The 57,671-nt window shown below is 39.1% G+C and carries 43 protein-coding genes and 1 pseudogene (2 of these 44 only partly in view); 16 read left to right on the forward strand and 28 right to left on the reverse strand.

Translation table 11 applies throughout. The features are described 5' to 3' along the window. Nucleotides 1–59, forward strand: partial view of a hypothetical protein gene (locus LEP1GSC199_RS14155; protein ID WP_002986458.1) — the 3' end only. It extends 976 nt beyond the left edge of the window; the window shows 59 of its 1,035 coding nt (coding positions 977–1,035); the start codon falls outside the window, past its left edge; its stop codon occupies nt 57–59. 75 nt (nt 60–134) lie between these two features. Here LEP1GSC199_RS14155 and LEP1GSC199_RS14160 read toward each other — a convergent pair whose 3' ends face one another. Then, on the reverse strand, nt 135–1,082 hold the full coding sequence (locus LEP1GSC199_RS14160) for an MBL fold metallo-hydrolase (protein ID WP_002986596.1): 948 nt from the start codon (nt 1,080–1,082) through the stop codon (nt 135–137). Nucleotides 1,083–1,130: 48 nt separating this feature from the next. Here LEP1GSC199_RS14160 and trmB point away from each other — a divergent pair, with 48 nt between their 5' ends. After that, nucleotides 1,131–1,790 carry a tRNA (guanine(46)-N(7))-methyltransferase TrmB gene (trmB, locus tag LEP1GSC199_RS14165; protein ID WP_002986310.1) on the forward strand — a complete coding sequence of 220 codons (660 nt, stop codon included), beginning with the start codon at nt 1,131–1,133 and terminating at the stop codon, nt 1,788–1,790. Nucleotides 1,791–1,899: 109 nt separating this feature from the next. Here the strand turns inward: trmB and LEP1GSC199_RS14170 are convergent, their stop codons facing one another. The 4 genes from LEP1GSC199_RS14170 to rsgA form a co-directional block, all read right to left on the reverse strand. Beyond that, entirely contained in the window at nt 1,900–5,499 is a 3,600-nt protein-coding gene (locus LEP1GSC199_RS14170) for a tetratricopeptide repeat protein (protein WP_002986366.1), read from the reverse strand. Then, nucleotides 5,496–7,109 carry an LIC10124 family lipoprotein gene (locus LEP1GSC199_RS14175; protein WP_002986537.1) on the reverse strand — a complete coding sequence of 538 codons (1,614 nt, stop codon included), beginning with the start codon at nt 7,107–7,109 and terminating at the stop codon, nt 5,496–5,498. Before LEP1GSC199_RS14175 ends, LEP1GSC199_RS14170 begins: the two co-directional genes overlap by 4 nt. Then, a complete protein-coding gene (locus LEP1GSC199_RS14180; RefSeq protein WP_039926923.1) occupies nt 7,106–8,077 on the reverse strand; it encodes a FecR family protein in 972 nt (323 codons plus the stop codon). The genes LEP1GSC199_RS14175 and LEP1GSC199_RS14180 overlap by 4 nt, the downstream gene beginning before the upstream one ends. Before the next feature lie 65 nt (nt 8,078–8,142). After that, nucleotides 8,143–9,096 (reverse strand): ribosome small subunit-dependent GTPase A, encoded by a 954-nt coding sequence (rsgA, locus tag LEP1GSC199_RS14185; RefSeq protein ID WP_002986447.1) that lies wholly within the window; start codon nt 9,094–9,096, stop codon nt 8,143–8,145. 49 nt (nt 9,097–9,145) lie between these two features. Between rsgA and LEP1GSC199_RS14190 the strand changes: the two genes are divergently transcribed. Continuing rightward, nucleotides 9,146–10,972 (forward strand): sensor histidine kinase, encoded by a 1,827-nt coding sequence (locus tag LEP1GSC199_RS14190; RefSeq protein ID WP_002986599.1) that lies wholly within the window; start codon nt 9,146–9,148, stop codon nt 10,970–10,972. Here the strand turns inward: LEP1GSC199_RS14190 and LEP1GSC199_RS14195 are convergent. Beyond that, nucleotides 10,969–12,057, reverse strand: a complete 1,089-nt coding sequence (locus LEP1GSC199_RS14195) for an acyl-CoA desaturase (protein WP_002986241.1) — start codon at nt 12,055–12,057, stop codon at nt 10,969–10,971. The two genes, LEP1GSC199_RS14190 and LEP1GSC199_RS14195, sit on opposite strands and share 4 nt — an antisense overlap. Nucleotides 12,058–12,116: 59 nt before the next feature. On the opposite strand from LEP1GSC199_RS14195, the gene LEP1GSC199_RS14200 reads away from it, so the two are divergent. Together LEP1GSC199_RS14200 and tpx are read left to right on the forward strand one after the other, a co-directional pair. Then, nucleotides 12,117–13,250 carry an LBF_2804 family protein gene (locus LEP1GSC199_RS14200; RefSeq protein ID WP_002986377.1) on the forward strand — a complete coding sequence of 378 codons (1,134 nt, stop codon included), beginning with the start codon at nt 12,117–12,119 and terminating at the stop codon, nt 13,248–13,250. A 36-nt stretch (nt 13,251–13,286) separates the two neighbouring features. After that, on the forward strand, nt 13,287–13,802 hold the full coding sequence (gene tpx, locus LEP1GSC199_RS14205; protein ID WP_002986354.1) for a thiol peroxidase: 516 nt from the start codon (nt 13,287–13,289) through the stop codon (nt 13,800–13,802). Here the strand turns inward: tpx and LEP1GSC199_RS14210 are convergent. From LEP1GSC199_RS14210 to LEP1GSC199_RS14220, 3 genes are all read right to left on the reverse strand, one after another. Beyond that, nucleotides 13,786–16,095, reverse strand: a complete 2,310-nt coding sequence (locus LEP1GSC199_RS14210) for an ATP-binding protein (RefSeq protein WP_002986277.1) — start codon at nt 16,093–16,095, stop codon at nt 13,786–13,788. The two genes, tpx and LEP1GSC199_RS14210, sit on opposite strands and share 17 nt — an antisense overlap. Further along, complete coding sequence (locus tag LEP1GSC199_RS14215) at nt 16,092–17,183, reverse strand: metallophosphoesterase family protein (RefSeq protein ID WP_002986255.1); 1,092 nt, start codon at nt 17,181–17,183, stop codon at nt 16,092–16,094. Before LEP1GSC199_RS14215 ends, LEP1GSC199_RS14210 begins: the two co-directional genes overlap by 4 nt. Nucleotides 17,184–17,258: 75 nt before the next feature. Continuing rightward, nucleotides 17,259–18,452, reverse strand: a complete 1,194-nt coding sequence (locus LEP1GSC199_RS14220) for a CaiB/BaiF CoA transferase family protein (protein WP_002986317.1) — start codon at nt 18,450–18,452, stop codon at nt 17,259–17,261. Nucleotides 18,453–18,531: 79 nt separating this feature from the next. On the opposite strand from LEP1GSC199_RS14220, the gene LEP1GSC199_RS14225 reads away from it, so the two are divergent. Beyond that, nucleotides 18,532–22,791: a beta strand repeat-containing protein gene (locus LEP1GSC199_RS14225; RefSeq protein WP_039926926.1), complete on the forward strand. Its 4,260-nt coding sequence runs from the start codon at nt 18,532–18,534 to the stop codon at nt 22,789–22,791. Nucleotides 22,792–22,793: 2 nt separating this feature from the next. Here the strand turns inward: LEP1GSC199_RS14225 and LEP1GSC199_RS14230 are convergent, their stop codons facing one another. Together LEP1GSC199_RS14230 and LEP1GSC199_RS14235 are read right to left on the reverse strand one after the other, a co-directional pair. After that, nucleotides 22,794–24,593, reverse strand: coding sequence for a sulfatase (locus LEP1GSC199_RS14230; protein ID WP_002986223.1), 1,800 nt, complete (start codon nt 24,591–24,593; stop codon nt 22,794–22,796). A 3-nt stretch (nt 24,594–24,596) separates the two neighbouring features. Continuing rightward, complete coding sequence (locus LEP1GSC199_RS14235; protein WP_039926927.1) at nt 24,597–24,986, reverse strand: DMT family transporter; 390 nt, start codon at nt 24,984–24,986, stop codon at nt 24,597–24,599. Here LEP1GSC199_RS14235 and LEP1GSC199_RS14240 point away from each other — a divergent pair. Next, entirely contained in the window at nt 24,981–25,880 is a 900-nt protein-coding gene (locus LEP1GSC199_RS14240; RefSeq protein ID WP_002986239.1) for an alpha/beta fold hydrolase, read from the forward strand. The genes LEP1GSC199_RS14235 and LEP1GSC199_RS14240 overlap by 6 nt on opposite strands. Before the next feature lie 87 nt (nt 25,881–25,967). Here the strand turns inward: LEP1GSC199_RS14240 and LEP1GSC199_RS14245 are convergent, their stop codons facing one another. From LEP1GSC199_RS14245 to LEP1GSC199_RS14255, 3 genes are read right to left on the reverse strand one after another with little or no spacing between them, the layout of a single operon-like run. Continuing rightward, a complete protein-coding gene (locus LEP1GSC199_RS14245; RefSeq protein WP_232420797.1) occupies nt 25,968–26,747 on the reverse strand; it encodes an esterase/lipase family protein in 780 nt (259 codons plus the stop codon). A 38-nt stretch (nt 26,748–26,785) separates the two neighbouring features. Then, the gene (gene lpdA, locus LEP1GSC199_RS14250; RefSeq protein ID WP_002986322.1) at nt 26,786–28,213 is read right to left on the reverse strand and encodes a dihydrolipoyl dehydrogenase; all 1,428 of its coding nucleotides are present in this window, start codon (nt 28,211–28,213) and stop codon (nt 26,786–26,788) included. A 43-nt stretch (nt 28,214–28,256) separates the two neighbouring features. Next, nucleotides 28,257–28,997, reverse strand: a complete 741-nt coding sequence (locus LEP1GSC199_RS14255; RefSeq protein ID WP_002986579.1) for a class I SAM-dependent DNA methyltransferase — start codon at nt 28,995–28,997, stop codon at nt 28,257–28,259. A 77-nt stretch (nt 28,998–29,074) separates the two neighbouring features. Between LEP1GSC199_RS14255 and LEP1GSC199_RS14260 the strand changes: the two genes are divergently transcribed. Genes LEP1GSC199_RS14260 through LEP1GSC199_RS14275 form a run of 4 tightly spaced genes read left to right on the forward strand, consistent with a single transcriptional unit; the run spans nt 29,075 to nt 33,291 of the window. Beyond that, the gene (locus LEP1GSC199_RS14260) at nt 29,075–30,205 is read left to right on the forward strand and encodes a hypothetical protein (protein WP_002986562.1); all 1,131 of its coding nucleotides are present in this window, start codon (nt 29,075–29,077) and stop codon (nt 30,203–30,205) included. Beyond that, nucleotides 30,206–30,721: a chemotaxis protein CheX gene (locus tag LEP1GSC199_RS14265; RefSeq protein ID WP_002986392.1), complete on the forward strand. Its 516-nt coding sequence runs from the start codon at nt 30,206–30,208 to the stop codon at nt 30,719–30,721. Nucleotides 30,722–30,727: 6 nt separating this feature from the next. After that, the gene (locus LEP1GSC199_RS14270) at nt 30,728–31,765 is read left to right on the forward strand and encodes an alpha/beta hydrolase (protein WP_002986571.1); all 1,038 of its coding nucleotides are present in this window, start codon (nt 30,728–30,730) and stop codon (nt 31,763–31,765) included. 44 nt (nt 31,766–31,809) lie between these two features. Next, nucleotides 31,810–33,291 carry a DUF342 domain-containing protein gene (locus LEP1GSC199_RS14275; RefSeq protein ID WP_039926954.1) on the forward strand — a complete coding sequence of 494 codons (1,482 nt, stop codon included), beginning with the start codon at nt 31,810–31,812 and terminating at the stop codon, nt 33,289–33,291. An 11-nt stretch (nt 33,292–33,302) separates the two neighbouring features. Here the strand turns inward: LEP1GSC199_RS14275 and msrA are convergent, their stop codons facing one another. Both msrA and mtnA read right to left on the reverse strand, forming a co-directional pair. Next, nucleotides 33,303–33,812 carry a peptide-methionine (S)-S-oxide reductase MsrA gene (gene msrA, locus LEP1GSC199_RS14280; protein ID WP_002986572.1) on the reverse strand — a complete coding sequence of 170 codons (510 nt, stop codon included), beginning with the start codon at nt 33,810–33,812 and terminating at the stop codon, nt 33,303–33,305. Next, on the reverse strand, nt 33,809–34,882 hold the full coding sequence (gene mtnA / locus LEP1GSC199_RS14285) for an S-methyl-5-thioribose-1-phosphate isomerase (protein ID WP_002986449.1): 1,074 nt from the start codon (nt 34,880–34,882) through the stop codon (nt 33,809–33,811). Before mtnA ends, msrA begins: the two co-directional genes overlap by 4 nt. A gap of 120 nt (nt 34,883–35,002) precedes the next feature. On the opposite strand from mtnA, the gene LEP1GSC199_RS14290 reads away from it, so the two are divergent. Then, nucleotides 35,003–35,269: a sigma-54 down-regulated protein gene (locus tag LEP1GSC199_RS14290; RefSeq protein ID WP_002986236.1), complete on the forward strand. Its 267-nt coding sequence runs from the start codon at nt 35,003–35,005 to the stop codon at nt 35,267–35,269. A 37-nt stretch (nt 35,270–35,306) separates the two neighbouring features. Here LEP1GSC199_RS14290 and LEP1GSC199_RS14295 read toward each other — a convergent pair whose 3' ends face one another. From LEP1GSC199_RS14295 to LEP1GSC199_RS14310, 4 genes are read right to left on the reverse strand one after another with little or no spacing between them, the layout of a single operon-like run. Further along, on the reverse strand, nt 35,307–36,017 hold the full coding sequence (locus tag LEP1GSC199_RS14295) for a hypothetical protein (protein ID WP_002986396.1): 711 nt from the start codon (nt 36,015–36,017) through the stop codon (nt 35,307–35,309). Continuing rightward, entirely contained in the window at nt 36,014–37,831 is a 1,818-nt protein-coding gene (locus LEP1GSC199_RS14300) for a CHAT domain-containing protein (protein ID WP_002986610.1), read from the reverse strand. The genes LEP1GSC199_RS14295 and LEP1GSC199_RS14300 overlap by 4 nt, the downstream gene beginning before the upstream one ends. 12 nt (nt 37,832–37,843) lie before the next feature. Continuing rightward, nucleotides 37,844–38,554 (reverse strand): hypothetical protein, encoded by a 711-nt coding sequence (locus tag LEP1GSC199_RS14305; RefSeq protein WP_002986280.1) that lies wholly within the window; start codon nt 38,552–38,554, stop codon nt 37,844–37,846. 37 nt (nt 38,555–38,591) lie between these two features. Next, nucleotides 38,592–39,509, reverse strand: coding sequence for a sigma-70 family RNA polymerase sigma factor (locus tag LEP1GSC199_RS14310; protein ID WP_002986423.1), 918 nt, complete (start codon nt 39,507–39,509; stop codon nt 38,592–38,594). A 45-nt stretch (nt 39,510–39,554) separates the two neighbouring features. Here LEP1GSC199_RS14310 and LEP1GSC199_RS14315 point away from each other — a divergent pair, with 45 nt between their 5' ends. Beyond that, nucleotides 39,555–40,469, forward strand: a complete 915-nt coding sequence (locus LEP1GSC199_RS14315; RefSeq protein ID WP_002986202.1) for a M23 family metallopeptidase — start codon at nt 39,555–39,557, stop codon at nt 40,467–40,469. A 33-nt stretch (nt 40,470–40,502) separates the two neighbouring features. Here the strand turns inward: LEP1GSC199_RS14315 and LEP1GSC199_RS14320 are convergent, their stop codons facing one another. From LEP1GSC199_RS14320 to dnaE, 3 genes are all read right to left on the reverse strand, one after another. Beyond that, nucleotides 40,503–42,401: an AMP-dependent synthetase/ligase gene (locus tag LEP1GSC199_RS14320; protein WP_002986483.1), complete on the reverse strand. Its 1,899-nt coding sequence runs from the start codon at nt 42,399–42,401 to the stop codon at nt 40,503–40,505. A 79-nt stretch (nt 42,402–42,480) separates the two neighbouring features. Then, nucleotides 42,481–43,533 (reverse strand): AraC family transcriptional regulator, encoded by a 1,053-nt coding sequence (locus LEP1GSC199_RS14325; protein ID WP_002986575.1) that lies wholly within the window; start codon nt 43,531–43,533, stop codon nt 42,481–42,483. Between the two features lie 53 nt (nt 43,534–43,586). After that, on the reverse strand, nt 43,587–47,084 hold the full coding sequence (gene dnaE / locus LEP1GSC199_RS14330) for a DNA polymerase III subunit alpha (protein WP_039926956.1): 3,498 nt from the start codon (nt 47,082–47,084) through the stop codon (nt 43,587–43,589). Between the two features lie 163 nt (nt 47,085–47,247). On the opposite strand from dnaE, the gene cobT reads away from it, so the two are divergent. Genes cobT through LEP1GSC199_RS14345 form a run of 3 tightly spaced genes read left to right on the forward strand, consistent with a single transcriptional unit; the run spans nt 47,248 to nt 49,711 of the window. Then, nucleotides 47,248–48,303, forward strand: coding sequence for a nicotinate-nucleotide--dimethylbenzimidazole phosphoribosyltransferase (gene cobT / locus LEP1GSC199_RS14335; protein ID WP_002986244.1), 1,056 nt, complete (start codon nt 47,248–47,250; stop codon nt 48,301–48,303). Between the two features lie 8 nt (nt 48,304–48,311). Next, nucleotides 48,312–49,133: an adenosylcobinamide-GDP ribazoletransferase gene (locus tag LEP1GSC199_RS14340; RefSeq protein ID WP_039926932.1), complete on the forward strand. Its 822-nt coding sequence runs from the start codon at nt 48,312–48,314 to the stop codon at nt 49,131–49,133. Next, a complete protein-coding gene (locus tag LEP1GSC199_RS14345; RefSeq protein WP_002986214.1) occupies nt 49,118–49,711 on the forward strand; it encodes a histidine phosphatase family protein in 594 nt (197 codons plus the stop codon). The genes LEP1GSC199_RS14340 and LEP1GSC199_RS14345 overlap by 16 nt, the downstream gene beginning before the upstream one ends. Before the next feature lie 67 nt (nt 49,712–49,778). On the opposite strand, the gene gatB is transcribed toward LEP1GSC199_RS14345, so the two are convergent. From gatB to LEP1GSC199_RS14370, 5 genes and pseudogenes are all read right to left on the reverse strand, one after another. Then, nucleotides 49,779–51,242 (reverse strand): Asp-tRNA(Asn)/Glu-tRNA(Gln) amidotransferase subunit GatB, encoded by a 1,464-nt coding sequence (gene gatB, locus LEP1GSC199_RS14350; RefSeq protein WP_002986438.1) that lies wholly within the window; start codon nt 51,240–51,242, stop codon nt 49,779–49,781. Between the two features lie 59 nt (nt 51,243–51,301). Then, a complete protein-coding gene (locus LEP1GSC199_RS14355) occupies nt 51,302–52,405 on the reverse strand; it encodes a bacteriohemerythrin (protein WP_002986313.1) in 1,104 nt (367 codons plus the stop codon). A gap of 191 nt (nt 52,406–52,596) precedes the next feature. Further along, nucleotides 52,597–54,072: an aldehyde dehydrogenase family protein gene (locus LEP1GSC199_RS14360; protein ID WP_002986554.1), complete on the reverse strand. Its 1,476-nt coding sequence runs from the start codon at nt 54,070–54,072 to the stop codon at nt 52,597–52,599. 86 nt (nt 54,073–54,158) lie between these two features. Continuing rightward, complete coding sequence (locus LEP1GSC199_RS14365) at nt 54,159–56,303, reverse strand: 7TM diverse intracellular signaling domain-containing protein (RefSeq protein WP_039926936.1); 2,145 nt, start codon at nt 56,301–56,303, stop codon at nt 54,159–54,161. Next, nucleotides 56,291–57,671, reverse strand: a pseudogene (locus LEP1GSC199_RS14370) (adenylate/guanylate cyclase domain-containing protein) (it continues 736 nt past the right edge of the window). The gene LEP1GSC199_RS14365 and the pseudogene LEP1GSC199_RS14370 overlap by 13 nt, the downstream one beginning before the upstream one ends.

A 57,671-nucleotide genomic window follows, 5' to 3' on the forward strand; every position in this document is an offset into this window, starting at 1 on the left:
GCCCCGATTGGTCAGGTGAGGCAAAAGGATACCACTCCAATTATCTAATCAACGAATGATTGAATCAATAATCATCAAACAATGGATGCAAACAATCTAGGTTCTAGTTCTATACAGTAGAAGGATTTGATTTTCTAAAGGATAAACTTTTGTCCCTCATGTGCAATATGGATCTGCATACCACCCGGTTTCATTAACCTGGCTTCATCTAAAATAATACGTGCCACTTCATGATCTGTATGGTCTGGCTCATGATGAGTAAGGACAACAGAACGAATCTCCATCATTTCCGCAAACTCTACTGCTTTACTTACAGCAGTATGACCCCAACCTATTTTTTTTTCCGCCTCAGCAGTGCTATACTGTGCATCAATGATGATAAGATCTGCTCCCGCAATTTGAGGTTTCATTTTGATTAGGTGTTCGCGGTCTTCTTCTCGATATTCTACATCCGTACAAAAAAGGAAAATTTTATTTCCTTCTCGAATTCGGTATCCCGTACAAGATCCAGGATGGCGCAGTCCAAAAGGAATGATTTTAAGACCACCTAACATATAGGATTCGAATTCTTTCCAAAGATGAAATTGTTTTTTCGATGCCATTTGTTGGAAAGTTATGGGGAAGTTTTCGGGATGTTGTTGGCGGATAAGCCTTTCTTCTAAATTTTCAATACATGAGTAAAAATGAATATTACAAGAAGGAGAATAACCAGGTTTAAAAAAAGGCCAACCTTGGATATGGTCCCAATGAGTATGAGAAACAAGGATATGGATGTCCATTTCTTCTCCGCTAAACGCTTGCGGAGCCATTTGGTTGCCAAGGACACGTAGCCCCGTCCCCATATCTAAAATGACTTTTTCACCCCCATCTCCTTCAATGAACACACAAGTGGTGTTTCCGCCTAAATCTTGAGAAAGGGGGATGGGCAAATGATTTAAAAATTCCTCTTCTGAGAATCCGGCCGGATCCTTTCGCCACTCTTCTTTGGCCATTTGGAGAATCTTTAAAGTTTTCTCCCTTTGTTCTGGTTTAGAAATCGGTGTGGGAAGAGAACCTCGAACACCAAAAAGAGTTATTTTCATCTAGTTCCTTTTAAAAATCCTGACAATACATCATCGGAAGGAATGCAATTGTTAGTTAACCCGGAAATCCAAGAAAAACTTTGGAAGTTTACTACCAAGACTTCCTATCAATCAGACTATCTCCTGCAACCTAAAGATCGGGGGGAAAAAATCGATCTAAAAAAATCTTTCCCGGAAGAGATCCAAAACTTTGTTTTAGAACTTGGATCTGGTTGGGGTGAAGTTGCCATCGAATTGGCAAATAACGACCGCCAAACAGGTTACCTACTGATGGAAAAGAAGGTGAACCGAATTGTCCACACCGAAAAACAACGAAAAACACTCGGCCTAGAAAATATTCGCTATATGACCGTTAACTTCCAGTGGTTCTTCGATGAGTTACTCGAGAAAGAAATTTTTGACACAATCATCATCAACTTCCCAGACCCTTGGCCAAAGAAAAAACACCGTAAAAACAGGCTTATGCAAGCCGATATGCTCAAACAAATTTATGACCTGTTAAAACCGGGGGGAAAGTTGTTATTTGCAACCGACTACGGCCCTTACGCAAGACGAACCATTTCCCTATTTCGAAAATTTCCCAAGTTTGTTTGGGAAGAGAAAGAATACGAGTTTGAAAGACCTGGTTTCCCTGTTTCTTTTTTCGAGACCGAAAAAAGAAATGAAGGGAAACGAATTTATTATCTAAATAGAACGAAACAAAATTAAACCATTCAGGTAAGATCCAAAGTTTCTTACCTAAAAAATCTAATACCGAAAGATTGTCCTTTTAATGGACCTCACTACAGATAGTTTTCTTCTCTTTAGGCTCTTCTGATTAATCTACAGTGACAGTACTGATCCTAAGGCCATCCCGGTCTCCTTTCCATGGAACAGGAGTTTTCTCCCTGCCTTTGATTAAGAGTAATTCTTTAGATCTACCTTCTACCACAAGCCCATCCAAAGGATAATAAAAATCTCCTTCTATGGAATACGAATCTTTCCACTTAGAGCCACCTTTCCAAAGATAGGCGGTATCTTCTGTATTGATCAGTAAAGACTCTGGATTTTTGACAACCGACCGAATGGTATCAGTATTACCCAAGGAATACAACTTTGCTTTTTCGGTTCCTTGATAGATTTGATTTCCTAACTGAATCAAACAAGAATCTTCCAAACATCCTAGGATCAGAGCCGATTCTTTTGTATCTTTTTTGACAACAGGATTTGATATCTTTTTGTCTTTATCGGAATTGGAACTAGAACCTATAGCAAAAACTTGGATTTGGAATTCTTTCTTTAAATCGCGAAGGACAAAAAGTTTTCCTTCCGATGTGTGAGAAAAACTTAAAAAATCGTTTCCATTCCACTCTTCCTCAATTTCTAAATTGGGGTTAGTTCTTACAATCTTACGATCGTTCCCTTTTTCTTTTTCCAGAAGAAGTAAAAATCCATTCCCTTCGGCAGAACCTTGTTTGACTTTCCAACCCACAAGAATTTGTTTTTTGAAACTCATTTTTCCCGATTCAGGATAAATCTTTGTCGCAGAATCATTGGAAATTCCCACAAGTTCTTTTCCGGCAACTAACAGTTGGTAAGGAGTGGAAGTGTATTGTTTCCAAACAAGTTCCTTGGTGATTCTATCATAACCAACGAGCGCTGTTCCGTAATTGACGATGATTCGATTGGGATACACAATCGGTGTAGAAACTGGCGTTCCCGAAAGATTGAGATCGGTCACATGGAGTGGTTCATCGTCCATTGCATCGGAAGGAAGAAGTCTTGCGTATTTGGTTTCGCCATATTCACGTAAGATTTTTTCTTTTACATGGTTCCGTTTGGTTTTGACCTTATCGGAGGGAGATTGTTTTTGTTTGGCATCCAAAATTCGAAACTGTGCAAACAATGCTTCCGCAGAAGGTTCTTCTTTCAGAACCCGATCAATGATCTTCTCTGCTTCTTCTAATTTGTTTTCTTTGAAGTAGATATATGCTAATTGGATCTCACCATCCATAAAATCAGGATCTGATTTACGAATGGATTCCAAAATAGTTTTTGATTCTTTAGTCAAATCTTCGTTAAAATAAGCTATGGCTAAGTTATAAGAAGAAAGGCCAAATTCAGAATCCTTCACACGCGCTTTTTCAAACTCGCGTTTCGCATTTTCCATTTGGTTTAGTTTATAAAATGCTAAACCTTTTGCCACATTACTCGGAGCAAAATTCGGATTCACCAAAATAGAACGATCAAATTCCCCAATTGCCCCCTCGTAATTTTTCCTTTTCATGGTCACAAGACCTAACATGTAGTAGGCGTAATAGGAATCAGGTTTTTCTCTTAAAATATCGTAGAATCCGTCTTCGGCTCTTTTGAGTTCCCCTTTTTTATAATAAAAAGAGTAAATCCCTTCCTTAAATGAAATCGCATTTTCTTTGTTGGAGCGAACGGCATTTTCCAAAATAGAAATGCCTTTTTCTTCCTCACCTTTCTCGATATAACATTCTGCAATTTTTACAAGAAGGGAAGCTTTAGGAACTCTATCGTATGCCTTCTGGTAAGGAGTTACCGCTTCAATGTATTTTTTACGATTGAATAGAGAGTTACCTTCTTTGACAAAAGGCAGGATTTCCGCAAAACGAGAGTTCTCCGCCACCGTCTTTTCTGTTTCGAGCAGTTCTGGAATGTCCTTGGTATACTTTTTGGACTTTTGAATGAATTCATTGGCACGAGTATAGTTTTCTTTCGAATTTTCCTCTACAGCTCGTTTGTAATACAAACTTCCCAAACGGTAATCCACAGCATCATTGTTTGGGAATTTTTTCTTCAGTCCCATATAAATGGATTCTGCTTCTTCCCATTTACTAGCATCTTCTGCAATACGACCCAAAGTGATGGCACTAAAAGGATCTGTAGCAGAAAGAATTTCTAGTTTTTTGATGTATTCTTTTTCTTTTTTGGATTCACCCGTTTTTGCATACACACGAGCAAGGCCTTGTAAGGCACCAGGATTTGTGGCATCCATACGATAGGCTTCTAAATAGGAGCTTTCTGATTTTTTGTATTCCCCAAAAGCAAAGTAAGCTCGACCAAACGCATTTTGTGCTGCTGGGTTTTCTGGGTTCACACCCATTGCTTTTCCGTATTCATCAAAGGCCTGTTTACGTTTTCCTTGGCGTAGGTATGCGTCACCATCAGCGATAAACTTTTGTGATTCTGCGAGTATCTTTGCTTTGCGAATTTCCTCTTTTTTTGCCTTAGGATGAGACTCTGCTTTTTTTAATACATCTAGTGCTTCGTCAAAACGACCCGAATCAATCAGCACATAGGCTAAGTTGAGTTTCGGTTCAAAAAAATTGGGATCCCAAGTGGATGCATCTTGGAAACTAAGAGTGGCTTTCTTAGTTTCTCCCCATTTCCATTCACATATCCCTTGTTTGTTGCGAATCTCTGCGTTTTTAGGAATTTTCCCGCCGGCTTGTTTGGAAGTTTTTAAACAATCGGAATAGTTATGAGTTTGAATGTAAACATTACACAACCCGACATAGGCGTTGGGATTTGTGTCAGAGAGTGAAATGGATTTTTTGAAACTCTCTTCACTTTCTTTGAGTTTTCCACCCAATAACTGAGCATTTCCCAGAAAAGACCAAACAGAACCATTTTGTGGCTGTAACTCGGTGGCTTTTTTGAATTCAGAAGTTGCTTCTGCGTAATTCTTTTTTGCTAAAAAGTCATTCCCGCGTTGGATGAGAGATGCAATCTTAGTGGAAAGTTTTGCATCTTTGGCTGTTTTTAATTCTGGATTGAGCTTTTCCGCTTTTGCGAAGTAAGCTTCCGCTTCCTCATATCTTTTTAGTTCTAAACAAAGGTCCCCCAATTGGTTTAACAATTCGATAGGGTAAGGAAATTCCGTTTTAGTTTCCAAGGACTTTAGAACCACAAGGCTTTCTTGGTAACGAACCAAGTTTTTTAAAAGTAGGCCCGTTTTATAAGTATAGATGGTTTCTTCTGGTTTTAGTTGGCTTAGAGTTTGGTAAGTAGAAAGTGCTTCTTCATTTTCTCCCAAAGTGGATTGAACCGTTCCAAGTCCAATGAGGAGTTTTTCATTTTTGGGTTCTAAGTTTTTGCCTTTTTCATAAGCAAGTTTTGCGTTTTCATAATCTCCTAACTGGTAATAGGAAGATCCAAGCAGAGAATAACCATCAATCAGTTCAAAAGTTTGGATGGAAGTCTTTGCTTTTTCTAACGCAACATCTATGTTTCCTTTTTGAAATTCATTACTTCCTTCTGCGACAAGTTCCCTTGCTTCTTCAATTTTTTGGCGATCCGATACATCGGATTTTTCAACCACGGAATCCTTTACGGAAACGGGTTTGAAGTCACGAGATTGGCAGCCGACAAAAAGAACGACGGTAAAAATTAAAAAACTAAGTTGTCTCATTTTTGGAGCCTTTCCTCAAACTTAACCATATCAGGATATCGTATTTTTAAACCTCGAAGAGGTGTGCCCGTTATAGGCGCGTTATGTGGAGTCAAAACTCCCAAATTCCAAAAAGTTTCGAAATTCCATGGAAGTTCTTCCACGGTTTTATTTCCCAAAGACAACCGAATCATCTTCTTTTCAATGTCGGTAGAAAGTTTGATACTTCTGCCTTTGAGTTCATCCTCTTTATTCCAACGATACGAAGAACGAACAGGGGCTTCTTTTTCTTCCGCAGAAAACTTGATGATATGGAAGTCTGTTTTATCGACATAGATAAGAATGGCATTTTGATTGTGATCAGTAAAAGAAAGGCCAACCGCCCCATTCAAATCTTTCACAAGGTCTAACACAAGCTCAGCTTCTAGATAATCAGGAATGAGGTCTTCTGAATACACTCCATACCAGCCGGTAGGAAGGTCTTTGTTTTTGGCAAAGGTAAGTTTGCCAGGGAATGTGGCCGAAAAATTGGGAGAAGCCGATGTTAGGTTCCAAAATTCTTCTGATTCCCAGCCAACTCCATCCTCAAGAGAGATGGGTAAAGCAATGGACGTGATTTGTTTTGGTCTAATTTTGATCCCCGCCTTTGCATATTCAAAGTGAGAATCTTTTTGAGTGCGGATGAACTGGATCGGATAACTTCCGTAAGGAACACCCGATTCCGCATATTGAGTTTTTCCTTTTTTCTGACCATCCACAACGATATCAAGACCTGCAGGAAAACTAGAAATGACAATGGTTCCTTGCGAAATATCATCACTCCATTCTTGGAACACACGAGTGGTTTTCCCTGCTCGAATTAAGATGTTTCGTTTGACTGGATCTTTGCCCGGTTTTGCAAAGGAAAGGGTATGTTTGCCATTGATGAGTGGATAGGAAAGTAAAGGAGCTTTCCCCACTTCCACACCGTCCAAATAAATTGTGGTTCCGGGTGAGGTGGAAAACACCGAAGCATTTCCTCGCAAAGAGGAGGTAAAATAATTACGTAATTCATCATCCGATGGAGAAGAAACTTCTGCAAAATAAGCAGGAACACTTCCAGTCAATGGTTGGAGTTGTCTTTTGCCATGGAAAACATCAAATGATTTTAAAGATTTAACAACAGGTTCTTTTTCTTCTTGGTATACAAAAATCGCCTTTCCAAAGTTTTGCGACAAAACTGGATCTTTGTATTGGACTTCAATCGAATGTCTTTCGGCATTGCGAGTAAGCGAGAGTTCCAATACCAAATCTAAGTCGGAAACTTCGTTAAATTTTGTATCTGGATCTTTGGGAGCTTTTTTATATAACCCGAGTTTGTTGTGTGGGAAGAGGACTTTCTCTTCGAGTAATAACAGATCAGATTTAGAAAACCCCTCTGGAACTTGTTTCCAGAGGAGTGAAAAATGAGGAGTGGATTTATTTACCAGTCGTTCTTTGTAATCTCTGCCCGAAGGAAGGGGTTCCGACTCACCCGGTTCAGGAGTGATGAACTTAGGTTTTGTAAAACTTCGATTTAAAGTTTCGATCTTTGTGACCGAAGAACAATAACCGACTAAAAAACAAAGGACCGGTAAATAAACATATCTCATTTCGTCTTATCAAAACTCTCTTTCGGTGCTAATTTTAGGGAATCTTTCTGAACATCTTTTTTGATGTATTTTGAATCTTCGATGGACTTCGCAGTTGTGATGACTTCGTCTGATTTCGATTTAGTGATCTCACGATTTTTAGCTGCTTTTTCTAATTCTTCTACAGAAGATCCAATGTTTAGTTTTTGTAGTTCTTCGTTGTTGGTTCTTAGCTCATTTGCAAGAGACTCAAACTGTAACATCTTAGTATTTTCAAAAGCCAACATCTCTTTCATCTCTGTCAAAGATTGTTTGTCCATTGGTTTGATCATTTTATCAGAAATTTTAGTATCATTCCCGACTTCAGCTGTTTTCTGTTTGTCGACAACGATTTCGTTTTCTGAGTTTGCTTTACGGATCGCAACCGCACCATCAAGGACCGTGTATTTCACGACACAGTTTCCAGAACCACAAGCTACGTTTCCACCTTTAGCTGATGGATTTTCCACATTGGTTAGGAAGATCGTTCCACGTACACCCGCAATGGAAGTAGGAGTGACTACACTGAAAGATTCTGTTTTTCTTTCTTTGCGAAGAACAGTCACTAGTTTTCCGTATTGCATGTTCACTTCTGTTGCACGCGAACCGTCGTTTGCTGCAAACGCTTGGCTTACGCTAAGAGAAGTATTTTTGTTTAATTTCAAAACTCCGTCTTCACCGACAAGGATTTCCACAGAACCGTTTTGGCCGGTAACGATGGTATCTTTGGAAGTTAAAACATCACCCAAATTAGGTTTCACTTGTCCACTTTCGCGGATCACAACGACATCACCTTTTACAAAGGCAACGACGACGTTACTTTCTTGTTGGGACTTGTCTGTAACATTTGTTACAGTTTCCTTGGAATCTTTTTGGCAAGCAACGAAAAATATGGCAAAAACTGCCACAAATCCCAATACTGACAACCGATTGATGATAACACGTTTCATATTCCTTCCTCCAGAAATAACATTCTAATCATAGATAACAACTGAGGGCTTGGCAACTCTTTTCCCTAATGCCTTTTTGTGACAGATTTTGCCCAATGGTCTCGTCTTGTCACCCTGTGGGGGTTTTCTAGACTCTCGATCATGGACTCTAAACTTTTTTTTCGGGTTTCATCCATGGAATCGTTTAGGTATTTTCGCATAGAACATTCAGAACCCAGTTCACAGCAATAAGTTTCCTTACATGTTTCTTTAATCTTTCGTAATTCGGGAAAACTTTCCCAAAGTTCCACTGGTGTCATGTGTAGGATACCCCATTCTTTAACACCTGGGGAATCGATAAGAACAGTATTTCCTTCCAAAAACAGAGCAAAGGAATTGGTGGTGGTATGTTTTCCTTTTTTGGTGGACCCACTGACTAGGTTTGTTCTTTGGACTGTCTTCTTATGGAGATGATTCATGAGTGTGGACTTCCCTACTCCTGAATTTCCGCAAAGGAAAGTTCGTTTCCCGCGAATCCTCTCCCATAAAGGTAGGATAGATTCTTCCGAAAGAAGAGAGACAGTCATCACCTCATAACCTAACTCACGATAGTAAACTTCGCGTTCTTCGATTTCTTCCTCGGAGATGAGATCTTTTTTTGTAAAAATAATAAGAGGGGGAATTTGGGTATGGTAAGCGGCCGCAAGTAACCGATCGATAAATCCGGGTTTTGTTTCTGGATCTTTACAAGAAGCAAGGATGGCCAATTGGTCCAAGTTAGCACATAACACGTGACTATCGCCCCTATCACTCTTTCTTGTTAGGTAGTTCTTTCTTTCCATTCGTTCCGAGATGATCCATTCTTCCCCGGAAGTTTTTTCGGCAAGGACCATATCTCCGACAACAAAAGGATGGCGCTCTCCAGAATCCTTTAACCTCAGTTTGCCCTTAAGAACAGCGCGGGCATAACTTGTTCCTTCTGAATAAATTTCGTAATAGGCCCCGAAGATACGAGCGATTGTAAATAGTTCTTTACCCAAGTGGATTCTTCATTAAAATAATCTAGTTCTTACATTCTATACAGATGACATGCAAACACAAGTTTTCTTTCCTTTTGGAATCATAATCCTTTCCTCTTTTGGCTGGTTTGTATTTGCTTATGCCTTAAGCAGCGCAGATTCCACAAAACCCTTCTCCCTTTTTGCATTTGCCTTAGGTCTTTTGACAGTTTCCCTTTTGTATTTTTTAAGGCGAAAAACAGAATCACAAACCACAGAAAAACCAAAAAAACGTGATGAACTCGTCCAAAACCTGTTTGCCTTAGAAAAATTCAAAGAAGAACTCATATCCTTCAATGACCCAGACCAAATCAGCGAAACCATAAGCCAATTTCTTGCCTCAAAGATCCCAGCTGACTTTGTACAAGTTTACACTTGGGACGAAAGAGAGGGACAGTTTCGACCAAGGCCCTTTTTGGAATCACGAGACCAAAAGTTTTCGGAACTACCATCGATTCCTGTGTTTAATCCTTTTTTACTTTGGCTTTCCGAAAGAGAAGGAATTCATGTCAAAGAAAACTTCCTTCAGTTTGCCTCTCCCAACCACGAAAAAATAGCCAAACAAGCATTAGATTTTTTCAAAGAAACCAAATCAGAGTTAGTGGCCACACTTTCGATTAAGTCAAGCCTTGTTGGGTTTATCCTTCTTGGAAAACACAAAGAAGGAAAAATCTACGATATAGAAGAAATCGAAATTATTTTAGAGATCCTAGCAGTATCTCTCATGTCGCTTTCCAATTCTATGATTTACCAACAGTTGTTAAATCTCACAGAGACCTTGGAAGCGAAAGTGCGAGAAAGAACCAAAGAATTAGAAGAAACCCAAGCCCATCTTGTGCAATCTGAAAAGATGGCTTCGCTTGGTGTGATGGTAGCAGGCATTGCTCACGAAATCAATACACCAGCAGCAGTCATCAACGGGGCCGCTGACAACTTGGATGCAAACTTAGTGTTTGTTTTGTCTCACCTTGGGGACATTTCTTACCTCATCCAAAATCCCGACTTTCGTTCCATTTACTTAGACATTCTCTTTAGTTTTGTAAAAGAAGATCCCGCAGCAAAAATTGATCCCAAAGATAAATTTAAATTAAAAAAAGAAACCAAGTTTCGATTCATCCAAGATGGAATTCCAGAAAATGATGCCTCGGATCTATCCACATTTCTTATCGATCATCATCTTTTGCATATGCAAGAAGAACTCTTGCGGATTTGGAAAACGGGTGGGAAAGAAACATTCGAGATGTTAAAGAATACTTTAAGCCTGCAAAGGAATATCAAAAATATCAAATATGCGATTCGTAATATTGTTCGTATTGTCAAAGCACTGAAGTATTATTCTCACTTGGGGCAGGCATCCTATGCTGAATCCGACCTACACGAAGGTTTGGAAAACACACTTGTGATTATGCAAAACCAAATCAAACATGGAGTGGAAATTGAAAGGGTTTACGGAAGTATTCCACCAGTTCGTTGCAATATTGACGAACTAAACCAGGTGTGGACAAACCTCATCACCAATGCCATCCATGCGATGAAAAAAATAGAACATCCAAAACTGACTATATCTTCCAGAAGAGTTGGGGAAGATTATGTACTCATCAGTTTTGAAGACAATGGGTCGGGAATTCCCACTGAGATCAAAGATAAAATCTGGGATCCATTTTTTACCACAAAAGACCAAGGAGAAGGAACAGGACTTGGTCTTGGGATTGTGAAAGGGATTATCGAAAAACACAAAGGTAGGATTGAAGTGGAATCAGCTCCAGGACGAACTTTGTTTATGGTGTATCTACCGTTAGTTGGCCCTGGAGACGTCCCCAGTATCCCGAAAGAAATGTTCCGGGAAATTCGAGGTTAAGAGAAAAGTGGCTGGCCGAGAAGTTTTTCCCAACTTGCTTTAGTTTGTTCAAAGTTCTTGCGTAAAACTCCGGCTTCTCTTTCATCTGAAGTTTGTTTTGCCTGTTTCCATTTTTGAAATTCTTGCAGGGCAGATTCACGTAAACTTGCGAGTTGCTCTTCCCAATGACGAAGTTTTTCCTCATTTGCATTCGCATACTTATGAAGTGTTTCTTTTTCTTTCAAAAACATAGTTTTTTGTAAGATTTTTTCTTCGGAAACGTTTTTTAAGTTATACGTAAGACCCAAATACGAAAGTCCCCTGATCATCCATTTGGATGGATCATAATCAAACCAACGAATTCCGTTCCGATAGTCGGATTGGAACTCATGGTGGAAATTATGGAAACCTTCACCAAACGTAAAAAAGGCGATGATCCAATTATCGCGAGCCGTTTGTTCTTTAGAAAAAGTTCGTTCTCCCCAAACATGGCAAGCACTGTTGATAAAAAATGTGAACTGATGGACAACAAAAAGCCGGAGGAACCCTGCTACAAAAAATCCTTCTAAAAACGAACCCCATAACATCGTGATAAGGCCCGGAAGGATAAAACACATAAAGATAGCAATGGAATAAAAATGTTTATGTTGCCAAAACACTAGCGGATCGTTTACTAAATCTTGCACCCCGTGTTGGACATACTTTCTTTTGCGAAACAACCAACCAATATGAGCAAACCAAAATCCTTTTTTAATGGAATAAGGGTCTTTATCAGTATCTACAAATCGATGGTGGAGGCGGTGGTCTTCACTCCATTCGAGAGCAGTTGATTGGAAAGCAGCAGCTCCAAAAAGGAGTAACCAAAGTTTGACGGGGAATTTTGCTTCATAGGCTTTATGAGAGAAAAGTCTGTGATACCCAACTGTGATTCCCATTCCCGTTGCAAAAAAATAAAACACAAATAAGGCCCAAGTGCCGAGATGGATGGTATCATAAAGATAGAAGTAAAGAGTTCCAAAAATCCCCACCAAAGGAGATATGAGTAAAAATAGAGTCGTAACCCAATCGATGGGTTCTTCCGTTTTGATTTCAGCTTGTGTCGTCATAGAGATTTCCTGTTTCATGGAATGAGAGTCCTAAACCGAGATTCCGGTTGCAAAAAAATATGAGTACAGTACGTTACAAGCCGGGTTTTTTAGAACAATGGGGGCGTCGTGTTCTCATCGCCATTGGCTCTCATTCTCGGAAACTCGAGGATTCTGGGAAAAGTTTTGCCTACCAATCACGCACTCTCCTTATTTGGGGCAGTTTTTGGTCTTTTTGGATTGGGTTTTTGCCTTCCATAACCTTTGTGTATTTTTGTATTTACCTTCCCCCGCTATCCTTTTGGCCCCTGGATTCCCTCTCCTATCCTGCACTTTTAGGCTTTGTTTTCCTTTTGGTTTTGGCAACCGTGTTTGAATTTTATCTCCTCTTTCGATTGGGATTTTATCTTTCCTTTCGGATGGCAAAGTATGCTGACATTGAACTTGCTGAAGAACCAGAACTCATAACCCCCATTCCGGGAATGATGGCTCGTTTGGTTTTGGAAATTCCCGACCCAAGGATCCGATTGTATGGAATTGATCCTTACAAACACCTAAATGAAAGGGCCTTATTCTTTCGCACAGCTTTGTATAAAAGTAAAGTTTTCCTTTCTAATATTTTCGCAAAACTTTTGTTAAAGGTTTTTCTGGGAAGGACGGGGCTTCGGTTTTTAATCGAATATATTTCAGGGCCTGTGACGGGAATTTGGGACAGTGTCACCACTTATATGATTTTGTATGAACTACGCAAACGAATCATTACAAGAAAGTTGTCCAATGCGATGTTGTTAAAAATCAAATCAAAGGAACGCAGTAAAATCTTTATAGAATCATCTGTGCGAGCCGTGGCCCTGTCGATTGTTTATACAAAAACATTCCACCCTAACTTTGAATATTTGCTTTTTGGACTCATTGGACTTTTGCCCGAGAGAGACAAACTCACAAATCTAGATGATTGGACAGAGTTCGAACATTCCTTCCAAAATCTAACAACAGAAGAAAGAAAATGGCCAATTGCCATCTTTGCCCTTTGTTCCTCCTTTGACGGAACTTTAAACAAAGAAGAATTAGAGGCATTCCGAGAAATCACAGAAATTTCACCTACCTGGCTTCTCGACCGAGTGCGTATTTTAAGCGAAACCATTCGAAAAGGGGAACTTACGGAATCTTTACAATGGATGGAAAAAATCCTTCCCGAAGAATCCAATCGCTGAAAGACTAGAATTAGTCTAAATACAAAGGAGATAACAATGGCACAAGTCACACTCAAAGGAAATCCAGTTCCACTCGAAGGAAACATTCCCAAACCAGGGGACAAAGCACCCGATTTCAGAGTCGCAAAACAAGATTTAGGTGACCTTACATTAAAAGACTTAGCAGGTAAGGTAAAAATTTTAGTAGCAGTTCCAAGTTTGGATACAGCGGTTTGTGCTTTGGAAACTAAAAAGTTCAATGAAAAAGTAGCCAAAGAAAATGGAATCACAACTCTCATTATCTCTGGCGACTTACCTTTTGCCATGAAACGTTTTTGTTCCACTGAAGGAATCGATTCCGAAAATTTAATTACGGGATCGCAATTCAAAGATTTTTCTTTTTCTAAAAATTACGGCACTCATATCGCAGCCGGTCCACTCGCAGGACTTTCCGCACGAGCAGTCTTTGTTGTGGATAAAGACGATATCATTCGGTATACAGAACTTGTACCAGAAATCGGAAGTGAACCCAATTACGATACAGTTCTTGCGGAAGCTAAGAAACTGGTTTAGTCAATTCATGGATTTGGCAGGGGAGGTTTAGCCCCGCTGCCAATTCTTTGATTTTAGAAACAAGTTCCCCATCAAAACTAAAAAACACAACCCTCCAGTCTTCCTCTGCATTCGCTACACACTGCAGTGTATAAGCTAAGGCAGAGTCCCGCCGGCCCCCATCCATATGCCGAAAGGGTTCATCTAACAAAAGATAGGGTAAGTTAAATTGTTTTCCAATCCGAAATGCATATTCCAAACGTAATACATAAGAAACTTGTTCTTTGGTTCCAGTGGAAAGGTTAGTAAATGACAAACTCTCTTTGGAAGACTCGGTTGTGACCTGAATTTCGTCCGAGAACCCATTCCATTGAATTTGTTTTGTGGGAAGAGATCCTTTGAGAGCATCCATTCGGGTTTGTAGAGATTTGACAAGAGAGGACATTTTGTCCGTACTTTCGACCTGCATTTCAGAAAAAATTTCTGATAAAACTTCCAAAGCCTGAAAGTTTTTTTCCAAATCGTTTTTCCATTTTTCTTTTGTTTCTAATTCACGTTTGGCCCCGTCCCAGTTTTTTTGAGCCGGAACCATTTGTGATTCCAATACAGCCTTTCCTGTATCTAATTTTTTCTCTAACTCCATCAAGTTACGTTCTAGGTCGCGAATTTTATCGGCAAGGACTTGAATACCGTTCTCTAATCTTTGTTTGGTGGCTCTATCTTCGGAAGAAAAAGTTTTGGAAACTCCTTTTTTTTCTAAATCACTTTGTTTGTCTTTTAGTTTGAGTTTCAGCTCACCTAAATCAATACTTCCCCATTTTTTCGATTCCGATTTTAAAGATTCCTTTAAGGTGTGTAATTTTTCTTGGTTCAATCGAATTTGCACATACATCTCCGAAAGTTCCGAAAGGGAGTGAACCCCTGCCTCTCGCCAAATAGTAGTTAGCTCTTTTTCTTTTTCAGAAAGAATTTCATTTGTTTTTTTATCCACTGCCCGAAGCCGAGTGATTTCTTCCTCCATCGTGACCATCCCCGTCACGATGTTTTCTGATTCGAGTTTTTGTTTTGTGTATTCCCTATCAAATCTTTGAAAGGTAAGAGATAATGATTCCATACTGGGAAAATCTGGTTTCCATTCCCCTAAGGTTTTGGTTTCCATCTCAGTTGTGATCCTGCGAATCATTTCATTCCATTTGGGTTCATCTCTTTCGACTTGGATCTCCTTGGCACGGAATACAAAATAGAAAAAGAAACCAAAAAGAATGGCAGGCACGATATAAATCCATACACCAAAGTCCGAGAATAAAGAAAAAATCAGAGAAAAAATTCCTAAAATCCCGGAACCTCCCGCCAAACTTCTGTACAATGGATTCCAAACTGTTTTTTGAACCACAGGAGATTCTTCTTGGAACCTGCGGATCGTTTGTTTCCAGATTTCAAAAAAATCAAAATAGGATTCTAGTTTTTTAGATTTTTGGTCTGTTTGTGATTTTTGTCCTTTGAGTGACTCCCATTTCGCCTCCGAAGTTTGTATTCTTTCTTTGGAAAGGGAAAGTTTTTGTTCTAAGGATTTGATTTCTGCATCTATTTCTTTAGCTTTTTTGTCCCAATCCGACTTTAGAATTTTTTCCTCTTGTTTTGATTGTGATTCCAGTGTTTCCCACTGTAATAATTGGCTGTAGACACGATCCACTTCACTATGTTCTTCGGTTTCTCTGTATTCGGCAAACGCAGTTTGTTGTTTGGATTTTTCTAGTATCGTAGATTCCAAAGTTTCTTTTAATTTTTGGCGTTCGGTTTCCCAAAGTGGTAAGTCTGCAAATTGAGAAGAAATTTTATTTAAAGACAATTCAGAGGCGTCAAATTTTTGTTTGGCGGACTCAAACTCAGACAAAGTTAGAATCCATTCTTTGGCAGATTTTCTGGTTCCCGATTTAGCAGAAAGTTGTTCCACTTGTTCTCTTAGTTGAGAGGGATTGTATCCGCTATCGAATATCGTTTGTTCGATGGTATTCACCAGTTCCTTTTCCGAACCCACATCCATATTCCCTTCGCGGATCACAAGAGAATTCAAATATAAATTCTGAGAAATCGAAAGTTTTGAAATTCCTAAATCAGAAATTCGCTCCGGTTTATAACGTGCGTTGAGTAATGCTCCATACTTTGTACTTCCCACCACTTTCACAAGAGCTGATACAAAGGCATCCAGGATGGTAGTTTTTCCTGATTCATTCGGACCTGTGAAGACAGTCACTCTTTCGATAGGAAATTCTTTTTTAGAAAAGATACCGAAGTTTTCTAATTTTAATTTCATCGGTTTTTCTTTCCTTCTAAAATCAATCGAATGCCGGTTACCCTTGTGTGTTTCCAAAGTGATGGATCCATTTGGTCCTTTCTTTCATTCATTTTGTCTAGGAATTGTTTTACAAATTCATTTTCAGATAAATGTTGAATGACCGTAATCTGTGATTCATCCGGATCAAACTCTAAGATGCGATACTTTGATTTCCATTCTCGAAGAACCGATTCTTGGAATTTTTGTTTTTCTGTCATCGAGTCTACATATCCCACAAAACGAAACACAATCCAATCCTTGGGACTTGTTCCTTCCAAATATGTTTCAATACTCTCTTCTGGTTTACCTTCTGTATCTAGAGATACAAGGATCTCTCTGTATTCACCAGCCTCTTTCCAATACACAGGTTCTGTATGAAGTTTGGATCCATCGATATGGATAAAAATTCCACCTCTGGGTCCGGACTCTCCTTTTCTCCAAACACGAGAAGAACCCGCATAACCAACGCTACAGTTCCCAACAGTTCCCATTCGAGCACGGTGGAGGTGTCCAATCGCAAGATAATCCAAACCTAAGTTTTGGATGAGGTGGGGATCAAGATACGACCCACCTTCTTCTTCTTCCTCACTGAGTCCCGTAAAACTCATTCCAGGAACCGTTCCATGCGCGAGGCCTATCCGAAGTTTAGTTTTTTTGGGAGGGGGAGGTGATAATAACACTCCAGAATAGTTTTCTTGGTGAGGGATGGATACAAATTCAATCCCTGAATCCTCAAATAAAAAATAAGGAGTTTCATCGAGGACCTTTACTTTTGTGGACCAATCATAATCAGCATAACGGTTGTTATTCCCTTTTTTCTCCAGGATTTCATGGTTTCCAGGAAGAAAATACACAAGACCCGAGTAGGATGAAACTACTTTTAAGAACTCCGACCGAAGCCCTTCTAAATCGGGGAAGGTATTAAAAAGATCCCCACAAAATAGAATACGATCACATTTTGTTTGTTCGGCGGTATCAAAAATTTCACCGAGAACAGCTAAGGAATAGTTTTTTTCGTCTTGGGAACTTTGGGAAAGGTGGAGGTCAGAAACTTGTAATAACTTCATATTGTATGATTAGGGGAGAGTTTACCTCCCCCCTGGGACAAATTAAAGAAATTACGAAAAAAAAGCAAGGGAGCCTTAAATCACTCTGTCTTTTTTGAACTCCGCAATTTTTTCTTTGGGATAACCCAAACCACCCAAAATCTCCTCCGTGTGTTCCCCGTGTTCCGGGGGATCATTTCTGTAGGCAAACGGGGTTTCTGAAAAATGGAAAGGAGAACCAAATTGAAGGATGGGACCGTATTTGGGATGGTTTCTTTCGAGTACCATTCCCCGATCTTTCATGTGTGGGTTTTGTGTTACTTCTTTCATATTCAAAATGGGAGAAAGACAAGCATCTGTATTATCAAAGATGGGCTGTAAATCGGAGTAAGTTTTTGATTTGAAATAATCAGTTAACTTCTGTTTGATGAGAGGAATATTTTCTTCGTTCATGGGATGGTCTTTGGTAAGGTTTTCCATTCCTGCTGCCCGTAAAAAAGTTTGAAAGAACATATCTTCCAAAGCACCAAGAGCCACGTATCTCCCTTCTTTTGTTTCATAAACATTATAATTCGGTAATTTACCAGATAATATATCATTCCCTGCTTCTGGAGAAGTTTCTGAGGCTGACAAAATTCCACCGTATAACGAAAGAAATTGGAGAGAGGCATCTGTCATAGAGATATCAATGCGTTGTCCTTTACCTGTTTTTTCTCTATAATAAAGAGCTGCAAGGATGGCGGAAAGAGCTGTGAGTGTTCCTCCTCCCACATCGGCCAATTGAAAACCTGCAGGCCTAGGAGGATTTCCTGTTTGATCCAAAACTCCAGAGATCGCGAGGTAATTCAAATCATGTCCTGCAAAGTCTACGTACTTACCCGAAGTTCCATAGCCAGAAATTCCACAATAAATCAAACGAGGGAATTTTTCTTTTAAGACATCATATCCGATTCCCATCTTGTCCATTCCATCGGGGCGAAAACCTTCGAGTAAAATATCAGCATCTTCCAAAAGTTTGAAGAGAATTTCTTTCGCAGATTCTCTTTTTAAATTCAGCGTAATCGCTTTTTTATTTCGATTGAGCATCATATACAAAGCCGGGTATCCGGTTTTTCCTTTGAACATTGCACGAGATCCGTCGTATGCTCTTGGGTTTTCAATTTTAATGACTTCGGCTCCCATATCCGCTAAGTGCTGCGAACAAAGTGGACCTGGGAGGAGTAAAGATAAGTCGACTACTTTCACACCAGCAAGTGGTCCTTGGGAAGTTTCGTTTATGTTTTGTTTCATTGGGTTTTATTGCATGTCCTGGAAATTTTTTTCTGATTTAGGGTATTTTTTCTCGTAATATATACAGGGAGATCCCTAATTGGAAGCCTTAAGAGGACAAAAGGAAATCATGTTCAGAATTTGTATTTCCATAGTCTTCCTTTTTTTCTCCATTCTCTCTGTATCCTGCCAATCCATAACACCAATTAATTTACAGATGTTATTCGGTTCTTTCTTTGCTTCGACAATCGGGCAAGGTTCTGTCATTTACGATGCTCCGAATTTTTTATTTACGAGTGAAAATGGAAGACAAGCAGAATTCACAGTTCGTTTGAACATAGAGCCGAACAGTTCAGTAAAAATTGGTCCCATCTCAGTCTCTGATTCTTCAGAAGGTGTTTTATTATCAGCAACCTACCTTGAGTTTACCGAAGATAATTGGGACACTCCACAGAACATACGTTTGGCGGGAGTAGATGATTTAATCTCCGATGGAAACCAAAACTACAGAGTCCAATTGGGTACCACTTCCTCTTCTGACATTCGATTTTCCTCTCAAGGACTTCCTGTTTTACTTGTGGTCAATACAGATAATGAATCCTCTGGTGTGGCAGCAAGCCCCACATTTGGCCTCATCACTTCCGAAACGGGAGCCACAGGAAACATTGCTTATGTTTTACAAACAAGGCCAATGCAAGATGTCTATATTAGAAACTTTGTTTCAAATGATACTACTGAAGCCACTGTTGCAACGGTAGAACTTGTATTTACACCTAACAATTGGGATGTGCCCCAGACTGTAACAGTCACCGGTATTGATGACTTTAGTGTGGATGACAGTACATTTCAAATTTCTGCCGATGCCACTGTCTCGAATGATCCTGCATACTTTGGAAAACCAATTCCTATCATTACGGGAACCAATGTGGATGATGATGTGGCTGGATTTACCGTGGTCAATCTTTCAGGGCTCACAACCACAGAAGCTGGTGGGGCCGTTAGCTTTGCTGTTGTATTAAACACCTTACCCACAAACTCAGTGACAATCCCATCCATCGTGGCCACACCAAGTTCGGAAGGTACAGCAAGTCCGACCTCCCTTACCTTTGCACCAGGAGATTGGTTCACTCCAAAAATTATCACTGTGACAGGTGTGGATGATTTTATTGTGGATGGTTCAAGGACCGTTTCGATTGTTACAGGTGCGGCAACTTCCGCAGATACAGATTACAATGGTTTGGCGGGACCGGCCTTTCCTTCTGTTACTAATACGGATGACGATGTTCCTGGATTTGTTCTCTCAACTCCAGGGAGTTTGACCATTTCAGAAAATGGAGGAACCTTGTCATTTGCTATCCATCTTCTATCCCAACCCCCTCCTGGATTTACAGTTACACTCACAGGCATAACAGAAAACCATTCTATCACCAATGCCAGCACCTCAAATCTAACTTTTACCAATGCCAATTGGAATGCAGACCAATTTGTCAATATCACAACGAACAACAATTCCATTGATGAAGACACAAGGACTGTCACATTACAATTTGGAACCGTAAATACTGGTGGTTCCGCAGATCCTGTATACAACTCGGTGACACCACCCACACAAGTAACCATTTTTGTTACAGATGATGATACAGCAGGATTTACAGTCACTCCCGTAGGTGGACTTGTCGTTCATGAAAACGGAACTCCGTCTACAGAAACTTTTACTGTGGTTTTGAATTCGGAGCCAACAAACTCGGTGAGTGTCCCAAGTATCACATCTAGTAATACATCAGAAATCACAGTTTCCCCTGCATCTTTAAACTTTACCACAGGGAACTGGAACACACCCCAAACTGTCACCATCGCATCCGTGTTAGATGGATCAGATGATGGGGATAAAAATGTAAATATCTCTTTTGGAAATTCTTCCTCTACAGATGCCAAATACAATTCCATCTCCATTCCTGCAGTTGCTGCGATCAATACAGATAGTAACGAACCATTGGTTCGAATCCAAAACCTATCTGCGTCTTCTATGGTGGAAAATGGAAGTTCTACCATTACCTTCGAAATCAGATTATCTTTAAAACCGAATTCCAACGTAACCATTGGTCCCATTACCTCCTCTGATGGAACAGAAGCCGTGTTACTCAATAGTACGGCAGGAGTTGCAGCCTCGCGTACACTTACCTTTACTCCCACAAATGGTCAGGTCGCAAACTATACTGGCAACACAAGCGATAGTGGTTGGGATGTACCTCAAGTAGTGACCATTCGTTCAGTCTCCGATTCCTTTGATGACGGAAACCTTCCTGTCACCGTTCATATCCCTCAAGCAAGTGGATCTTACTTTACTGGACTTTATCCTACAGGTACTCTTCCCGGATATACAGAAGCTAGCGGGAATTTGGTGGTCACAGTTACGGACAACGATACAGTTGGTTTTACTATTTCATCCACAACCTTGAATTTGACCGAAGGAGGAAGTGATGGAACCTTCACCGTTCGTTTGAACTCGGCTCCTTGTGACAGTCCTGGTAATTTAGCCGCTTGTGCTTCCGGTTCTGTCACTATTCCGATCACAGGTGAAACTTTTAGCTTACCCGACTCCACTCAATACACCTTCTCACCGGCGAGTCTTACATTCACTCATACCAACTTTTCTACAACACAAACGGTGACGATCATGGTCACCAACGATTCGATTAATGAAATCAATACAAGAACCCATACACTTACGTTAGGTGCCGTTACAGGATCTGGAACCGATTATGAAGGTTTGAATCCGAGTGATATCACAATCAATATCGCTGACGATGACAACCCTTCACCTAGTATTTTATTTACTCTGGATGCAGGACAACCTTACTTTACAACAGAAGCCGGACAATCTGCAATGTACAGCCTAAGACTTGGGAGTCGCCCTCTTCCCGGAAATCAAGTCACGGTGACGGTAGCCACTTCTGATGCCACAGAAGGGATGATTAATGATAGCGGAACACCCGTTAGCTTTAAACAATATATTTTTGATGAAACCAGTTGGAGCACTTCGGTTCCCGTGGAAATCCAAGGAGTTTCCGATGTTTTAACTGACGGGAACATAAGTTATACGATGACAATAAATGGAACCGAAACAGGTTCCACTCCTTCCTGGTATGTTAGTTTTGTGGGAAGTACGGGAGATACGGCCACCCTTCTCAACTATAGTATATCTGAAAACCCAGTCACGATAGTCACTCCAACCAATCTAACACGGGCTGAAAATTCTTCTGCCTTTCCTATCTATATTTTACTTAGCCAAGCTCCCACAGATGATGTTACGATTCCTGTCTCTGTAACCACTACTTTCCCTTGTGAACTCGTTGTAAGCCCCGCTGTCCCACAATTTTCTCTCTCTGCAAGTTCGGTGACTATCACTAGTGCCAATTGGAATACAATTGGAGCACATAACACAATCACTGTGACCCCGAATGATGATGCTGTCGATGATGGAAATGTATCTTGTCCTATTGTTGTGGGAATCCTTTCTTCCTCTGATGGTTTTTATAATGGTGTGAATCCTTATCCTTCTTCTAACTATCCAATGCTCACTTTAAATGATAATGACGGTGCTGGGGTCACCACTTCAGGATTTACTCCGGCCACAGTGATTACATCGCAATCAGGTGCCTCTTCTGCATTTTATATCCACTTGGACTCACAACCCACAACCAATATCACGTTGAACTTCAGCACCTCACCTGGCGGCCTCGTGAGTTTTCCCACAGCACCACTCACATTCACACCGAGTAATTTTGGATCAGGACAACTGGTAACCGTTACCGGCCTCGATACCGCCAGCCTAGGGGATGTGAGTTATACCATATCTTCTGTTGTTACATCCGGGGAAACGGGTACAGGCTTCACACCTTCTGCCATTTACAGTGCACTCACACCTTTATCTATCTCAGGAAACCATATCAACTATATTTATGATATTATCCCTTGCACCGACCCCAATCCATTGAATGTTTGCGGATCATCTCCCAATAGTTCCGGTGGCCTCGTCACTTCACCTAATTTGATTACTACGGAGATTGGTGGCCAGTCCAGGTTCCAAGTTCGATTGCGTGCACGACCAGTTTCTAATGTCACCATTCCTGTTATTAGTTCGAATGTTGCTGAAGGAACCACGTCGGTTTCTAGTTTGGTGTTCACTTCCAGCGATTGGAATACCTTTCAAAACGTGGTCCTTACGGGAATTGATGATTTCCTTGTTGATGGGAATATGGCTTATTCGATTTTATTTGGTTCCCTTAGTGGGGGAGGAAGTGGAATTCATGGAGAAACATTCCCTTCTACATCTGTCACAAACCAAGACAATGATTGAAACTATTGCACATAACCTTGTTTCTTTAGAATTTCTAAAGCATCCGTTCCTAATTCTTGTTTCGAAGAATAAGATTTTTTTTGTCCCCCTTCTTTCCAAAAATAGACTTTTGCCTTGGGAATGATGTTTGGTTTTTGTGGTCCTGACTCGTATAACAAATCACAGTTGGAATTACACGATGCCATACTCACACCAAAATAACCGGTAAAAATTTCTGTTTTTGGAATTTGTTTTTTAGAAAACGATACAGTAAATTCAGGAAAACTCACATCGGGGTAGACTTCGAAACTAATTTCAAAGGCCTTTGTTCGATTTGTACGAATCTGCACTGATTTTCCCTTCTCTTCCAAAACAAGGTCCTCGGAAATGGTGGCCATACGAATGGCACCTTGTGGTACTCGAATTTGTATTTCTGTTTCTTTTGATTCTGGTTGGATGGAAAGATGATACAAAGGAAGTTTTGGTTCCATAGAACGAATTTGTTTCCAAAACCGAAGGATTTTCTTTTCCAGTGATGGATTTAATTTCATATCCCGTATGGCTGAAATATTAGAGATACGTAATGGATTTTCTTGGTTGGGATCTTTTTTGGCATCCGAATACAAATAAAACTCACTTCCCACAGAACCTAACCAAAACTTTCCGACTTCATGAAACCGATAAGACCTTTGCAAAAGGAACTCCGATCCTTCTCCATACCCTTGAGTGAACCTAGTTTCTCCATAATACGTACGTTTGGTTGTCTCTTGATTTTCGATTAAAGGTTTGAGAGATTTTCCTTGGATGGACTTAGGAATGGGGAGTCCACAATAATCAAGAACCGTTGGGAATAAATCAATGGATCTTGTCATTGAAGAAATCGAATGTTTGAAAGTTGAACCAGGCAATTTAATCAGGAGTGGTACATGAATATTTTCTAAAAACAAATCCTGTCCATGTCCATAATAAGTGTTTGTTCCTGTAAAGGGCGAGATCGCATGAGCACTATGCATCACTTCACCATGGTCAGCTGTAATGAGGATGAGAGTGTTGTCCCATAGGTTTTTGGTTTTAAGTTCTAGAAAAACTTTTCCCAACTCTTCATCCACAAAGGCGACTTCTCCCAGATAATTCATTTTCTTTTCATCTAAAATTTCTTTTGTTTGAATCCGATTGCTAAATCCTGGTGGTGGAGTATAGGGTTTGTGTGGATCGTTATAATTTAAAAAAAGAAAAAAAGGTTTTTCCTTTGTAGAGATTTCATCCAACACTTCGAATGTTTTGTTGGTAATTTTTTGTGTATCTTCGCTATAATTAGAAAAATCGTATAACAAATCAAAGCCGACATTGACTCCAAGTCCAAACTTATCTGTCAAAAATGGATTATTCCCTACCATATAAGTAACAAAGGAATTGTCTTTTAATAACTTAGGCAGAGGTCGTTTTTCACTCCGATAAAACGCATCCACTTCGGATTTGGTTGTGGGGTAATCCCAAAAATTAACAGGATTTGCGGAAGCATACTTCCCTGTAAAAAACACAAGAGTGGATGGTCTTGTCCAAGCCGCATTGACCAAATGGTATTGGAAGTTGATCGCATTTTTTTGAAACAAATCCAAGTTTGGAGTGACTCCATAACGACCGATAATATCTCCCCGAAGCGAATCTATGACGATCCAAAGGACATTGGGGCGTTTCTGTATGGCAGGAGAAACAGACTCCTTGTCTAATACGGAATCTGTTTTTTTACAAAGAAAAAAGAAAAGAAAAGTAAATAGAAAAAGTAGTGTTTTTAGTTTTGAAGTAACAGTTATACGTTTCAAGATTTACGATTTAACATCAAACATTTGCAAGGCGGTAAGCCAAACGCCCACCAATATAAACGCAATTCCCAACCATTGGGTTAAGTTTAATCTTTCTTTAAAAAAAAGTGAAGATGCAATCAGAACAATGATAAAACCACTAGAAGTAAACACGGGATAGGCGAGAGAAAGTTTCAAACCCTTACCCAAAACATACCTGTATCCAAGTAATGCCAATCCAAAACTAGCGAGCCCACCGATGAAGTAAGGATTGAATACCGTAAAGATTGTATCCCAAAGACCACCTGACAAAGTTTTTGTTTGGTCTTGCATAGAAGAAGATTTGATTAAAATATTAGCTAATGCATTGAAGAATACGGCTATACAGAAGAAGAGGATGACCTGGAATTGCATGGGATAGAGACAAAATCCGATCTAAATCGGGAAGGGTCAAATAGAAAAATGAAACAAAAATCCTTTCGGTTCAGAAACTGGGAATGTGCCTACTTAGATTCGGAAACTCCGGGTCCCATTCTCGTTTTCTGTCATGCCAATGGTTATAGTGCCGGCTGTTACAATTATTATTTTCCATTGTTATCAAAACACTACAGAGTGATTGCTCCCGATTTTTTAGGACATGGTCGTTCCGAGTTTAGTTTAAAATTTCATAATTGGAATGTCTTTCGAGACCAGATCTTAGCCCTCCTTGATCACGAATCCATTGAAAAAACAAATATCATCGGTCACTCACTCGGAGGAGCCTCTTCTCTCCTTGCTGCCGCTAAAGAACCATCTCGGTTTGAAAAGGTTCTAGCGATGGATCCAGTCATCCTTGGTTGGAAGATGATCCTTCTTTCAAAATTTTTAGAGAACCCACTCGCAAAAGGGGCAAAAAAAAGAAGGACTCATTTTAAATCTATAGAACTTGTTAGGCGGTCCTTTCGGAAGTTCCCCGCCTTTGCCAACTTCGAACCTTCTATCTTCGAAGATTATCTAAACTCTTGTTTTGTAAGTACGAATCACGAACAGGAAGTGAAACTTTGTTGTGATCCAAAAGTCGAAGCAAGGATCTTTGGACATGCTCATTTTCATGTCTTCAAAAACTTCTACGGCATCAAAACAGAAAACCACATTGCCATTCCAGAAAACTTTGAAGTCTGTAGTCCTAAGTATGCAAATCTCCTCGCCAAAGTGCATCCGAAGTCTGATGTCACCATCTTCCCTGGGTTCACTCATTTTTTTCCTTTTGAAAGACCAAAAGAAACATGGGACTGGATGAAACAACGTTTGGAAATAAAAGAGGAATAAGGGCCAATAACTTTCCATTCAATAATAGGCAATCCATCCGAACAAAAGTCCACCCACTTTCATTCATACATTATTAAAGTGTCAACGTTACTTGAACCTACCGAATTTTATGTATGTAAAAATTGCCTTCTGAACCTCAGGAGCATCCATAATATAATTGTGTGATCTTTTTACTAAAAGAAAATCCTTCCTATTCTCCAAATTCGTATTAGAGATAGAAACTCTGCCATCATCAATACCAGGAATGATAAACGAAGAGATAGGATCCAAAGTATAATCTCCAGAAATGATTGCAAATTCAAACTTAGGCAATCCTAAGGAATGAACAAAGCTTGAATTATCTGTTTTGATTTGAACCAAAATAGGACCAAGGAAAGAATTTAACAAATTAAACTGAGAGAGAAAATCAGCTATCTCACTTCCTTGATTGGGAGGAGCTAACATAAGAACTCTTCCTAAATTCTTGATCTGATTTGTCTTTAGATAGTATCGAACAATCACTCCTCCAAGTGAATGAGTAACAAAATGAATTGTTTGATTTTGACAATGATCCAAAATTTGCGAAGAAAAATAAGAACCTACAATTTCTTGAATGTTTAGGGTGGTAGAGGGATAATCAATAGAAACAACATAAAATCCTTTCTGAATCAAAAAGTTCCTAAGATGACTCAAGTGATTGGAAGATCTAAGATATCCATGAACTAAAACAACACATTCCTGCCCGGGATTTATCTTTGCATTTTGAGTCAGCTTTTCAACTGAACAATTTAAAATACAAAGTACCGCAAAAATTGAAACTAAACAAGTAATTACCCTTCTCATTAAGGCTAAAAATTTAACAATTACGCCAAATAACAATGATTCCACTTTACACTTGCGACACAATGTTATTCCCACATAACTCCCTAAATATTAATCGCCTCACCTAACACTGCCGCCGCACTTTCCATAATCCCTTCTGAAAGAGTAGGATGGGCATGGATGGTATTTGCAAGCTCTTTGACAGTGATTTCCATATTGGCACCAAGCGTCAGCTCAGCGATGAGTTCTGTTGCCCCACTTCCAATGATATGGGCTCCTAAAATCTCTCCGTGTTTTTTATCAGAAATAATTTTAATCATTCCAGTGGTATCACCTTGGGCCTGAGCTCTGCCACTGGCCGTAAATGGAAATTTTCCAACAGATATTTCGTATCCTAGCGCTTTTGCTTTTTCTTCCGTAAGACCCACACTGGCCACTTCAGGATGGCAATAGGTACATCCTGGAATGTAAGAATAGTTCAACTTGGAAATTTGTAAATGGTGTGGGTTTCCCAATCGAAAAGAAATATCTTCTGCAGCACGAATTCCTTCGGCACTGGCCACATGGGCAAGAGCAGGTGTGGGAATACAATCCCCAATCGCATAAATATGATCTATTGTACTTCGATAGTTGCCAACATAGTCCACAAAGCCATTTTTTAATTTGATTCCAATTTCATCCAGACCGATGGAACTAGTATTCGCTGAAATTCCCACCCCAACAATCACCTTATCAAAGTTTAGTTTTTCTTTTTTTGCCGAATTCCGATCTTGTAAAGTGAGCTCCACTCCTTTGTCAGAAACCACGGCCGTTTCCACCCCGTGACTTAAATACTGTTCAATCCCTCGTTTTTTAAAACTTCGTTCTAACACACCAGAGATTTCGCCATCTTCATTGGGAAGAAGATGGTCTTGGAATTCAATGATGGAAACTTTAGAACCCATACTGGTATAAAAATCGGCAAACTCTACACCGATCGCACCAGCACCAATAATAGCAAGATTCGGGATCACCTTTGGTTCTATCATTGCATCTCTCGCAGATAACACACGTTTCCCGTCAAATGGCAAAAAAGGTAAGGCTTTGTTTTTGGCACCGACAGCCAAAATAAAAAAATCAGCAGTATATGTGACTGGTTCCCCGGAACTAGATTTTACTTGGATGGTCTTGGAATTTTGAAAACTGGCCTCTCCATTTACGACGGTGATTTTGTTTTTCTTCATCAGAAACTCAACACCTTTGGCCATTTGGTCTGCAACAGAGCGAGAGCGTTTGATCACAGCATCGAAGTCGGCTTTGATATTATCACAAGAAAGTCCAAAACTGGCAGCATGTTTTAAATGTTCGAGTACATGTGCACTTTCTAACAATGCTTTGGTGGGAATACAACCCCAGTTCAAACATACACCCCCAAGTTTTTCACGTTCAACGACACATGTTTGCAAACCTAATTGTGCGGCACGGATGGCTGCGACATAACCGCCTGGCCCTCCTCCAATAACGATGACTTGGAAATGGTTTGGATTGGACATACGTTCTCCCGTTAGATTGGGATACCGTACGAAAAAAAGAAAGTCAAGACCTCTTTTTGGCTACGATAAGCATCCTTGCGCCCGTTTTTATATATTTTTCGCCATCATAGTTGCTATATACATGAAGGACATCAAACTTATTATCGTCTAAGAAATTCTGCACTTGCGGGAAATGAAATACACGCATTGTGTGTTTGTCTTTTAAATCCTTTTGATTCAAATTATAAACATAATTTACTTCTACAATCGCTACATCGTCTGCTCTTGTTAAACGAAATCCGCGATTCCTTCGAATGGACGTATCACCCTGTCTCACATTACTCACAGTCGTAATTGGTTTTCGTTTGATTCTGTGGATTGGGTCCGCGTTCCAAATTTCCAAAATCAAAAGGCCGGCCTGTTTTAAATTTTTGTGACAATTCCGCAGGAAATTCTGCACCAAGTCATCGTTGATTAGATAATTAAAAGTTCCATACAAACAAATCACAGCGTCTACTGGTTGTTTTGCGACATAAACTTCCATTTTTCCAAGCTCAAACTGGCAATGAGGAAATCTAACTTTGGCTATTTCCAACATTCGGGGAGATCCATCGACTCCAAGTGGTTTGAAGCCCATAGCCTGCAATTCCTTGATATGTTCCCCGGTCCCGCATCCAATGTCCAACACGGTGTGTATTTTATGTCGCTTAAACGTATCCCGAAGGAAGAGGATTTCTTCCGAAAACTTGCGGCTTGCTTCTTCGATGGTAAAATAGTATTCGGCCAATTCGGAATAGAGTTTCATTTGCCCCTAGCGGAAAGGGAAAATCAGTTCAGCGAATCCCCATTTTACCCGTTATATTGAGTAACGGCTAAGTCATTATGAAACGATATACAATTCCCACAATTTTTTTCATCATCGGAGTCATCCTTCAGTATACATTTTATTTTTCCTGGGTGAGTTTTACTCTTCTCTCCGTTTCCTGTTTGTTACTCGCTTTGTTTTTATATAGTTTGGACTTTCAAAAGCCGGAGTCCCAGAATGAAACGAATCACAATTTAAATAACGAAGGTTTATTAGATAAAAATCCACGTACAGATGTAGTCTTCGATACAGAAACATCTTTGCCAACAGTTCCATCCAATGCGGAACCTAAACCAAAAGATATCCTTTGGAAAAAAGATCCCATCTTACTTGCCAGAGAGCAGATCCATTCCGAAGGAAGATCTTTGTTTTGCGAAACTGTAAAAGAATTCCCTTTTCCTTTTTTAACAGAGAAACTTACTTCCATCCAATATGTTTATTATGATGGAAAAGCATTTAAGGAATGTTATTGGCAAAAGGCCGGAATGATGGTGGAAACCGATGACAATCCAGTAGAATGGGATGAATATGAAGAAGGAAGAATAAAAGAATTACTCCCTGCCATCGCCATCGACAAACGAAAGTTATACATTCCGCTTACAATGAATGCACATTTATTTGGATTTTTATGTTTTTCTACCAAAGAGGTTTGGAGTGAATCCGAAATTCAATCTTTCTGGGAGAAATCTACCATCATCTCAGAAAAAATTATGCAAAAAAGAGAATATGCGAAAGTAACAAAACACCCCATTTCCAAACTCTTCAACGTCTCTCACTTTTATCAAATGGCAAAATCAGCATTTGAATCCAAAGAAAAAGTGACTCTCATTCTATTCAAATTCATTGATACCAACTTCCAATCAGAAATTGCCATAGGACTCAATCTACTTGGAAAACAAAATGCGGTCATTGGTTTAGGTTTGTATCAGTTAGAAGAAAACTTGTATTCCGCTATCATTTCGAATGATAAACTCGATATTTTTTCAGAATTTTTCAAACAGTTCATTGAGGAATTGGATAACCTCGGTTATCCTTCTGAAGTAGCACTTGGTTTTTCAAATCAATCCGTTCCTGGGATCAAATTCGATATTTGGATCAAAGCTGCCTATAAATCTTTGGAAGAGAGTATTCTCTACCACGCAGCATAAATGGATCCTTTAATTGATGAAAAATTTATCCTAACTGTTTCGCAAGTTTTACCGGAACACTTTCAAAAGTCCCTACTTGTTTATGCGGAAAGGGAAGCTTATGGTCCTTCAAAAAATGAAGGACTTTGTTTTGAAAATTGTACACTTGTCGAATTTGTTGGTGATATCAATGGAAAAGTATATCTTGCCTTAGACGGTTATACAAAACTTAAACTCCTTCCGAAAATTGCAAAAGCCTTTCAAATTGATCCTACCTCACGTTCTCATTCTGCATCCATTATGATGGAATTTGCAAACCAGATCGCAGGTAAATTAATTACAGAGATGAGACTGGGACGTTACGAAATTGATATTTTGCCACCAGAAAATTTAAACCATAAACTGGTTCCTATATCTTTAGAACATTTTCGCCAATACATTCTTATCTTCAATCTCAAAGATAGAAGAGGAGAAGATTATATGGGTAGACTCTATTTGATTTTATTGTTGGAAAAATTTCCCACTCCCAAAAACTAATTCCCAATGAAACCTTATGTTTTGGCAATCCCACTTATTTTGGGTTATGCAGGGCTTAAACAAAAAAAATCTTTAGAACGTAAGGAACTCCGAATGCCAGACACTGGGAGGCGAGTGTTTCATTTTTATCCTACTGGAAAAAATCCAGAATCTTTACCTGGAGTTTATATCCAACATGGAATGAGTGCCATGGGGATTGACGACCCACGGATATTGGAACTTGCAGAAAATATTGCAAACTCCGATCACAGTGTCATCCTCCCCGAACTTCCCGAAGTTAGAGGACTTCGGATTGAAGAAAAAACCATATCCAACATCCAAGATTTGATGATGGAAATTCATTCCACAAAACATCTGTTTAATGGCAGTGATTTAGGATATTTATCAGCCAGTTTTTCTGGCGGAATGGGACTTATTGCCGCTTCCAAATCCCATACAAGAAACAAAATTAAATCTTCCATGGCCATCGGTGCTTATTGTAATTTTTTAGATACAGTTCCCTTTGTATTTTCTAACTATGATATCGATCCGTACGCAGTGTACGTCATTCTTTTCAACTTCCTTCATCGATTTGAGCCGGAACTTACCGAAGAATTAGAACCAGTCTACTTTGAAGCGGCCTTAGACAACGGACTCAAACGGATTGGAAACGATGCCCGTGCAGAAAGATTACTTTCAAAAACTTCGGTTCGGGCAAAGGAATTTTTTTTCCAAGTGGGAACTGACGAGAATTTAAGAACAGAAATAGCGAACCGCGTTCTAGAAACGGTTCCGCAAAACCTTCCTGAAAATCTTTCCCCATTTTACCAATTGGAAACTCTCGATGGCCCTGTGGCCCTACTGCATGGAAAAACAGACTCCGTGATCTCGCCGGAGGAATCGGAGAAACTGGCCCTCCTCTTCCAAAAAAAAGAAATTTCCTATGTCCACCGCACATCCACCGCCCTCACACACGGGGATAGCCTCCCTCTCCATTCCCAAATTTTTGGAGTTCCAGCCCTCCTCCAAACCTTCGGAAGTTTTCTATATTGGCTCCGCCGATAGAAATTCTCGTTTCTCCTAAGAAACCTGCCGATACTTTTAACAGAATGGACGTTAAAAATGCACCGGACTTCAATCCGGAACGGGGACTGAAAATCCAAATCTCCGAGGATCGACTTACAGCAACTTTGGTGGCAAAACCGATTTGGTTGTTAGGTGGTTCTATGAGCAATATTTTAATCTATGAAGCTCTAGATAATGCAAGCATCCATCGGGATCGGATTTTGATGAAAGAGGTAGATAAAGCTGCCATCGAAATCGATAAAATACTAAAAGATCCCACAAAAGTAAGAGATGATTTTAATTTTATAGTGGCTCAAGGAAATCCCGCCAAACAAGGGGAAAGTGGTTGGATTAAATTTTATTTCCCTAGAGCACAACGTGTTGTTCTAAAAGACGACGGATCAGCAGATTATAGAAACATAAATAAATACGTTCATGTAAAAGAAGGCGAAAGACTCGCTACACTTTTTGAAGGAATTGCCGGTGAACAAGGTATTGATGTTTTGGGAAATCCCATTTACCCCAATCCGATCGACAGGCCAAGACTTACTTTAGGTAAAAACATCCTTCCCAAAACAGTAGAGGATCCAGAAAAACCAGGACGACAACTCAAAGAATACTTTGCCTCCCTCAGTGGTGTTGTTTTTTCAACAGACACTTCTCTCACTGTATCTCCAGAATTAAATATTGAAAGTAACATTGGCCTTGGAACGGGAAACATCAACTTTGAAGGAACCATTCGAGTCAAAGGAACCATTGAAGAAGGAGCCATTGTCAATTGCCAAGGTTCCCTTTATTTAGATGGTAATGTGGAATCTTCCGATGTGATTGTGGGTGAAGACTTAGAAGTCAAAGGTGGAGTCAAAGCCAAAGGAAAAGGTGTCATTCGCATCAAAGGGGACCTTCGTGCCAAATTCATTGAAAATGGAAATCTTGAAATTGATGGCGATTGTATTGTAGAAAATTTTATTCTAGGAAGTAGAATTCTTTGTTTAGGAAATGTAATTCTTACTGGTGAATCTTCCTCCATCATTGGATCAGATATAGTTTCCTACCAAGGAATTACAGTATCTTCTCTTGGTTCTACCGCACAAATGGATACTGTTGTAGAAGTAGGATTTCATTTTAGAAATGATAGACTCCTAACAGAAGGTAGTTCTCGACTTGCCGAGTTTGAACGTGAGCTAGAAGCACTGGTTCCAGAAATTCAAAAAATCAAAGAAGTGGTACAAAGATCTCGCGGCAAATTAGATGATGCGAGAAAAGAAAAGTTCAAAGAAATCTTTGATGCTTACCAGAAAAAAAGTAAAACTGTTGAATTACTCAAATCTAAAATAGAAGAACTAAAGGGAGCTCGTTACAACCAAGACAATGTTAAGGTTGTTGTACGAAATACAGCTCACCCAGGTGCCGTGATTAAATATAGAAGACAAGTGGAAAAAATCACCAAAGCCCAAACTGCTTTTGTAATGAACTTCTTTCCTAACCAAGATAAAGCAATGTTAACTGCTTTTAAAGGGAAATAACCTTACAACGATTATAACTTAAGTCCCATTTTTTTTAGTTTGGGAAAAATCACATAGTGACAGTACGGATTTTGTGGGTTGAGAGTGAAGTAGTTTTGGTGGTAATCTTCCGCTGGATAAAACTCAGGTGCCGGTGAAATTTCTGTCACGATTGGATCAGGAAAAAGATAGGCATGTTTTCTTTTGGATTCCACAGCTAAATCTTTTTGTTTTTCATTCAGATAAAAGATAACAGAACGATACTGTGTTCCCACATCATTCCCTTGTCTATTGAGTGTAGTGGGATCATGAGAAACCCAAAAGATTTCTAAAATTTTTGAGAACGTGATGACCTCGGGATCAAATTCAATTTCGATGACCTCAGCATGACCAGTTGTTCCTGTGCAAATTTCTTTGTATGTTGGATGAGGATTGGATCCACCTGCGTATCCAGACCTTACGGATAGAACTCCAGGAATCCGAAGATAAACAGCTTCCGTACACCAAAAACACCCACCACCTAAAATTGTTTTTTCCGTCATACATTCTTTAGACGAAGAGAAATCTCCTCTGGTACAAAACATCCAAATTCTGTGATAAAGTTTTTGATTAAGTGAGCTTTTGTTACATCAAAAGACGGATTGAGTGCTCTTGCTCCCACAGGGGAAGTTTTTCCCTCGGGAAATAAAAAATTTCCATCCCCTCCTTTTAAAAAATCAAACTGCGTCACTTCTGATTCTTTACGCATCTCAATAGGGATTTCTTCTCCTGTTTTTAAATTCAAATCAAAACTATCTTTTGTAGCGCAGACATAAAAAGGTACATCATGTTCTTTGGCAACGATCCCTAAATTATACGTACCAATTTTATTAGCAGTATCTCCATTAGCAGCGACCCTGTCACAACCAACCAGAACAGCATCAATCTTACGATGATTCATAAGCCATCCAGACATTCCATCGGTGATGATATAACATTCGATTCCTTCTTCCATCATTTCGAATGCAGTGAGTCGAGAACCTTGAAGAAAGGGCCTTGTTTCATCGGCGTAAACCACAACCTTTTTCCCGGCATCTCGCAAACTTCGAATCACACCTAAAGCTGTTCCGTGTCCGGCAGTCGCAAGTGCCCCCGTATTACAGTGAGTGATGATATGAAATTCCTTTTGGTCTTTGGGAAACAAAGAAACCCCATTTTCCCCCAAAGCCTTGTTTGCTGCTAGATCTTCTGTCATCATTTCCTGGCCATAGGTTTCCCAAATCCTTGAGATTGTTTCCCAATCGGTAATTCCTTGGATTCGGTTTTTTGCCTCACGAATGGCATAACTTAAATTGACCGCAGTGGGTCGAGACTCAAGTACAGAAGTAAGTAATGTTTCAATATCTTTGGAATTAGCTACACCTGACAAAGATTTGGCGCCTAAAGTAAGACCAAAAACACCAGTAATAGCAATGGCAGGCGCTCCCCTAACAGCCATTTCACGGATTGCAACAATAGTATCTTCCGCAGTGGATAGTTTCAAAAATTCCTTTTTTCCTGGCAGAATGCGTTGGTCGAGAAGTTCTAAATATGTGGATTTCCACTGGATGGGCAAAAATTCCGGATGAGGCATCTATCCATTTTTTTGGTGCGATGCAGGAAAAAAATACAAAAACGAGTTGACGAATCCCTGTGCACCGCACAAAAAGGAATGGTGCGTTGCACAAAATAAAACCGAAAAGGAAAAATGAAAATGGAACAACAAGTAAAAGACGGATTAAACTTCATCCTAGGCGCAGTAAACACAGCAAAAGTAGAAGCAGAAAAAGCGTTTTCTGAAATTAACACTGGATTCCAAAGTTTAGCTGCGAAAGGTGCTCAAGACCAAAGCGAAGTTTCTGTAAACCTCAGAAAATACCTTCAAGAAGGAATTTCTCAAGTAGAAACAATCATTGGAAAAGCAAACACTGTTGTAGCTGAAACAAAAGCAAAAGTAGCAACTGCTACATCTAAAGCTTAATTAATTTTTTTTCTAATCAAAGCCCGGATACGTACCTCTATCCGGGATTTTTTTTAGTAATTCCTTCTCGCCAATTTTTCCAATACTCATCCAACTCTTTGGTAAAATAAACTTCCAAAGCATTTAAATCAGGAAAACTCTCATAATTGATTTCAAAAGAAGTGAAATTTTTTTCCGCTGAGGTAAGTAACCTAGTTCGAAACAAATCCATCAACTCCAACCGAAATTCTTGAAACATACGATCCATACTAATGTTTATATATTGGAAATATTTTTCAATGGCACAAACAAATATATGGTCTGCCGATAATAATGAATACTCAATAGAGTCCTTTGCCATTTCCACAAAGAGAGATTCCCATAAATTGGCCAAAACACTTTCTTTGTTTTTACAATCATAGGCCTGGCATATAGAAGCCCCATAAAAGGAAAAGTTTTGGCTTTTAGGATCTCCTGTAAAAATTGGATGGATCATACAACCTATCCGTTGTTTGGTTGGATCAACGTATCCCAAAAAGGGGCAATTATAAGTCATACCATCTTTTTTGGGAATATACGCTTCTTTGGTTTCTCTCTCCTTACGAAAAATAGGAAAACTATGGCGCACTTCAAAATTGACTGTTGTTTGGAACTCGGAAGTTCGTTCCAACAATAGTGTTTTGAATTCTTTTGGTTGTAGTTTTAAATTAAATAAACCGCAACAGGCACCGCAAGATACGTTACCAACATCAGGATGGCATAAACTCAACTCTGCTTGGCTCCTAATACAAATGGAGTGAGGCCGTTAAATACAAGTTCCAAATCACCAGTTTCTTTTCTTTCTTTAAAGTAAGTTGGAAAAGGAATCACGATTTTGCGACTTTCATGAACCAAAACTAAATTTCCTTTTTGATTAGAAAGTTGTTCTTGTAATTTGTCTTTGGATCCTGGAGAGGATGGATATAAATAAGCAGGTTTAATACCTTTGAAATAAAAGTGCGGATTGTGATTTTCAGAAACCAAAAGAATGCTGACTCTTTCCAATTCCGAAAATTCTAATAACATATTCTCTAAAAAAAACTGCAAAATGATTTGGTAAGATTCAATTTCTTCCTCTTTGATTTCATCTCGTTCCCAAGATTCCATCCATCCAACGATTTTGAAAATAGTCTCTTTTTGTTCGTGTAAAACTGGCAAAGCCATTTCCAAAATACTTGAAATCTTTAATTTTTGAAAATCCCAAACACATCCATATACAAGTTCCCACCATTTCCGAAGTGACACCGCATCATCCGGGTTATTCGGAATTGATTTGTTCATTGCGTGTGCCGCATGGTCACTAAAAACCATCATCCCAACCACTTGACTGATCGCTTCGAACAATCTGGCTAAACTAAGAAGATTGTTTTTATCGATAGATTTTGATTTACTAGTATTGATAAACTTGGAATAAGCGACCGCAATCGGAGTAGGATAAAATTCGAGAACTGTAGTAGGATTTAGAATTTTCGCAGAATGGAAAATTTTTCTTTCTTTTACGAATAAAGAAAAATCTGGATTTCCATACAATGCATAGTTTGCCCAGGTTAAATCATTGGCATGGTAGTTTCGCCTTGCAAATTCTTTGGACAAAAACAAAGACTCGCCTACAGATTTGTCGGAAAACAAAAAAGTATAGAACCGGACTGTAAAATCTATGGTTCTTTCATTGTCCAAAATTTCCCAGTTCGTACCGACAAAGGTTTTGATACCCGCAGTCAGAAAAGCTCCTGCGTATTGGTTCATAACATTTGTATTTAATTTTTTACCCGCAGATTTTGCAGACATACAAGAATTAGAAAATACTAAGTCGGTATCAATCCCTGTTGATTTGATTTCACGCGCCTTTAATACTTTTCCATCGGACAACAACCAACCGTTCTCCAAAGAATCATCCGAAAAATGAAGATGACCTGAATAATGGATGATATGTTTGTCTTTAATAAGAGAAAGTAACTTTAGTTTGGTGACTTGTTTGCCTCCAATAAACTCTAACTCTAAAAGATGGGTTGGAACCTTTTGGCTGAGAACAGAAAAAAGCACTTCCCCTTCTTTTTGTGCATGAGGTAAGTCCTCTGTGGGATCGGCAATGATGAGCATCTTGATCTTTCGATTCTCTTGGTGTGTGGGACGGTGTAATCCTCCACGGATAGTTTTTCCAATTCTAAATTTATCAGAAAGGAAACTGGTTCCATCATGGAGTAGTTCCCAAGGAACCAATGCGAGCGCAGGATCAATATTAAAATGTATGCTATGTTTAGTTGTGTTTTTTAATTTTTCAATGATAGAGAGGGGAAAAAACTGTTGGTAAAAAGTTTCCCCTAATACTTTTAAATCTTGAAGGATATCTGCATTGAGAATTTGGTTGGGATTGGAAAGAACTGACTGAGAAACGTGGACAAGTCTCTCCACTTCTCCCAAATATTCGAATATTAAATCATCGTCTAACGTGGATTGAATGTGAGATTCTTCAACAGGAAGATGATCCTCCAAAACATTGAAGATATTAACGTTACCAACTCTATCGATGATAAGGGAGAGCATGCTCCCACGAACCTATCCGACAAGGATAGACAAGTCAAACGATTTTGATTGGCCAGGACCCACAAACTCTATGGTGTAACTACCTGGGATTAACCCCGAAAAGCTAGCACTGCCTTCTAAACTGATTTTGCTTGAAAGAATGAACCTTCCTTCTCTACGAAGGTTCACTTGTTGGAAAGCCGGTGTTCCCTCTGCCTTTACAGATAGATATACCTCTCCCTGGTTTTCCTTTACAATTTGGTAGTAGAATTTTTGGTTTTCGCTAGTGGTTTCCTCAAAGATAACAGAATTGGCATCTCCCGAACGAACCTCTGCTGAGGCCGAACGCATCGAAGGAGCAAACTCAAAACTCTCACGAATTTGTAAGGATTCCACAAGACTATCGATCACGCGAATCCCCGACTGAGTTAGCCGAACGATGAGACTATCTTTCTTCTCAGGTAAGATTAAATTTTGGCGGGTGTATTCTTTTAAAAAATCAGGGAGTGGGAGTGGTGCTTTTGATAATGCAATTTCTGCCTTAGCCAGATCCAAGGACTCAGCAAAGGGGTTGTTTGCAACACTTTCACGACGCAAACTTGCAAAGAAGGCTTCTTCACAAAACCAGAATGCATCTTGTAAATTAGGATGATTTTGCAACTCATCCTCACTCGGAAACTCGCCTCGAATAAAATATTCTCTGGCCAGTTCCATCACCTCTACGTTAAAACCCTGATTTTCCATGTGGACCCCCCACCCTGTAAGAGTATGACGAAGGAAATCAGGCCTCTCCAGCGATAGAATGCATTTTTTTTTGCATTTTTTCGAGGACCCGAAGCAAAGTCACGCTGACACCACCTTCGGAAATCCCTAAGATTCTGGCAATCTCTCTGTAAGGGGTGCGGACGAGAAAATGTCCTTTTTGTTTTTTCTCGATCAGTTTTTTCCTTTGTTCGTACTTCTTCGCAAGAGCATGGTCTAGACGTTCTTTATAATATTGTGCTTCTACAGAATCACCCTGAGCTTTGGATTTTTTTTGTTCCTTCAAATCCAGAATATTCAAATACAAGGAAGTAATTTTATCTTCCATTTTTAGATTCTCTTCTTCGCGACCGGAAAGTTCCTCTCTGAGCTTCAAAACTTCAATACGAATGTCCTCTTCGGGACGGTTTGTTTTTTCTGCGATGAAACGAACTTCTTCTGGATCCAAGTGGAGGTAATAAACGAAGGACAATTTAAACACAACACGGTTCTCAATTTTGATTGTGGATAGTACTGAATGGAACTGATCCGTGACATCCACTGCCAAAGCCAAAGCCTCAGATCGTTTGTCTGGTTCGTCTTCGATGGTGCTGTATTCTTTCCCTTCTTTATTGACTTTGGAGATGGTTTGGGTTTTGACTTCTCGTTTGGTGCGTTGCCAATCGATCAGTAGATTTCTGAGTACCGAAAAAAACCAGGTTTTGAAACTTGATTTTCCTACAAAACTTTTGAAACGTTTCCCTGTTTTTAAACGTTCGAATGCATAGATATAATAATCTGAAGCATCGTCCTCACTTAAGTGAAAAACACGGATGGGAAAGTTGTAAATATCTTGCGAATAGATGTCAAAAAATGTCCGTAGAGACTTTTCATCTCCAGCACCACATGCTTTCACAATCTCTAGAATTTCTTCATTGGTATGAGAAGTCATTTTCATTATATACTTTCCTAAAAAGGAACCTGCCAGGAGACTTCTCTAAACATGAGAAGTATTGTTGTAGTATTGAGTCTCTTGGCAAGTTTTATTTTAGCAGATGAACCGGTCTCTGATACAAAACCGGAGTTTGTTTGGCCAATCCAAGGTTTAGAATTACCTGGTCTCATCACAAGTACCTTTGGTGAGTCCAGAAAGGACCATTTTCACAATGGATTGGATATTTCTTCCGTTTTACAACCTGTCAAAAGTATGAGCCAGGGGTTTATCCTATACTCCCGTTATGCGGAAGATGACCCCTTCGAAGAGGAACGTGGTTCGGGCAATATTGTCTGGATTGCACATAAAAACGGTTATGTGAGTGGTTACTACCATCTAGGTGGAACAAGAAATGAAACAGTACGGATAAATAAACTTGTCTCTGCTGGCGATACCATTGGAATCTCAGGAAACACGGGACATTCCACGGGAGGGCATTTACATTTTGTCTTGGGAAAGGATTACGGAAAAACCCTGCTTGATCCTCTCACCTACCTTCCCCCCGTAGAAGACACAATGCCTCCACAAATTGCCAATCTCTTCATTCATGTGGGTGAAAATTACACAAATTTAAACGATGGTGACAATATCAATGTTTCCAAGGCTTTTCCACTCACAGTGAGTATCATTGACGGTGGAGTAAAAAACAGCCAACGAAGGGGTGTGAAGGAAGTGAAGTTCCTTTTTAACGGAGAGGCTTACAAACAAGCAACCTTTGGATCCTTACGATTTGACTCTGGGAAATGGAAAACCAAAGAGGGACATAGTTTTGATGATTTATTTTTTAAGGACCGATATTTGGTCGGAGTGCTCAATTTAAAAGCAGGGGAAAATACAATCAAAGTACAAACGAAAGATTTTAGCGGAAAAGAATCGGAAAGAGGTTTCAGCATTAACATAACAAGAATTAGCGGAGGAAACTAAATCCTCCCCTAATCTTTTAAATTTAGAAAATCTTTAGTTGTTGGAATACAATTTAGAAATTTCTGATTTGTATTTGTCTGTGATTACATGTCGTTTTAAAGATAGCTTTGCCGTGAGTTCATCTCCCACTTCAAATGGTTTTGGCAAAATTACAACACCCACAACCCTTTCAAAAGACTTAAATCCGGTCTGTGCATTCACCTTGGTTTTGATTTCCGTTTCAATTTTTTGAATCACTTCTTTTTTGTTCCAGAATTCTCCTGTGAGCGGTTCTTCAAATCGAGAAATGTTGGGATACACAAGAACACTCAGATACTTTTGGTCTTGTCCAACCACCATACACTGATCAATCCATTCTGATTCTAAAATTTTTGACTCAATAGGAACTGGCTCCACATTTTCACCACCTAACAAAACAATGGTTTCCTTAGACCGTCCTACAATTCGTAAATTGTGATTTGCGGTAAAAATTCCCAAGTCACCAGTATTCAACCAACCATCCACCAAAACCTTATTCGTTGCATCTGGATTTTTATAATATCCAGCCATTACTTGTTTTCCTTTTACATGGATCTCACCCTTACGTCCAAATACAAATTTACCGACTTCCGTATCTAAAAAAACTTCACCAGTATGTAAATCAACAAGTCTTAAATGAGTTTTTGGGAATATCCTTCCGACAGAACCAGGGATGATTTCATCGAAAGTCCGCATAGCAAGTACAGGTGCCGTTTCTGTCATCCCATAACCTTCTAACACAGGAATTCCAATGGTATTAAAGAACTCATCTACATGATAAGGAAGAGCTCCACCACCAGAACAAGAGCCCTTTAGTTCCCCACCCGTTGCCTTTCGAATCTTAGATAGAACCAAAAAATCAAAAAACAAATGAGGCAAACTCACCAAAAAAAATCGATACAAGTGGTATACAAAACGAATGGACTGTTTCCAGAAAACAACAGGATGGATGTCCAAAATATTTCCTGTTATGATTTGTCTTGAAACGAAAAATCTTTTGGCAAAGAACATAGCAATTTGAAACATCTTTTGTTTCACAGTCGAAGACTTGGCAAGTGTTCCGAGAATTCCTGAATAGATACTTTCCCAAAGCCGTGGCGCTGATGCCATAAAGTGGGGTTTTACAAATTTTAAATCTTCTTTTAATGTACGAACACTGCTGTAATAAGTACAAGCTCCATAATACAAACTAAAAATTTCAAAAATTCGTTCAAAAATATGCCAGATAGGAAGTATTGATAGGGTTCTATCACCTTTCTCCAAACGAATCGGGAGGTTTTGCAATTGAAAAAGAATATTTCCTTGTGTTAACATCACACCTTTAGGTGTTCCTGTAGTTCCGGAAGTGTAGATCATTGTGAATAGATCCGATTCTTTAATTGTACTATTCAAAAACAAAGTGTCTGTTGTATCAGCCTTACGAAGTTCCTTTCCTTTAGAGGTTAGCTCCTGTAAGGTGGAAATTTTAATTTTACGGGAACTCATTTCTTTATTTCCCTCTTTGGGAGGGTAGATAATCACAATTTCCTTTAAAAATTCTAACTCAGCTTCCAAACGAATGACCCTTTTGAATACCGCTTCATTTTCCACAAAAAGAATCTTTGATTCTGAATGATTTAGGATGTAAAGTATATCATGGTCTGTTACATCAGATGCTCTTGGCACATCCACAGCACCTAACAGAGTCACTGCGATACTGGTTTGGATCCACTCATAAGCGTTGTCTGCAAAAATTGCCACCTTTTCTCTTTCAGACAAACTCGCCCGCAGCCCAAATGCCAAATCCTTTGCATCCGATAGCAAGTTGTTATAAGTTTTAAACTGGTAAACACCAGCACCGACTCTGGTGGCAAAAGCATTTTTGTGCCCGAATTTCGCTGGAAGATTTAAATAAAAATCGATCATAGTTCGCATTGAATTTCCTCGTTACGAAAGCAATTCTAACGAAGGAAATGAGAACTGTCGTCTTGGAGAATTCTTTGAGACGTTGGATTTAGTTAGATTTTGATTGTTTACGAAATTCGGAAGGGGTAGTACCTACCGTTTCTAAAAAAACTCGATTGAAGGTTGATTTAGAATTGAATCCAACGGAATCAGCAATCGAAAGAATGGACCTCTCTTCTGGTCCCAATAACAAACGTTTTGCCTCATCGATCCTGTATTGATTGATGTATTGGTAGAATCCAAACCCATACCGTTTGTGAAAGTATTCGGAAAGTTGGCCTGGTTTGACTTCTGCCATATCTGCGAGTTTAGAAAGGCTAAGGTCTTCATCACAAAAGACCTTCTCACGCATCAGTTCATATAACTTTTGATCAATGGTTTCTAATTGAACAGATACTAGTTTAGACTTTTCGTATTTATTTCTTTGGATACTATCTCGAACATCACTCACAAAAGGAGTCCAAAGTTCTCGAGTAAAAAAATAAAAATACATTAGGACAGGCAAAAGATAAGCACTGAGTTTACGAAAAAAAGCAATTTGGAATGTAAAACCTATACTTCCGAGTAACAAATCAATCCAAATCAGAAGGATAAACACAAGCGAATAGATGGCTTTTTTTGTAAAGAATACAGACAGGCGAACATTCGGAATCCATTCTTTGACGAGAAATACCCCCACAGAAAGTAAAATAGAAACTTTAATTCCAAAGTTTAGACCCACTATGATGGAACCATATTCTGTACTACTCAAAAGTTCTAAAATTTTCAAACGTTCGATATCAGTTCCCGAATAAAAGGGAATCAAAAAAAGAATTGAGACAATGGCGGGAATAAAATGGTAAACTTTGATTTGGATCGGCTTTTCTAAAAACAAATATTCTAAATACAAATAAAGTAATGTAGAAGATAAAAAAACAAAAGGAATATGGATGAGTGCAATCGATGGAAGATATAGATAAAAACCAGTGAACATAAAGGCCCCGGTGAGTAACCAAAGCCCTGTGGAAAAAAGAATAAAAGACCAAACAAATCCAGAAGCGTTACGGTTGCGGACCAAATTGGAAAGCGACCAAATCAAACAAAATACTGACCCAGACCCCATCCAAAGAAATTCCAATAGCAAAGTTAATGAAAGAGCAGAAGAGTCCACAAACTTTATCCGAACACTCTCACTTCTTCACCAACCGTATAACGAACCGCACCTTTCCCCAAAATGTCTGTTAACATTTTCATCAGATCAGAACTAATTTCGATGGAGAAATGATCATGGGCACGAATAACTTTTTTTTCATCCCCGTTACCCACCAGATGAAAAAAAACAGAAGAGGCACCGCGATGAACCGATAAAATGTCTTGGAGTTTCAAAATCACATCTCGATTTTTTTCTTCCAACATATTGATTGTTAAATGGAGAGTTTTTTCCATTTTCTTTTCAATGGTTACAGAATTTAGTTCTTCTAATTTATTAACTATAATTTGACCTTTTAATTCGGATTCATCCGCATCCAGGCGTTCCAGAATCCCACGAATAAAAACTGTATTGTCTTCTGTGAATAAATGTTTAAATTCTGCGTAGGTTTTTGGAAAAGCAACACATTCGATCTCACCGGTTTGGTCTTCGATCATAAAGTTGACAAATTCTTCTTTTTTCTTAGTGAGTTTTACCACTTTTTTAGAGAGAACCCCTGCGATTTCCACCTTGGATTTAGGTCGCACCTCTTCCAAGTTTTCGATTGTTGTTGGTTTTAATGTTTTTAATTGTTCTGTAAATTTATCTAACGGATGGCCAGAGAGATATAAACCTGTGGTTTCTTTTTCTTTTCGTAGAAGTTCATCCCCATTCCACTCAATTCCATCTTTGGGAAGATTTAGGTTTTCTTCTCCACCACCATTAACACCACCAAACAAAGAAAATTGACCTTCTTTTTCTTCCGCCTGTTTTTTGTTAGCGTAATTGAGAATGATATCTGTTGATTCGGATATTGTTTTTCTTGAATAACCGAAGGAATCGAAGGCGCCACCTTGCGCAAGAGATTCCAATACCTTTTTGTTTGCAAGTCTTGTATCTAACTTCTTTGTAAAGTCTCCCAGTTGGTTGTACCCACCGATGGAGTTGCGATTGGAAATGATATTTTCTGCGGCAAGTTCCCCCACTCCCTTAATGGAAGAAAGCCCAAATCGGACGGTTTTGTCATCGGTGATTTCAAAGGAAATCCCCGACTCTTTGACATCGGGACCTAAAATCCGAATTCCCATCTCTTTGGCGTTGTTGATGTATTTCACTACGTCGGTAATTTTCGAATGATCTCCCGATAATAGAGCCGTTAAATATTCAATGGAATAATTTGCTTTTAAGTAAGCTGTTTGATAAGTAACAAAGGCATAGGCAACCGAGTGCGATTTATTAAATCCATACTCACCGAATTTTTCTAATTGTTCAAAAAGTTCAATGGCTAGTTTTTCATTGATCTTTTTCTCAATAGCACCTTTCACAAATTTTTCTTTTAAGGCAGGGAGTTTCGATTTGTCTTTTTTGGCCATCGCCTTACGAAGAACATCCGAGTCTCCCACAGAGTATCCACCTACAATCCTTGAGATACCCATTACCTGCTCTTGGTATACGACAACACCGTAAGTTTCACCTAACACTTCTGCTAAACTTTCATGAGGAAAAACTACTTTCTTTTTCCCATTTTTACGATCTAAATAATCGTCCAACATTCCCGATCCCATAGGACCAGGACGGTATAATGCAAGTAAGGCGGCTATCTCTTCAAATTTTTGCACCTGAGCCTTGGCAAAAAGGTCACGAATCCCGGAAGAAGAATCTAACTGGAATATACCGAGAACATTTGCTTTTCGTAATAAACTAAATGTGGCCGCATCATCTAAAGGAATTTTATCTAAGTCGAGTAGGATTCCATGACGTTTTTCAATGAGTTTAGTGGCATGATGGATGGTGGTTAAGTTTTTTAAACCTAAAATATCCATCTTGATCAGTCCCACTTGTTCCGACATGTTTTTGTCGTACTGTGTGACTATCGAACGACCTTCCCGACCAGCTTCACTGACTGTGGATAAGGGAACAATTTCTTCTAACGCAGTTGGTGCAATGACAACACCGGCGGCATGCCTTCCCACCTGACGGTAGTTACCTTCCAGTTTTTGAGCAATATAAAAAACTTTTTTATTTAAATCGGATTTTTCTGCAATGTCACGAAGGTCTTTCGAAGTATCAACAGCTTCCTGAATGGTGATTCCCAGTTTTTTGGGGAAAAGTTTACTCATCTCATTCACTTCAGAAAATGGAACATTAAAAACACGAGCCACGTCTTTGATCGCAGCTTTTGCGGCTAGAGATCCAAAGGTGATGATTTGGCCTACTCGATTCTCTCCATATTTTTGTTTGATATAATTAATGACTTCTTCTCGTCTTTCCACACAAAAGTCGGTATCAATATCTGGCATATCCTTTCTATCTGGATTGAGAAATCGTTCAAAAAGTAGATTGTAACGGATGGGATCCACATTGGTAATTCCTAATGCGAATGCAATGATAGATCCAGCAGCAGAGCCGCGTCCCGGTCCCACAGGAATTCCTGCCCGCCTAGCAAAGTTTATATAATCCTGTACAATAAGAAAGTATCCTGCAAAGTGCATATTGCGGATGGTTTGCATTTCATATTCAGTTCTTTCCCGTACAATGGGTGTTATATCCTGATATCTTTCCTTAATTCCTTCCCAGACTAGTTTTTCTAAATAACTATCGGTATCAAAACCAGGAGGAACATCAAAAGGGGGAAGGAGTGGATTTCCAAATTGGAAATTTAACGAACATTTATCACGAATCGCTAATGTATTATAAAATGCATCTTTATGATCTGGGAAAATACTGATCATTTCCGCAGGAGACTTTACATAAAAGTTTTCGTTAAATCCAAAACGCATTTCATCATCAATGTTTTTACGCATTCCGATACGAAGTAATATGTCTTGGGCTTCCCTATCATCCTTAGTGAGAAAGTGTGAATCATTTGTAAGTACAAGAGGAATGCCTGTGCGTTTTGAAAATCCCATAACGGCTTCTGCAACAATGCGTTGTTCAGGAATTCCATGGTCTTGGATTTCCAAATAAAAATCTTCTTTGCGGAAAATTTCGTGCAAACGACCAGCTAACGCATACGCCTTATCTGCTTTACCTTCTAAAATCTTTCGGTTGACTTCACCGGCAAGACAAGCAGTTAAACAAACAAGTCCTTCGCTATATCTCTCCAATAAGTCATAGTCAATTCTTGGTTTGCGATAAAATCCTTCAGTGAAGGATCGGCTTGCAAGTTTTATGATATTTTTATAACCAATTTCGTTTTTGCAAAGTAAGATGATGTGATAAGCACCACCGTCAGCGATTTCATCTAGTTCGGTTTCCGCACTGCGGGAAGGAGTTACGTAAAACTCGCAGCCAATGATAGGTTTGACATCGTGTTTGACCGCTTCTTTATAGAACTCAATGGCTCCATACATGTTTCCATGGTCTGTGATGGCGACAGAACTCATACCCAGTTCCTTCACACGTTTCATCAAATCGCCGATCCGTATGGCTCCGTCCAACATGGAATAGGTAGTATGTAAATGAAGGTGAGCGAAATCTTCCATGGCTTGGTGACATAGTAACTCCAATGGGTTCCTACGTAAAGCGCCCCAAGGATGGAAATTCGGATTTTTTTTGGCCCAAATAGCCAATTCCCAAACCTCCCTACCCCGTCCAAGCCCAAAAACGATGGAAGCGGATACCGGCTCGATTAGACTGGTTTTGTTTATGTCACCATTTTCCCTACCGTCCATTTCTCCCGTAACCAGTGTTTTGCGAAGCACCATCCGCAGCAAAATAGACAATAAAACCAAACCATTGGGTTCTTTAGGTGATTTGGAAACCATTGCCCTACAATTGGCAGAAATCCAAAATACCCTTTCCCCTGAGTTAAAAAATCCAAAACTCATCCTTTTTGCTGCAGACCATGGAATTACAGAAGAACCTGTCTCCTTATATCCTAAAGATGTCACTTGGCAGATGGTTTTGAATTTTTTATCTGGGGGTGCTTGTGCCAATGTCTTCGCCAAACACAGTCATATTGATGTGGAAGTTGTGGATGCAGGAGTAGACCACGATTGGGCAGAAAATGCCCCAAAACCAATTGAGAGAAAGATTGGTAAAGGAACTTCTAATTTCCTGAAAGCGAAGGCGATGTCACGGGTAGAGGCTAAAGAAACCATTTTAAGTGGGATAGACCTTTTGAACGAAAAACGATATGAATTCACCAACATTTTTTTATTTGGCGAAATGGGAATTGGGAATACGTCTGCAGCATCTCTTATCCTATCCCATCTAACAGATATTCCACTGAGAAAACTTGTTGGACGAGGAACAGGTTTAAATAACAGCGGAAAAGAACATAAATTCAAAATCCTTTCGGAGGCATTCCAAAGAACAGGAAAACTAAATGATCCATTAGAAGTCCTTTCTGAATTTGGTGGTTTTGAAATCGGAATGATGGCAGGTGCTATGATTGGTTCTGCATCACAGAGAAAAACATTTGTTGTGGATGGATTTATCACAACAGCGGCTTTTGCAATTGCTTTTGCACTAAACCCGACAGTAAAAGACTACGCCATTTTTTCACATCTATCAGAAGAAGAAGGACATACTGTAGTTTTAGAACACTGGAAAATAAGACCCCTGCTTAGACTCAATCTTCGTTTAGGAGAGGGAAGCGGTGCTCTTGCAGCTTATCCACTCATTGAACTCAGTGTTAAATTTCTAAATGAAATGGCGTCTTTCGCTGATGCTGGTGTTAGCAATTCGGATTCAAAATAAAATTTTATATGCAATTTTTATTAAGAGAAATTCGCCTATTCTTTGTTTGTTTGTCTTTTCTCTCCAGAATTCCCTCTCCTCAGTGGATTGGTTTTCAGGAAGAATGGTTACATAAATCAATCAAATACTCACCAACTGTGGGAATAATGCTCGGAACCTTACAATGGTTTGCGTATATTATTTTCCAATTGTTTTTGGGTCCCAGTATTGCCTTTGTCATCTCGTTAGGGTTTTTATTAATCCTAACAGGTGCCTTTCACGAAGATGGATTTTCTGATTTTTGTGACGGGATTGGCGGAGGTTGGAAAAGAGAAGATATCCTTCGGATCATGAAAGATAGCCGTGTTGGTAGTTTTGGAGCTGCCGGGATTTCTCTACTACTCGTTCTAAAAATTTTAGGAGCCTCGGAGTCCCTTGCATCCACTGGATTTCGTTTGCATCATATACAATATTTCTGGAATGACCAACTGACTTCCGTTTGGTTATATTTCATTTCAGCACATAGTTTGAGTCGCTTTTTTTCAGTCCTTATGATGTTACTCCTTCCCTATGCTAAAGAAGAAGGTTATGCAAAACCAATGGCAAAAGAAATTACTTGGTCGCAAACTCTATTTGCAAGTCTTGCGGGACTAATTCCTTTTCTATTGTTATCTTACCAACATCCTTATTTTTTAATGAGTTTGGTTTTTATCATTCCGAGTTTATACTATATGTATTCTCTGATGAAACGTTGGATTGACGGTTTTACAGGCGATTGTTTAGGAGCAGTCCAACAAGTAGTAGAAACTTGTATTTGGATTTCGGGAGTGTTTGTATGGACCTCTATTTAATTCGCCATCCAGAAACCATTGCTCCCAAAGGAACTTGTTATGGTCGAACCGACTTCCCTCTCAAATACCCTGTGGAAGATACAGCGGATTCTACTTTTCCTCATTTACCGCCAAACTTTGATCATTTCCTCTCGAGTCCAGCACCCAGAGCTTTAAAATTATCTTCCGCACTTCTGTCCAAATACAAACTTTCTACAATAGACCATTCCTTAATACCAACTGACGAACGTTTGTGGGAAATGAATTTTGGAGATTGGGATGGAAAACTTTGGGAAGAAATTCCTAGAAAAGAAACAATCCCTTGGATGAAGGATTTTGTCAATGCCAAGACTCCCGGAGGAGAAGCCTTTACAGATCTTATCTTTCGTATGGATTCGTTTTTAGAAGATTGGAAGGCAGGTGGACACTTACGAACCCATTGGGAAACAAACAACAATCAATCACTACGATCGCTCATTGTTGTTTGTCACTCCGGTCCAATCCGAGCAGTTCTTTGTAAACAATTCGGAACTCCCTACGAAGAAGCATTCAAATCTCCCGTGGACTTCGGATCGGTCCACAAAATAGAAATCACCTAATATCCGCTAAGTGGCGGAGAGGGCTGGTGATTTCACCAGCCTATCGTTATCAAGAAGTTGAAGTAAACTATACCTTCTTTTTTTCTCCGAGTGGACCTAACTTAGCAAGAATCAGTTCATTCACAAGTTTTGGGTCTGCCTTTCCTTTAGTTTCTTTCATGACTCCACCAACGATAGCACCAAGCACTCGATCTTTTCCGTTTTTCCAACCTTCCACTGATTCTGGTTGAGCCTCAATCACTCGTATTACAATTTCTTCTAATGCTTTGTCATCCCGAACTACTTTTAAACCTTTGGATTCCACAATGGCTTCCGGTTGGTCTTTTGTGGTTAACATATCTTCAAAAATAGATTTTGCGATTTTACCAGTGATTTCTCCTGAATTGATGAGTTTCACAAGTTTACCAATACGTAATGGATCAATGGCAAATTCCTGAATGGAAATGTTTTCTTTGTTAACAATTCCAAGGATTTCATCCTTTACCCAGTTGGATGTTTTTTTAGCATCCCCAGAGATAAGAAGTGCTTCTTCAAAGTATTCAGCAATCTCACGTTCGCTCGTAAGCACTTCAGCATCATAATCAGGAAGTCCCAGTTCCGTTTTGTATCTTTCTTTTTTTTGTCTAGGGAGTTCAGGTAAAGTTTTACGAATGTCTTCAATAAAAGAATCAGAAATTTGAATGGTTGGTAGATCTGGTTCAGGAAAATAACGATAGTCATGACTCATTTCTTTGGAACGCATCGGAATGGTTTTGAGTAAAGTAGCATCCCAAAGTTTTGTCATCTGACGAAATGACTCACCACGAGAATACACATCCTTTTGCCATTCGATTTCATAGTCTATCGCTTGTTTTACGGCCTTAAAAGAGTTGAGGTTTTTAATTTCTACACGAGTTCGAAAACCTTTTTCACCAATATGTCGAATGGAAACGTTAGCATCACAACGAAGTGACCCTTCTTCCATATTACAATCCGATACTTGAATGTATCGTAAAATTGTTTTTAGTTCATTTAAATAAACATAAGCTTCATCAGAAGAACGTAAGTCAGGTTCCGAAACAATTTCAATGAGAGGGGTTCCTGCACGATTGTAATCTACATAAGACCTGTTGATGGATGGATCATGAGAATGGATTAGTTTTCCCGCATCCTCTTCCATATGAATACGAGTGAGGGGGATGAACTTTTCTTCTGTTTCCCCTTTCAATTTGATATGGATTCCACCTTGCGTTGCATAAGGTTTATCAAACTGAGAAATCTGGTATCCTTTAGGTAAATCAGGGTAAAAATAATTTTTACGATCAAATTTTGTAAAACGTGTGATCTCACATCCAAGAGCAACACCGGCACGAACGGCTTTTTCGAGAACCACTTCGTTTAACACTGGCAATGTGCCAGGTAATGCCACACAAAGTGTTGAAATATGAGTATTGGGGCTACCACCGAATTCGTTTGTGGCCGTAGAAAAAATTTTAGATAGAGTGTTGAGCTGGACGTGAACTTCCAGACCGATGATGACTTCGTATTCCATGGGTTTGAAAACAGGATTTTCCCGGAAAATGAACCTGGCAATTCAATTTCCGACAGAAATTAATCTAGCGGGTCAGGCGCCGATTGCATAACCAGTTTATATAGGTTTTTTTGCTCCCGAGAGATGCTAATTTCGCCAGTTTGGTGCAGTTTTTTCGTAAACTCAGAAAGTTCTCTCACTCGAGATTCAAAAGCCAGACCAATTTTTTTATCCTCAAGGGCAATATGGGACAAAAGCCAATTTCGCAAATCCTGGACCAAATGTAATCCAGCCCGCGGATTTCCTAATTTAAATTCATCGTTTCTTGTTTTGATAAAATCAATAAACCGTTTGTGTTGGTTCATGTGGTTGACCACATCGGTATATCGAAAGTAACGCATAATTTTATCTTCCACACCAAAATGGTCTTTTGTATATTCAATTGCTGCGGCGATGACCTTATGGAAGGTATCACTAGCACTATCACCTAACTTTAGTGAATGGTCCAATTCAACGATCATTTTCAAAAGCCAAATGTGTTGCAAATCGATGATAGGAATTCCCGTAGAAAGATTATATGTTTTCCATATATTTCTGATTTCTTGAATGGTATCAATGGATTGTTCGTGAAGCGAAATATGTGTTGTATCCATTTGTATAATGTTTTGATAAATCAAAAGTTGTTCTTTAGAAATTGGATATTTTCCTGACTTTAAAATTTCGTTACAGTACGACTTTAAATCAATACCACTTGCTTTAAAGAACTCTGCATAATCGGTATCATCATGTAAAATATGTTGGAAAAGCCATTTTTTGAGAATTTGTAAAATACCCAGAGCAGCCATCTGGTTATCTTTTGCTTCATAATATTTTTCCGTTAACCGTTCTACAAATTTGCGATGGCCTTGGATATGTTCTGAAAATTTGGGATAGTTAAAATGTTCAAGGATATCTTCTTCTAATGCAAAATGTTCTGCCACATAATCCAAAGCTTTTCGAAAGGACGAATGAACATCAACTTCGGATCCCTCTTTTTCTGATGCAACAATGGTTTCTTCTAGTTCTAAGATGATATGAACCAACCAAACATGTTGTAAGTCAATGATGGGAATTCCGAGATGGAAAGGTTCACTTAACCATGTGATTCGTAAGGAATCTAAATGTGCGGAGTAATCCTTTTGCATAGTTCCACAAAAATAATCACGAGTGCGATGTCACTGAATTAGAATCATTTTAGGAATTGATATTTATCAGTACTTTCTAAAAAACGAGAATGTTGATTAAAGGATGAGAAGTTACGAAGATTTTGTAGCGAATTCAGGAGGTGCACTCCCGAGTATTCCCCAGGAGTGCGTTATCTTTAAGCGTAATTAGACTAAACGAAAAATTTAGTGGTTAACTTTACCATAAGTCTCACAAAACCAGAGTAAGGTGGATACATCAATTTAGCGATGGATGCCTTAGGAGTTTGTAAAACAGATCTTTCATGCGAAAAGGTTTTGAAACCAAAAATTCCATGGTAACTACCATGACCAGAATGGTTTACTCCACCGAAGGGAAGATTTGGATTCACTAAGTGAAGGATCACATCATTGATGACTGCCCCACCAGAACTTGTCCTACGAAGCACATATTTAGATGTACTTCTCCTTTTTGTGAAAATATACAAGGCCAATGGTTTTGGTTTTTCATTGATGATATGGATGGCTTCATCCAAAGTTTTGTAAGTGATGATTGGAAGGAGTGGTCCAAAAATTTCATCTTCCATAATACGGGCATCTAAAGTCACATTCGTAAGAATGGTTGGTGCAATAAAGTTATCAGAACTTCTTGTTTCTCCACCATAAGCAACTTTGGCACCTTTTTTCACCGCATCTTCAATATAAGAAGAAACTCTTCCAAAGTTCTTTGCGTTCACAATACGGCAAAAATCTGCACTTGCTGTGAAATTTTCAGGTTTGGATTTAAAGAAACTTTCGGTTGTTTCCTTGGCATTTTTTACAAATTCATCTACTTTGGATTCAGGAATCAAAAGATAATCGGGGGCAACACAGGTTTGTCCTGCATTTAAAAATTTTCCCCACATAATTCTTTCTGCAGCCACTTTCATATCGGCATCTTCTGCAACAATGGAAGGCGACTTGCCACCTAACTCTAACGTTACGCTTGTGAGATTTTTTGCTGCAGCAGCCATAACAATTTTACCAACAGGAGTAGAGCCAGTAAAAAAGATATGATCGAAAGGTACTTCGAGGAGTGCTGTGGCAACAGCAACATCTCCTTCAAATACAGCCACTTCCTCCTCAGAGAATACTTCACTTAACATCGCTTTGATGACATCCGCAGTATGTGGAGTGAACTCAGAAGGTTTTAACATCACAGTGTTACCCGCAGCAATCGCAGCTGCCAAAGGGGCAATCGCTAGATGAAATGGATAATTCCAAGGAGCAATGATGAGACAAACACCTTTGGGCTCATAAACGATACGACTGGTTGCCCCAAGTAAAGTGGGCGGTGTCATTACGTTTTTTGGGCGCATCCAATGTTTTACATGGCGGATGGCATCATTGATCTCTGCAATGGTCGGAAGAATTTCCGTAATGTCTACTTCTCCGGCTGATTTTTTAAAATCGGAGTGGAGAGCCGTTTGGATCTCTTTTTGGTATTTAAGGACAACGTCTTTTAGTTTCTTTAGTTTTGTAATTCGAGTTTTGAAATTCGACAATCGAAGTTGCAAAGCCTTTGCCTTCTGCGCTTTGAAAATACGGTCAATATCGGATGGAGTAAAACTTTTTGTTTGGATCACAGCCTTTCCAGTGGTAGGGGCTTGTGTAAGAGTAGCTTGGGTCATTGGGAATCTCCGTATTACTGACTCTCGTTCATTTAGAGAGGAAGTTCAAGAACTTTTTCATAAATCGGGGCGAATCTATGTCTTTTTTATGCCAAAAATCCCTTCCCAAACCCGGGGGGAGGTCCGTTTTGTGCATACAATTCCGTGCGTTCCAAATACAATTTTGCCGCTTTGTCAGAAGGATCGATACCAAAAACAGCGCGAAATCCTGCGCCGGCCTTTTCAAACTCCCCATCCCAAAACAAATTTACACTTTCTTCAAACTGATCTTTTGTTTTTAACTTTAAATCAAAAGATTCTTCCACACCTTCCACCAACACTTGCGCGATCCCTATTAACTTTTGTTTGGCTGGAATCTTAATAAAATCTAACAAACGGTGTGGATAGGAATCAGGATGTTTTAATTCAAGGAGTGCATCTAAACTTAAAATAATTTTGGCACCGTATTTTTTGGTCATGGATTCTAATGAGTTGGCAACACCCATCGAATCGGAGAGAACTGCGGACTCAATCCTTTGTTCTTCACCAATAATACCTAACATAAGCTCCCCAAAATGAATCCCCACTCCGATTTGAATGTCGCCGATCCGGTGGGGTTTTGATTCTTTGTTCCATCTTGCAATTGTTTTGTGCATTTCAATACCAGCAGACAAAGCATCTTCCGGTTGTTTTTCAAACAAAGCAAAAATGGCATCTCCCACATACTTTTCAATAAATCCATTATGAGACCTGATGGTAGGCCCCACTTGGCGCAAATAATCATTCAGAAAAAGAAATGTTTCTTCAGGGCTTAAAGTTTCAGAGATAGCGGTAAAATCACGAATATCAGAAGACAATACTGACATTTGTTTTACGATAAAATCTCCACGTTTGACCCTGGTTTTAGATTGTTGAGAAAATAATTGAATGAGTCGTAAAGGTACAAACTTCGCATATACTTGGTTAGATGCCTCTAGCCGATTATTTACTTCAATTAATTCTGTCGTTAAAGTATCCATAGAAGAATAAAACCGAGCATTCCTTCTCGCAAGGAGAATACTCTGAAACAAAAAGAATACAAAAAGAGAAAATGGCATAATCGGTTGGGATTGAAACCAATAATTCCCAGCCATCAAATCATGGGTAGACCCAAGCATAAGTAACAGTGATCCATAAAATACCAAACTACTATCTCTCTTTTTCTGGCGGTAGATCTTAAGAATTACATAAAAAGAACATACACTAAAAAATAGAATCACCACTTGTGAAAAAATATTTGTTTTGGTGAAGAGTTTAGCATCTGTTAAAACTACAAAGGAAACATAACAAGCAGTAATACTCCAACACGAGTACAACATCCATTTCGGAACTTCCGAACGGCCGGGAAATAAACTCTTCAAATACCCTAAGAAAAAACACACAAGCAGAGGTGCCGATGTATAATCTAATACTTGCATCCAATGCCAAGAGAAATCTGGAAATGCATAAATGATATAGTAGTTATCGAGTACAACAAGTCGCAGCCCAGTGAACAGACAAAACAAAGCAAAAAAAAGGGAACTTTTCTCTTCCCTACGAAAGAAAAAAACAGTCAGCTGGTAGAGAGCCATGGTCAACATAGCACCAAAAACAAATACCTCTCCCGCCGAATAAATTAATGATTCGTTTTGAATGACTTCTTTGGTTCCAATTTCAATTGGTTTTCTGTACCCACCACGAGCATGATGAAAATTACTGACCACAAAGAGTATTTCTTGTTCATAGTCTTCTGGTTGAAAGGATACATATTGGATTTGGTATTTGGGAATGGCACTTAGTTCATCCGCTCCCACCTTTCCAGAACTCGCTATTTTTTGACGATTGATATAGAGTTCGTAGGAACTCGTTGCTGGTTGTACTCGAAGATAATAACGAATGTTTGGATCTGGAACTCTAAATGTTAGGCGGAATACCGCATAACCATCGCCACCTTCTCCTTCCGGTCGGTAAGAATTCCAAGAAGAAGGAACTTTAACATAAATTTTGTTCGGTTCCTTTATTTTTTCAAATAAACTTTCGCCATAAACTTCTCCCCAATACAATTCCCATTCGCCACTAGTGGAAAGTTTTTTATGATCTTTTACATACTCAGGAGGAAGTTCCAGATAACCTTTGATCGCCTCAGGAGAAGTGCCAAAATTGCAGGAACATAATACAAATATAGAAATAAAAAATATAAAAACCGATGAGATGGTTTTCACTATTTTTCCCATGCAGATACCCCATCCCAATCTTCACCAACACCTGCGGTTTGGTAGTATTCGCATCTTTCAATATAAATTTGTGCTGCCAAATCTTCAGGATTGTTTGCAAATACAGCACGAAATCCTTCCAATGCAGAAACAAAATCAGCACGTTCATAATCAAAAATCGCCGCTTCAAATTGTTCTCTATTTTCAATTTTTTTATTAGAAATTGCATCGATGTCGGGAATCAAAACCTCGGCAATCATTACTGTTTCTTGTTTTCCTTTAACTCGCACAAAATCCAAAATCCGATAAGGAATTGTATCTAAATCTTCGTGCAACATAAGAGATGTTAGGCTAACCAAAATTCTTGCACCATATTTTTTTGTTAAACCTTGAATACGACTCGAAAGATTGACAGTATCAGAAATCACCGTAGATTCGAATCTTTCTTCTTCTCCCAAAATTCCGAGCATGGTATCCCCTGAATGGATTCCAATTCCAGCATGTAGTGGTAAATAACCGAAAGTTATCCTACGTTCATTATATTTTTCTAATTCCCATTGGATATCTTCAGCGGCCTTGATTGAATTCTGAATCCCCCCGTCAAACAATGCCATGATGGCACTTCCAATATATTTATCGATAAAACCATTATTTTTGCGAACACAAGGCCCAATCCGTCCTAAATAAGAATTGGTAAATAACATTCTATTTTCAAGAGGTATAGAATAAATAATATCCCAATATTCCCAAATATCTGCAAACAAAACTGTAATTTCCCTTTCGCTACTATCACCTAACCGAACTTCTTCGATACTTTCCTTACCTAAATGTGTTAAAAAGTCGCGGGGAATAAATTTAGCGTAAAATCGATTTGTTAAAATAAACTGTTCGTTGATAGTTTCAAATTCTTCTTTTAAAAGTATTTTTTTACGAAAGGTTCTTGCCGTACGAAGTGTAACAATTGTAGATTGCACACCAAAAAACAAAAACACAGCAATTTGCGATAATGTGGAATCTCCCCCCCCCCACTATACGCAAGGAAAACATCATAAACAAAACCAACAAATAATATCAAATATCCTAAAAAGAAAATTCCAGCATCCGGCAATCCTTTGGTTACCATCTGGTACAATCGAATCCCCAAAAAAACCGCATATACAATTCCCAACACTTGAAAAACGACTTCAAATTGAGTATATACTTCCGGTTTAATAATCAAACCATAAACTAACATAAACTGTACGTAGGCGCTAAAGTATAAAATGATTTTTGTATCAATAAAACGAGGGAAAAGGCCATCCACAAACCATAAAAAGAGTATTCCCAATACGAACACAGATGCATATTCCGCATAAATTACTAAATCCCAAGGTATATTGGGAAACATTG

Origin of the sequence: Leptospira vanthielii serovar Holland str. Waz Holland = ATCC 700522 (assembly GCF_000332455.1) — a bacterium.
Taxonomy (GTDB): Bacteria; Spirochaetota; Leptospiria; order Leptospirales; family Leptospiraceae; genus Leptospira_A; species Leptospira_A vanthielii.

Bases quoted from the DNA above. Each gene is read 5' to 3' on its own strand.
- LEP1GSC199_RS14160 (WP_002986596.1), bottom strand. From the start codon at position 1,082: ATGAAAATAACTCTTTTTGGTGTTCGAGGTTCTCTTCCCACACCGATT.
- LEP1GSC199_RS14170 (WP_002986366.1), bottom strand. From the start codon at position 5,499: ATGAGACAACTTAGTTTTTTAATTTTTACCGTCGTTCTTTTTGTCGGC.
- LEP1GSC199_RS14175 (WP_002986537.1), bottom strand. From the start codon at position 7,109: ATGAGATATGTTTATTTACCGGTCCTTTGTTTTTTAGTCGGTTATTGT.
- LEP1GSC199_RS14180 (WP_039926923.1), bottom strand. From the start codon at position 8,077: ATGAAACGTGTTATCATCAATCGGTTGTCAGTATTGGGATTTGTGGCA.
- LEP1GSC199_RS14190 (WP_002986599.1), top strand. From the start codon at position 9,146: ATGCAAACACAAGTTTTCTTTCCTTTTGGAATCATAATCCTTTCCTCT.
- LEP1GSC199_RS14195 (WP_002986241.1), bottom strand. From the start codon at position 12,057: ATGACGACACAAGCTGAAATCAAAACGGAAGAACCCATCGATTGGGTT.
- LEP1GSC199_RS14200 (WP_002986377.1), top strand. From the start codon at position 12,117: ATGAGTACAGTACGTTACAAGCCGGGTTTTTTAGAACAATGGGGGCGT.
- tpx (WP_002986354.1), top strand. From the start codon at position 13,287: ATGGCACAAGTCACACTCAAAGGAAATCCAGTTCCACTCGAAGGAAAC.
- LEP1GSC199_RS14210 (WP_002986277.1), bottom strand. From the start codon at position 16,095: ATGAAATTAAAATTAGAAAACTTCGGTATCTTTTCTAAAAAAGAATTT.
- LEP1GSC199_RS14215 (WP_002986255.1), bottom strand. From the start codon at position 17,183: ATGAAGTTATTACAAGTTTCTGACCTCCACCTTTCCCAAAGTTCCCAA.
- LEP1GSC199_RS14220 (WP_002986317.1), bottom strand. From the start codon at position 18,452: ATGAAACAAAACATAAACGAAACTTCCCAAGGACCACTTGCTGGTGTG.
- LEP1GSC199_RS14235 (WP_039926927.1), bottom strand. From the start codon at position 24,986: ATGCAATTCCAGGTCATCCTCTTCTTCTGTATAGCCGTATTCTTCAAT.
- lpdA (WP_002986322.1), bottom strand. From the start codon at position 28,213: ATGTCCAATCCAAACCATTTCCAAGTCATCGTTATTGGAGGAGGGCCA.
- LEP1GSC199_RS14255 (WP_002986579.1), bottom strand. From the start codon at position 28,997: ATGAAACTCTATTCCGAATTGGCCGAATACTATTTTACCATCGAAGAA.
- LEP1GSC199_RS14260 (WP_002986562.1), top strand. From the start codon at position 29,075: ATGAAACGATATACAATTCCCACAATTTTTTTCATCATCGGAGTCATC.
- LEP1GSC199_RS14265 (WP_002986392.1), top strand. From the start codon at position 30,206: ATGGATCCTTTAATTGATGAAAAATTTATCCTAACTGTTTCGCAAGTT.
- LEP1GSC199_RS14270 (WP_002986571.1), top strand. From the start codon at position 30,728: ATGAAACCTTATGTTTTGGCAATCCCACTTATTTTGGGTTATGCAGGG.
- LEP1GSC199_RS14275 (WP_039926954.1), top strand. From the start codon at position 31,810: ATGGACGTTAAAAATGCACCGGACTTCAATCCGGAACGGGGACTGAAA.
- msrA (WP_002986572.1), bottom strand. From the start codon at position 33,812: ATGACGGAAAAAACAATTTTAGGTGGTGGGTGTTTTTGGTGTACGGAA.
- mtnA (WP_002986449.1), bottom strand. From the start codon at position 34,882: ATGCCTCATCCGGAATTTTTGCCCATCCAGTGGAAATCCACATATTTA.
- LEP1GSC199_RS14290 (WP_002986236.1), top strand. From the start codon at position 35,003: ATGGAACAACAAGTAAAAGACGGATTAAACTTCATCCTAGGCGCAGTA.
- LEP1GSC199_RS14300 (WP_002986610.1), bottom strand. From the start codon at position 37,831: ATGCTCTCCCTTATCATCGATAGAGTTGGTAACGTTAATATCTTCAAT.
- LEP1GSC199_RS14305 (WP_002986280.1), bottom strand. From the start codon at position 38,554: ATGGAAAATCAGGGTTTTAACGTAGAGGTGATGGAACTGGCCAGAGAA.
- LEP1GSC199_RS14310 (WP_002986423.1), bottom strand. From the start codon at position 39,509: ATGAAAATGACTTCTCATACCAATGAAGAAATTCTAGAGATTGTGAAA.
- LEP1GSC199_RS14315 (WP_002986202.1), top strand. From the start codon at position 39,555: ATGAGAAGTATTGTTGTAGTATTGAGTCTCTTGGCAAGTTTTATTTTA.
- LEP1GSC199_RS14320 (WP_002986483.1), bottom strand. From the start codon at position 42,401: ATGCGAACTATGATCGATTTTTATTTAAATCTTCCAGCGAAATTCGGG.
- LEP1GSC199_RS14325 (WP_002986575.1), bottom strand. From the start codon at position 43,533: ATGGGGTCTGGGTCAGTATTTTGTTTGATTTGGTCGCTTTCCAATTTG.
- dnaE (WP_039926956.1), bottom strand. From the start codon at position 47,084: ATGGAAGATTTCGCTCACCTTCATTTACATACTACCTATTCCATGTTG.
- cobT (WP_002986244.1), top strand. From the start codon at position 47,248: ATGTCACCATTTTCCCTACCGTCCATTTCTCCCGTAACCAGTGTTTTG.
- LEP1GSC199_RS14340 (WP_039926932.1), top strand. From the start codon at position 48,312: ATGCAATTTTTATTAAGAGAAATTCGCCTATTCTTTGTTTGTTTGTCT.
- LEP1GSC199_RS14345 (WP_002986214.1), top strand. From the start codon at position 49,118: ATGGACCTCTATTTAATTCGCCATCCAGAAACCATTGCTCCCAAAGGA.
- gatB (WP_002986438.1), bottom strand. From the start codon at position 51,242: ATGGAATACGAAGTCATCATCGGTCTGGAAGTTCACGTCCAGCTCAAC.
- LEP1GSC199_RS14355 (WP_002986313.1), bottom strand. From the start codon at position 52,405: ATGCAAAAGGATTACTCCGCACATTTAGATTCCTTACGAATCACATGG.
- LEP1GSC199_RS14360 (WP_002986554.1), bottom strand. From the start codon at position 54,072: ATGACCCAAGCTACTCTTACACAAGCCCCTACCACTGGAAAGGCTGTG.
- LEP1GSC199_RS14365 (WP_039926936.1), bottom strand. From the start codon at position 56,303: ATGGGAAAAATAGTGAAAACCATCTCATCGGTTTTTATATTTTTTATT.